This is a genomic window from Methylobacterium phyllostachyos (assembly GCF_900103445.1).
GTDB lineage: Bacteria > Pseudomonadota > Alphaproteobacteria > Rhizobiales > Beijerinckiaceae > Methylobacterium > Methylobacterium phyllostachyos.
On the sequence record NZ_FNHS01000010.1, the window covers coordinates 223778 to 277664 of the forward strand.

Genomic DNA, 53887 nt, shown 5'->3' on the forward strand with positions numbered 1-53887 from the left:
GATGCCTGACGGACGCATGGTGCCGTTCGTCCCACACGCTCTTCCCGGCGAGGCACACGGGATCGCGAAGGCCCCACCGGCTGGATCACCGTCGAAACAGATCTTCGAGAGCGTGACGAACGAAGCGATCCTGAGGGGGCTGAGTATCGCCTTCGTCATCCTGGCATCCTGCACCGTGATCCTGTTTGTCCTTGGATGCGGGTCCCGGGTGGTCGTGTTCGCTGATGCCTCTGACGTGCTGATGTCGGCCAGTATGTTCATCGCACCGGTCGTGACCGCCCTTGCCACCATCGGCCTTGTCCTACTGTTCACCCCTGACCGACCGGACGCCCACGGTGGGTTCAGGGAGCTCGTTCAGCAAAATCCAGCCCCCGCCTTCGCTATCGTCGTTGGCGCGCTCTGGTGGCTATGGGCGATCCTTGGAACGCTCATCAGTTCGATCCGGCACAATGGCTTGATCGTCGGGACGTTGGTGGCCGTGATGAAGGTAGGGGCGGTCTTCTCACTCCTAGCCGTTTGGTATGGGATGATCCTGAATGAGGCGAACACCCTGGAAGGCGAGAAGGCACGGTTCTTTCTATTCCTGATCCTCGCGTGGTTCGCTTCTCGGTTCGTGAACGGTCACAGGGTTACGGAACGGCGCGAGATGCTGATGCGGCCGGCGAGACTCACAGCGGCACAAGCCTGACCGAAGCGCGCTGGCGAACCATAAAACTGCTGTACGATTGTGCGGCCCACCATGCGAGGAAGGGCGCCCACCTTCGTTGCGGCCCAAGTATCGACTGCACTGAGCGACGTGCGACTCTAGCGGCATTTCGCATCCCGAAAAATACGGGGCGGTACGGCCTCATAAGATAGAATTTATATTGAGGGTATTAAGTTATTATCCGTGAGTTCAAGAATGGCCCTCTCGCGATCCGATCGGCCGTTGATGAGCTTAAAATTGTTGTGCGATGCAACCTGTGATCGCCCCCCACTTGAAAACTGCCCTTTAACGTGTTTTGCAGCCTGCGATGTCATTGCCCGCCATCAGGATGGCGCCAGCAATTGAAGCCGGAACATCCTGCCGCAGATGAGTTCCACCGTGCCAAGAAACTCGAAAGCGCACAACGTTCCGCCAATGACAAAGAGGGATCCAATAACAGGCCATAGAGAAGGATGCCATGGCATAGTATTCATACATGGATTGTCGGGCAGTGCGAGAAGCACTTGGGGACCAATGATCGACCAATTGGGTCAAGACCGTGATTTTGATAGTTTTCAATTTGCATCATACGCTTTTCCGACTGTAAAAATACGTCTTCCGTTCACAGAAAGAATGGCAAAAATCCAGGAGCTTAGTAGCGCTCTTGATACTTTGATAGAAACCGACCTTTCCGATTGTTCCGAGATTACGTTAATTGGGCATAGCCTTGGGGGCCTGATAGCTAGACACTACATAATTAGTTCTATACTCAACAACAAAAAACTTTTAGTAAAAAATTTATTGATGTATGCGGTGCCGAACACTGGCGCATCAATAGCGTCATGGGCAAGTCACGTATCGATCTGGCATTATCATCTGAAGCAACTAGGCAAGAACTCGGATATCATCGACAGAATTAACGAAGATTGGGTCAGAATGGATGTAGAGAAAAAAATTTCTGCTCTTTACATTGCAAGCACAGGTGACAAAGTTGTCCGTTCTGATAGCGCCTTTCCTTTCATTGGCATGCAGAACACGCGGACTTTGAATGCATTTGGGCATAGCGATATCACTCAAGCTAGTTCGCCGCAAGATGTTCGATATAAAATTCTCAAAAAACATTTGATAGGAAAATTAATTCCGCATTCTTCTGGCCCAAGTAAAGCGCTAAGGTCAATCAATACTCAACCGGACAGGACTCAGAGTGGCGATCCGCTCTTTGATATTTATGACATCGCTGATAAACCCTATTATGTTGTCAGATCGCAAGATATTTACGCAAAAGAAGTCGTCTCGAATAACTGTTTGTGGGTCCACGGCGCTAGCGGCACAGGAAAAACCGCGCTACTACGGCATGCTATTCTGGAAAAAGAACTTAAGCTCATTCATATGTCTCTGGGCGGGGCGGGGAAAATCGATGCGACTTCGGCCCTTAGATATATTTGCGTCGAATTTTCTGAACTTCAAGGATTAGACATTATTCCACCGACTGAAGCTAGCACGTATGATCTTGTACGATACTTTAAAAAGGCTGTGCTCAATTCAAATAGTCAGATCGGGTTGTTAATTGAAGAAATATCGTTTGCGCCAGACAACGAAGCCGCCAGATTTTGCGAAATGATTTGGCTTCTGTCGAGTAGTTTGTCGTCTAATCAAGATACTAACGGACGTCTAGTACTCACCATATCGTCGCTCCATGATCCCTCAGCGGATGAAAGCGCGTTTTCTGACAAAATGAAGGAGCGTGTTTCTACGGTTGAAATAGGAAGTTGGATTGAACAAGATATCAGGAAACTAATCGATGTGATCGACCGCACAAGAAATGATAAGCTTGACAATTTTAGCAAAAATTTGATCGTCGATGCAGCAAATGGGTCGCCGCGATTTGTTAAATTAGTGTTTAGGCAGCTCCAATCAACCTTCGCTGAAGGCGCGAGTTTCACTGACGTCCTAAGCCGGGTGTCGAGGGAGAATATAAGATGACAAAAAAATTCTCGTCTTCGACGATAGTTCCATCAGAAATGTATGTTAGAAGAGCTGCGGACAAACAGCTTGAAGATATTATAGATAACATGGGGCGTCCTGGCTATGTGCTAGTCGCCCGTCAAATGGGAAAGACTAATCTTCTTCTCAATATGAAGAGAGAGCAGGAGGCTTGTGGCCATTTAGTATATTATGTTGATCTATCCGTGCGACACGACACGGCCCGGGGACTATTTCAAAGCATCATTGATGGATTGTTGGAACTTGATCAGGAAGGCTTGGCGCAAGCTCAGAGCGAAATTTATACCAAGCGGAGAGCCGTAAATATTGAAGCTAATTTAGAATATGATAGGCACTTGCGGCTCATATTGCGATCCACCCCACATAAAATTATCATTATTCTTGATGAGGTCGACTCGCTTATCAATGTTCCTTACTCAGATCTCATATTCTCGCAAATAAGAAGTATGTATTTTTCGCGGACAAATCAGCGAGACTATCATAGACTTACTTATGTTCTTTCCGGGGTTGCTGAGCCAACGGATCTAATAAAAGATAAAAATATCTCACCATTCAATATCGGGCAAAAAATATATCTTGATAACTTTAGTATGGATGAGATTGGCAGGCTTGTCTTGAAAGCCGGAGCCAGCATTCGACAAGATCTCATCCAACACATATATAGTTGGACTGGCGGAAACCCAAGAATGACTTGGGACTTATTGGCCGCGCTTGAATCTTCCTCCGACGATTTCCAAGCGCTGTCGAAGACGAAGATCGATGAGGTTATTAATCGTTTATACCTCTCGAGATTTGATTTGGCGCCGGTTGACTCGATAAGACTGGCCGTGGAGCAGGATGCCGAGTTGCGCGGCAGCGTCATTTCGATCAAGTGGGGCAAAGGCGAGACTCTTTCGGATAGAGCCAAGGACAAGCTGTATCTGGCAGGTATTACTACAGCTGCGCGATCCCATCCTATGTTCGTAAATCGAATAGTCGAAGAAGCATTATCAGATGATTGGTTAAAACGAGTCGCGACTGCTCAGCCGTCTCTGACGGATCTGGCCACGGAGAGCTTTAATAATAAATCGTATCGAAAAGTGATTAGTCTGCTTACTGAATTTTTCGCGGGATTAGAGTCGGAAGGAGACTTGCCGTTCGCCCCCATGCTTCAACTGGGCATGGCGTATTACTACGTGAGCAATTTTGACCAAGCCTTTGATACATTAGTCGAAGCTATTCCCCATGCGACGTCGCCGGAACTTCGAGCGTTAACGAAATTTTACTTGGGAGCATCTGCAATACAAATTGGCGCATTGCGTGAAGCTAGGGAGGCTTTCGCTGACGCCGCGAAGTACCTTGGTCCTTTGACGCATTCCTCACAACTTGGACTCATCACTGTAGATCTAAATGAAAATACAACATCAACGCTCAATAATTGCGTAAGAACATCTTACGAATTGATTGGGTCCATTAAAAAACAAATGGAGAGGGAGACTTTTTCGTCGAGCGATGTAGAAATCCTTACGTCCGCTTACGCATGTCTTTTTCGGGCTTTGACAGCTTTAAAGGATTTCCCCTCTGCCGGTTATGCGATGGACGGAGCATTCGCTAATGCACCGGTCTCACTCCTGCCAGCCTTGATAGCTGTCAAAGTTCAGAACAATCAAGACGATCAGCATAATTCTGAACTATTGAAATCTGCCGTACAAACCATCATCGAAAATAGATTGCTTTACTCGCAAAGTGCGAACGGTCAACTCAACTTTGGCGACTCCTGTGTTGCAACGTTATGCGAATCGCTGCTGAGATACGACGACATAGATACCGCCACACAGCTTTTGGAATATGTCGCTACTAATATCCATAAAAGAAATAAGACGATCCTTTCGGCCATCGTCGACCTATTGAATGCCAAAAATCCTTTATATGAAGGCACTTACGTTAGGTTGGCGTGGTTTGCTGCCGACACATTATTTAGCGATGCGACATCGTTGCATCTTAAGCTCCATGTATACCGTTATCTAGCGAAATATGAAAAAGGGTTGCGTGAGAACGAGGCGGCTCAATCATTTACGAGCATTATCGAACTCGGACTCGAAACGAATTTTTCTTTCTCTGATGAGGATTTCATACATCTTGCTGGTTATGCCACGTTGCTTCTTGAGCAGAAGCGACTTCAGGAGACCGTTCAGGTGTCTCGCTTAGCCACCAGAGTGAGGCAGAAACTTCCTCAGCAGCTACCTGAATATAGTTTTATGTCCCGCTTTCAGGAGTTCGATGCGCTCCAGGGCCTTGGGCGGTTCGAAGAGGCGCGAGTGGTCGGAACTAGTGTTGTTAGTGAAATTGATAGGGCAATCGGAGGTAGAACTGATTTCAACCAAGATTTGCTTGGGACAATGAGGCTGATGCGCTTGCGTGTCTCCGAAGCGATGAATGCTTCGACTATGCCTGCTCGAAATTTCCCGCCGATTAATCTGCCGCATAAAATCGGCCGAAATGATTTCGTCACAGTCCGAAATGTTCAATCGGGTATAGTTTCGACTGTGAAATTTAAGAAAGTTAGTCATTTAATAAAAAGTCATGAACTAGTTTTGTTATCCGTTAATACAAGCCGATGATTCGGTGTGTTGTATTGGTCGCGCGCAGCTCTCGATCTAGATGTTTAGTTTTGGGGTACGTTGCATTCCATGGTTAGAATAACTCGCGTATTTTTTAAGAATCTGAACTTGGTTCCACAGTGACAAGCATTATTGAATGACAAACAGAAAATCATAGGGGTCGGGTTCGTTTTTTGGGAGCATAAGGCGGTCGTCACGGACCTGACTCCAACCTTGAAAGAAGACCATTTCAGCGTTCCGACCAAGTGGGACGGTGACCGCTTCGACGTGATGCTCCGGTTCTGTGGGGCTTTGCCTGACGCTCCGTGGTCCTCCGCCAACTGTCCCCGCGCCTGATGAGCGGTGCTAGCGACGCACCGTTCTCACAGCTTAAGGGATAGTAGCGGGAGCATCAGCCGACGATCCCCTGTGGCTTAGGCCCGGCCGTGGATCGTCGGCTGATGCTCCCTACTAACGCCCGATCTGATGCCCGTTCTATCGTGCCGCGATCGTTGCTCACGCTCCTTGTATGCCCCCTCCCCTGTCACAACGCTGTCACAACGATAGGGCGGATCGTGCAGTTAGGCGGCATTGTGGTTCGTTCAGAGTAAGTGTAGCGTATATCGGTAACAGATTGATCGGGAATAGGTATCTGAACCGTACGGCCGTTCAACCGTGATCTTAGCTTAGATCTAGCGTTGCCCTCCGAAGGCAAAGGTCACACGTTCGAATCGTGTCGGGTGCGCCAACACATCTCCTCGGAAGACGAACGTCTTGACGCCCTGGCTTGAGAGCCGGACCAGCGCCTTGGCGCAAGGTCTGCCAAGCCGGGGCAATCCCCCTCGATAAAACGGCTCGGTTGCGGGTATGGCCGATCACGCGGGCCAGCTCACGCGGCGTAGCGGTCGAGCGCCAGGTCGTCACGTCCGATCTCGGGCGGGCGGCCGGACACGAGGTCGGCGAGCAGGCGGCCCGAGCCGCAGGCCATGGTCCAGCCGAGCGTCCCGTGGCCGGTGTTGGTGAACAGGTTCCCGACCCGCGTGCCCCCGACGATCGGCGTGCCGTCCGGCGTCATCGGCCGCAGGCCGGTCCAGAACGAGGCCCGGTCGAGATCGCCGCCGGCCGGGAACAGGTCCTGCACCGAGCGCGCGAGGGTCTCGCGGCGCGGCAGACGCAGGGCGCTGCTGAAGCCGGCGAGCTCGGCGGTGCCGCCGACCCGGATGCGGTCGCCGAGCCGGGTGATCGCGACCTTGTAGGTCTCATCCATCACCGTGGAGACCGGCGCGGCCGCCGCATCGGTGATCGGCAGGGTCAGGGAGTAGCCCTTCACCGGGTAGACCGGCAGCGCGATCCCGAGGGGGCGCAGCAGGGCCGGCGTGTAGCTGCCCAGCGCCGCCACGTAGGCATCCGCCCGCAGAAGCCCGCCGTCGGCGGTCTCGACCGCCGTCACCCGGTCGCCGGCATGGTGGAGGCGGGCGATCGCCGTCCCGTAATGGAAGGTCACGCCGAGGCCCTCGCAGAGCGCGGCGAGGCGCTGCGTGAACAGGTGCGCGTCGCCGGTCTCGTCGCCCGGCAGCCGCAGGCCGCCGACGAACACGTCGCGCACGGCGGCGAGCGCCGGCTCGGCAGCGATGCAGCCGGCCGGGTCCAGCACCGTGTAGGGCACGCCGTAGGCGTCGAGGACGCGGGTGTCGTCGCCGACATGGTCGAGCTGCTTGCGCGTCCGGAAGAGCTGCAGCGTGCCCTTCTCCCGGTGGTCGTAGGCGATGCCGGTCTCGGCGCGCAGGTCGCGCAGCGCGTCGCGGCTGTACTCGGCGAGCCGGACCATGCGGCCCTTGTTGCGCTGGTAGGCCTCCTCGGTGCAGTTCGCGAGCATGCGCGTCAGCCACGCGTAGAGGCGCGGCTCCAGCCGCGGCCACAGCACCAGCGGCCGGTGCCGCATCATGAGCCACTTGAGCGCCTTGATGGGGATTCCGGGCGCCGCCCAGGGGGCCGCGTAGCCCGGCGAGACCTGGCCGGCATTGGCAAAGCTGGTCTCCAGGCCGGCGCCGGGCTGACGCTCCAGCACGGTGACCTGATGGCCGGCCCGCGCGAGATAGTAGGCCGAGGTGACGCCGACGACGCCGCCGCCGAGGATGATCACGTGCATGGCGGGCCTCAGGCTCCGAGATAGATGCGGTGGAAGCGGTGGCCGAGGTTGGTCAGGACCTCGTAGCCGATCGTGCCGGCCGCCGCGGCGACGGCGTCGACGTCGCGCTCCGGGCCGATGATGTCGACGAGCGCCCCCGGCCCGAGGGTGCCGGGCGCCACGTCGGTGACGTCGAGGACGAGGCTGTCCATCGAGATGCGCCCGACCATCGGCAGGCGGGCGCCGCCGAACCACGCCGCGCCGCCCGCCGTGCTGCGGAAGAACCCGTCCGCGTAGCCGATCGCGACCGTGGCGAGGCGGCTGTCCCGGGCGACGGTCGCCGTGTGCCCGTAGCCGACCGGCGTCCCCGCCGGGACGCTGCGCGTCTGCATCACCCGCGCCCGCAGGCCGATCACCGGCCGCATCGGGTTCTCGGCACCCTCCTGCGGGGCGATCCCGTAGAGGGCGGCGCCGGGGCGCACGAGGTCGAAGTGAAAATCCGGACCGAGGAAGATCCCCGACGAGGCCGCAAGGCTCGCCGGCACCGCGGGCAGGCGCTGGCGGACGGCCTGGAAGGCGGACAGCTGCGCCGCGTTGACCGGGCTGTCCGGCTCGCCCGCGCAGGCGAGGTGGCTCATCACCAGCCGCAGGTCGAGGCCCGCGAAGGCATCAGGCTGATCGAAGAGCGCACAGGCCTGGTCCGGCCCGAAGCCGAAGCGCGCCATGCCGCTGTCGATCTGGAGGATCGCCGGCAGGCGCCGGCCGAGGCGCCGGGCCAGGCCCTGCCAGCGGTCGAGCTGGGAAAGGTCGTTGAGGACGGGGACGAGGTCGTGGTCCGCACAGGTCGCCTCGCTGCCCGGGGCGGCGCCATTGAGCACGGCGATCATCGATCCCGCTCCGAGGATGGACCGGAGGGCGACGCCCTCGCCGACCTGGGCGACGAAGAAGTGCCGGCAGCCGGCGGCGGCCAGGACCGGCGCCACCCGGTCGGCGCCCAGCCCGTAGGCGTCCGCCTTGACGACGGCCGCGCAGGTCGCGGTCCCCGCCCGCGCGGCGAGGCGGCAGTAATTGTCCGCGATGGCCGCGAGATCGATCGTGAGGAGGGCGGAGGCCGTCCCGGCCGGGCCCGGATCGGGCCGGAGATCGTGATCGATCATGCTCATGGCGGCCCTCGGGATGGCGCTCGGATGCAATGCCGAGAGGCTACACGAAGGATCGTCGAAGGAGCGTGCGCACTGTCGAAAGAATTTGAGTTTGAAGCTTGGCCGTGCAAGTTTCTGCGGCCAGTTCGAAGTTCCTGCGAGTCGGGCGTGGACGAGATCGACCGCCGCATCATCCAGGCCCTGCGCGGCAACGGCCGGATCAGCAATGCCGATCTCGCCGCCGCGGTCGGCCTGTCGGCGTCCGCCTGCCATCGCCGCGTGCGGCTGCTGGAGGAAACCGGGATCATCCGGGGCTACACGGCGCTGATCGGCGGCGCGGCCGACGGGCCCGGCCTCGTGGTCCTCACCCAGTTCACCCTGGATCGCCAGACCGAGGATTATCTCAACCGGTTCGAGGCGGCCGTCCGGCGCTGTCCCGAGGTGCAGGATTGCTATCTGATGACCGGGACGGCCGATTACCTCGTGAAGCTCAAGGTGATCGACGCGGCCGATTACGAGCGGCTGCACAAGGATGTCCTGTCGCGGTTGCCCGGTGTCGCCCGGCTGCAATCGAGCTTCGCCATCCGGACCGTCGTGGCGGCGGGCCGGCCGCTCTGAACGGAGCCCCGCCATGACGTCGATCGCCGAACCGCACGCAGGCGGCCCCTGCGACCTGCGCCTCCACGACGCCGCGCTCGCCGACGGAAGCCGGGCGACGATCGACATCCGGGGCGACCACGTGGTGGCGCTGCGGGATCCCGGCGCGCCGCTGCCGCCCACCGGCCGCACGATCGAACTCGGCGGAGCCCTGCTGCTGCCGGGCCTGTCGGACGGGCACGTCCATCTCGACAAGTGCCTGCTCGGCCTGCCGTGGCGCCCGCACGCGGCGGCAGGGTCCGTCCGCGCGATCATCGACGACGAGAAGGCGTTCCGCCGGGCCACGCGGATCCCGCTCGCCGAGCAGGGTGCCGAGGCGCTCCTCGAACGCATGCTCCGCGGCGGCACGACGAGCCTGCGGACCCATGTCGACATCGACGATGTCACGCGGCTCGATCACCTCGCCCAGATCCTCGACCTGCGGGCGCGTTGGTCCGACCGGCTGGAGATTCAGATCGTTGCCTTCCCGCAGAGCGGGATTTTGGGCTGCCCGCCGGTCGTCGACGATCTGGACGCGGCCCTGCGGATGGGCGCAGACCTCGTCGGGGGCCTCGATCCGGTCGGCATCGACGGCGACCGCGACGGTCACCTGGACATCGTCTTCGCCCTGGCCGAGCGGCACGGAAGGGGCATCGACATCCACCTCCACGAGGGCGGCGCGGCCGGCCTCGCCACGATCGCGGCGATCGCGGCGCGTACCGCGGCGGCCGGGCTCGGCGGTCAGGTCACGATCAGCCACGCCTTCGCCCTCGCGGAGGCTGACGACCTGGAACTCGGCCGGATCGCCGAGGCCTTGAACCGGGCCGGCGTCGCGATCCTCAGCAGCGTGCCAGGCGGGGCCCGATGCCCACCGATCCCGCGGCTGCGGGAGCTCGGCGTCGCGATCTGCTTTGGCACCGACAACGTCCACGACTGCTGGAACCCTGCGACGGTGACCAGCATGGTCGCCCGCGCCCAGCTCGCCGCCTATCGGTTCGACCTCCGCACCGACGCAGAGCTCGCGGCTTTGCTGGCGCCGATCACCGCCGTCCCGGCGCGGGTGCTGGGCCTTGGTCCGGGCGCGGTGGCGCCCGGCGCGCGGGCCGACCTGATCGCCTTCGCGGCCGGCGGCGTGCCGCAGGTGATCGTGGAGCGCCAGGAGCCCATGCTCGTCGTGGCGCGGGGCGCCGTCGCGCTCGACCGGCGCGGCCCCGCTGGGGACCCGCCCCCGTGAACGATCGCGCCCTGCGCTACCTGCTGGCCGTCGTGCGCGCGGGCTCGGTCCGGGCGGCCGCCGAGGTGCTGAACGTCGCCGCCTCGGCGGTGAGCCGGCAGATCATCGAGCTGGAGGCGCAGGTCGGCGAGACGCTGCTCGAGCGCCTGCCCCGGGGCGTCATCCCCACCGAGGCCGGTCGTCTCGTTGCCGCGCACGCGCAGCGGCAGGCCGACGAGGCGGCGCTGCTGGAGGACCAGCTGAAGCGCCTGCGCGGGGTGCAGCGGGGCACGGTCAGCCTGCGCTGCGGCGCCGGCTTCCTGATCGACCTCCTCGACAACGCGCTCGCCGGCTTCGCGCGAGACCATCCGGGCATCGCCTATCAGGTCGAGATCGGCACCACCGACGGGATCCTGGCGGCGATCGCCCGGGGCGAGGCCGATATCGGCCTCGTCTACAACCCGCCCGCGCATCCGGATGTCCGTGGGATCGTCTCCGCCCGGCAGCCGCTGTTCGCGATCTTGCCGAAAGGTCACCCCCTCGCCGACGCGGCGGCGCCGGTCCCGCTGCGCAGCTTCGCCACCGAGCCCGCCGCCCTTCTGCCGCCCGACCACGGGGTGCGCCAGCTGATCGGCCGCGTCGAGGCCGACGGCGGCTTCCGGGTGGTGCCGCGGCTGGAGACGGCGTCCTTCGAGCTGCACCGCCGCTTCGTGATGGCCGCCATGGGCGTGGCGTTCCTGCCCCGCTTCGTGGTCGCGGCCGAGCTGCGCGACGGCCTCCTCGCGGCTTTGCCGCTGCGCGACGCGATCCTGTCGGAGGCGAGCGCCCATCTGGTCATCCGGGCCGGGCGGCGCCTGCCCGAGGGCGCGGCGCGGCTGCTCGGCTGGCTGGCCGACCACATGGTGGCGTTCCGGCCGCCGCCTGCCTGACTCGACCGTGCTGGATTTCCGCACATGACGTGCAGAAATCCATGATTGTGGCAACGCTCTTCTGCCGAGATCATCCTCCCGCACGGTGAGGACGGATCGGCATGACCATCGCAACGGTAGGGGTCGTCGGGCTCGGCAATATGGGTCTCGGCATGGCCGCGACCCTGGCCCGCAAGGGCTTCGCGGTCCTGGGCTACGACATCGACGCGGGCCGGCGTCCCGCCGCCGAGGCGGCCGGCATCACCGTCCTCGACGCCCTCAACGACGTGCTGCGCCGGGCCGACGCCCTGGTGTTCTCGCTGCCCCTGGCGCGGGACGTGGAGGCGGTGGTCACCGCGGAGGGCGGCCTCCTGTCCCGGACCAACCGGAAGGTGGTGGTGATCGACACCTCGACCTCGGATCCCGGAACGACCCGGCGCCTCGCCGAGCGCCTCGCCGCGGCCGGTCACGCGCTCCTCGACGCCCCGGTGAGCGGCGGCCCGTCCGGCGCCGCCGAGGGCACCCTGACCATGATGATCGGCGGAGCGGAGGCGGATTACGAACTGGCCCGGCCGGTCCTGGAGGCGATGTCGGCCCGTGCGCCGCATGTCGGGCCGTCGGGCGCCGGCAATATCGTCAAGCTCGTCAACAACCTGCTGGTGGCGGCCCATCTCGTGACCACTGGCGAGGCCCTGCGCCTGTCCGAGGCGGCGGGCCTCTCGGCCGAGGAGGCCGTCAAGGTCGTCAACACCGCCACCGGCCGCAGCGCGATCAGCGAGGTCATGGTCCCGCGCTGGGTCCAGTCCGGCACCTTCGACAGCGGCTTCTCGGCCGGCCTGATGCGCAAGGACGTGCGCCTCGCCCTCGAACTCGCCGCCGAATGCGGGATCGACCTGCCGCTCTCCGCCGAGGTGAAGCGCATCTGGCAGGCCACGCAGGCCGCCATCCCCGACACGGCCGACTTCACCCGCATGGCCGATTATCGCGATCCCAAGGGAGCCCACTGATGTCCGGCACGCCGCACTCGCCCGCCGCCGACCGGGTCGCCGCCCTCCTGGCCGACCTCCTGCCGGGCGGCCGCATCGGCAGCGTCGTGGCCGGCGAGATCCTCGCCGGGACCGGCGCCTCCCTCGATCTCACCAATCCCGCCGATGGCGGCGTGCTCGCAAGCTTCGCCGATGCCGGGCCGTCGGTCGTCGAGGCCGCCATGGCGGCGGCCCGCGACGCCCAGCGCGCGTGGTGGGGCATGAGCGCCGCCGCCCGCGGCCGGGCGCTCTGGGCGGTTGCCGCCCTGGTCCGGCAGCATGCCGGTGCGCTCGCCGAGCTGGAGACCCTCTCGGCCGGCAAGCCGATCCGCGACACGCGCGGCGAGGTCGCCAAGGTCGCCGAGATGTTCGAGTACTACGCCGGCTGGTGCGACAAGCTGCACGGCGACGTCATCCCGGTCCCGACCGCGCACCTGAACTACACCCGCCACGAGCCCTTCGGCACCGTGGTGCAGATCACCCCCTGGAACGCCCCGATCTTCACGGCGGGCTGGCAGATCGCGCCCGCGATCTGCGCCGGCAACGCGGTGGTGCTGAAACCCTCCGAGCTGACGCCGCTGACCTCGCTGGCGCTGGGCCTGCTCTGCGACCGGGCCGAGGGGATACCGCGCGGCCTCGTCTCGGTGCTGGCGGGCGCCGGCTCGACCACCGGCGCCGCCGCGGTGGCCCATCCCGAGACGCGGCTGGTCGTGTTCGTGGGCTCGGCCGAGGCCGGTGCGCAGATCGCCGCCGCGGCGGCCCGCGCCATCGTGCCGAGCGTGCTGGAGCTCGGCGGCAAGTCGGCCAACATCGTGTTCGCCGACGCCGATCTCGACCGGGCTCTGATCGGCGCGCAGGCGGCAATCTTCGGCGGCGCCGGCCAGAGCTGCGTGGCCGGCTCCCGGCTCCTCGTGCATCGCTCGATCCATGCGGCCTTCGTCGAGCGCCTGTCCCACGCCGCCGCGCGCATCCCGGTGGGCGCGCCGACCGACCCGGCGACGCAGATCGGCCCGATCAACAACCGGCGCCAGCGGGACAAGATCGCCGACATGGTCGAGGCCGCCGCCGGGGCCGGCGCCACGATCGCGGCCGGCGGGGCCTGCCCCGCCGCCCTGCGGAACACGGGCGGCTTCTACTATGGCCCGACCATCGTGGACGGCGTCGCGCCGGACGCGGCGATCGCCCGGGAGGAGGTGTTCGGCCCCGTTCTCGCGGTCCTGCCGTTCGACGGCGAGGACGAGGCAATAGCGCTGGCCAACGGCACGCCCTACGGCCTCGCCGGCGCGGTCTGGACCCGGGATGGCGGGCGCGGCCACCGCGTCGCGGCGGCGCTTCGGGCCGGCACCGTCTGGGTGAACGGCTACAAGACCATCAACGTGGCCTCGCCGTTCGGCGGCTTCGGCCGCTCGGGCTTCGGCCGCTCCTCGGGCCGCGAGGCGCTGATGGCCTACACCCAGACCAAGAGCGTCTGGGTCGAGACCGCCGCCGCACCGGCCGTGACCTTCGGCTACGTGGGGTAGAGCGCTACCCGACCCCGGAACGACAGACCGACGGGCGAGCGACGCGGGTTCCGACAGCGCGACGGTCCCCCCCTCTCCCGCACGGGAGAGGGGACCCGCGCTCCATCCGGCTCGGGCACGCCCCGCGGCGGCGTCCGCGCAGCGATCTACCGACAAGCCGGCGATCAAGATCGGCACGCACAGCAACGGGCAGCCCCCAGGGGAGCCAAGGGAGGATGCCGATGGCCGGCGAACTGTTTGCGAGGAACACGCGGCCGATCGCGCCGCCCGTCTCGGGCGGGGGCAAGCTGACGCTGTTCCTGCTCGCCCTCGTCATCATCGTCATCGCGGAGGCGATCGGCAACGTCAGCATCCCGGTGGGCGCTGGCAAGATCGTGCTGCTGCCGCTGCTCTGGGCTCTGCTGCTGGGTGGCGCGCTGGGGCTGATGAGCCTAACCTTCGCGGGGCTCTCCGTCGCCAAGGACGTGCCCGCCTTCCGCCGCCTCGGCTGGCGGATCGTCGTGGTCTCGTTCCTCGCCAATGCTGGGACGTTCCTCGGCGCCGTTCTGATTGCGCAGTTCTTCATGCATGCACCGCTGGGGTGAATGGCAGCGCCGGTCGGCGTAGGGTCGGGCGGGGAATCGAGGCGCTTCGGCGGCCTCCGACATGGGAAGAGATCGCATGGGCATCGAGGCGGAGATCGTGGAGCGGATGGTCGCGTGGCGGCGCGACCTGCACGCCCATCCCGAGCTGGCCTTCCAGGAGGTTCGCACGGCGGACCTCGTCGCCCGGGAGCTGGCCGCCTGCGGTCTGTCGGTGAAGACCGGGCTCGGGCGCACCGGCGTGGTCGGCACCCTGAGCCGGGGCGACGGCCCGACCATCGGCCTGCGGGCCGACATGGATGCCCTGCCGATCCAGGAGGCGACGGGCGCGGCTCACACGTCCAAAACGCCCGGCGTGATGCATGCCTGCGGCCATGACGGCCACGTGGCGATGCTGCTCGGCGCGGCGCGGCACCTCGCGTCGCGCACCGACCTGACGGGTACGGTCCACGTCATCTTCCAGCCGGCGGAGGAGTGCGAGGGCGGCGGCCGCGCCATGGTCGAGGACGGCCTGTTCAGGCTGTTCCCGTGCGACTCCGTCTACGGCCTGCACAACTGGCCGGGCCTGACGCTGGGGACCTTCGCGACCCGGGTCGGCGCCATCATGGCCTCCCTCGACACGTTCGAGATCGCGGTTGCCGGGTTCGGCACCCATGCGGCCATGCCGGAGCGGGGCACCGACACGCTGGTGGTCACCGCCGAGATCGTCCTCGCCCTGCAGACCATCGTGAGCCGCCGGATCGCGCCCACGGACCCGGTCGTGCTCAGCGTCACGCAGATCCACGGCGGGGACGCCTACAACGTCATCCCCGACCGCGCGGTCATCCGCGGCACGGTCCGGTGCCTGGACGAGGCCGTGCGCAAGCGCGTCGCGGAGCTCGTCGCCGCCATCGCCCAGGGTACCGCCGCCACGCACGGGGCCAAGGCCGAGGTCGCGTACCGGTTCGGATACCCCGCCACCGTCAACACCGGCGAGGCCGTCGGGATCGCGCTCGACGCCGCCGCGGCGGTCCCCGACATCACGATACGCCACGGTGAGATCGGGCCTTCCATGGCGTCCGAGGATTTCGCCTACATGCTCGAAGCCTGCCCGGGCGCCTATGCCTGGATCGGGACGGACGGGGCCGAGCGCGGTCCGCCGCTCCACAATCCGGCCTATGATTTCAACGACGCGGCCCTGCCGATCGGCGCGGCCTACTGGGCCGCCGTCACGACGCGCATGCTGGGTGGGCAATAGCCGATCCGCGGACGCGACATCGACCGCCCCGGGGGCGTGCCACCCCGGGCTACGGCGTCCCACCCCGGGAAGGCCCGAGGACGTTGACCCAGAGCACGATCGTCCGGCCCTGCGGCGCGGGATTGCCGAAGCGATGCGGCCGCCGGCTCTCGAAGCGGAAGCTGTCCCCCTCGGCCAGCTGGAGCGTGCGCGCCTCGACCACCAGGGTCAGGCGGCCCTCGAGGACGAGACCCGCCTCCTCGCCCTCGTGGCTGAACGGCTCGTCCCCCGTGCTGGCGCCCGGCTTCAACACCATGTGGAACAGGCTCATGCCCTGCGTGCCCCCGGGCGGGGTCAGCAGCTGCTTGGTGATGCCGGCCCGCCAGAGCTGCAGTTCCGGCCGATCCTTCCGGAACACCACGATCGGATCCGGGTCCGGCGCCTCGGGGCCGGGCTCGAACAGGCCGCCGATCCCGATCTGCAGCGTGTCCGCGAGGAGGGCCAGCACGCGCAGCGAGGGCGACGACAGGCCCCGCTCGACCTGACTGAGGAAGCCGATCGACAGGCCCGTGCTGGAGGCGACCGCTTCCAGGGACAGCCCCCGTGCCTGCCGCAGGCTGCGCAGGCGCTGGCCCACGGCCCGGTCGACCGGCTCCGGACCCGTCGTCTCACCTCGGGGAATGCTCACCGTCACACCAGCCTGCCTCTCCTGCGTTCCTTCATGCACGTGAAAGTCGCTTGCGTCGATATTGGAAACGTGCGGTATTCTTCACGACAATGAAATCGAGCCTCGGCGATCGCCGCCAGCCTCGAACACTGCACGGGAGCGGCACAATGAGAAAGCGGCTGGCCAAGCTGTGTCTATCGTCGGCGCTGCTCCTCGGTTGTCTGGGGAGTGCCGTCAGCGCTCAGCCGCTGAAGGTCGGCGCGACCGCCACCGGCCTGCCGTTCACGTTCCTCGACACCAAAACCAACACCATCCAGGGTGTGATGGTCGACCTCGTCAACGCGGTCGGCAAGGAGGCAGGCTTCACGGTGGCGGTGGAGCCGCTGCAATTCTCGACGCTGATCCCGGCGCTCACCGCCTCGAAGATCGACATCATCTCGGCGGCGATGTTCATCACGCCCCAGCGGAAGGAGATCGTGGCCTTCTCGGCGCCGGTCTACAGCTACGGCGAAGGCCTGATCGTCCCGAAGACCGACACCAAGGACTACACCGCCTTCGCCGACTTGAAGGGCGAGACCGTGGGGGCCCAAGTGGGGACCGCCTTCGTCGAGCCGCTGAAGAAGTCGGGCCTCTTCAGCGAGGTGAAGATCTACGACACGATCCCGGACATCATCCGCGACGTGAATTCCGGCCGCCTGAAGGCCGGGTTCGCCGACGCGCCGATCCTCGCCTACTACGTGAAGCAGGGCCTGTTCCCCGGCGTGCGCCTGGTCGAGACGCTCAAGCCGACCGTCGTCGCCTCGGTCGGCCTCAGCGTTCGCAAGGCCGACACCGCGCTGCTCGCCAAGATTGATGCCGCGCTCGCCAAGCTCAAGGCTGACGGGACGCTCCAGGCAATCCTCACCAAGTGGGGCCTGCCGCCCTCGGCCGATCGGTCCTGAGCCGGATGCGCGCGTTCCTGGTCGACGCACAGGAGTATCTGCCCATCCTGCTGCAGGGCGTGCAGCTCACGGTTCTGATCACCCTCGCCTCGCTGGTCGTATCGACGCTGCTGGGCCTCGTCTGGGCGGTTCTGCGGGTCTCGGGGATCGCGATCCTGGCCGGCTTCAGCGCGGTGATGATCAACATCCTGCGCGGCATCCCGATCATCGTGCAGTTGTTCTACATCTACTTCGTCATGCCCGATTTCGGCCTGTCGCTGACGGCCGTCCAGGCGGCCATCATCGGACTTGGCATCGCCTATTCGGCCTATCAGGCCGAGAACTTCCGCGCCGGCATCGAGGCGGTGGATCGCGGGCAGGTCGAGGCGGCGCTGTCGATCGGCATGGGCTGGGGCATGACCATGCGGCGGGTGATCCTGCCACAGGCGATCCGGATCGCGCTGCCGCCCTACGGCAACATCATGATCATGATGCTCAAGGATTCGTCCCAGGCCTCGACCATCACGGTCGCGGAACTCGCCCTGCAAGGCAAGCTCATCGCGTCGTCCACCTTCAAGAACACCAGCGTCTACACGATGGTGGCGCTGATGTACCTGGCGCTCAGCCTGCCGTTGATCTTCCTGGTCCGTCATCTCGAGGCCAGGGGGCGGCAGCGATGATCGTCCTGGAGGATGTCCGCAAGCATTACGGCGCCCTGGAGGTGATCAAGGGGGTCTCGGCCGAGGTCGCCACGGGCGAGGTCGTCTGCATCATCGGCCCCTCGGGCTCCGGCAAGTCGACCCTGCTCCGCTGTATTAACGGGCTCGAAGCCTATGACGGCGGCGAGATCCGCGTCGGCGGCCAGCGGGTCGAGCGGGACGCGCGCAGCATCAAGGCGATCCGCACGCGGGTCTCGATGGTGTTCCAGCGCTTCAACCTGTTTGCCAACCGCACCGCCCTGGAGAACGTCGTCGAGGGCCCGTTATACGTGAAGGGCGAGCCCCGTGCGGAGGCCGAGGCGCGGGCCGCCGCCCTGCTCGCCCGGGTCGGCCTCTCGGGGAAGGAGCATGCCCGGCCCGACCAGCTCTCCGGCGGTCAGCAGCAGCGCGTCGCCATCGCCCGGGCGCTCGCCATGCGGCCCGACGCGATCCTGTTCGACGAGCCGACCTCGGCGCTCGATCCCGAACTGGTCGGTGACGTGCTGCGGGTGATGCGGGGCCTGGCCGACGAGGGCATGACGATGATGGTCGTGACCCACGAGATCGGCTTCGCCCGGGAGGTGGCGGACCGGGTCCTGTTCCTCGACGGGGGCCGCCTCGTCGAGCAGGGGCCGGCCGCCGAGGTGCTGAACCGTCCGCAGAATCCGCGCACCCGGGACTTCCTGCAGCGCGTGCTGCATCCGCTGTAGGAGAGGCCGTGGCCGAACCCTTCCCGCTCGCCCCGTCGCTCTGGGCCACCACCGCGGCGCCTGCGCCGGAGACCCCGCCGCTCGCCGAATCCGGTCGGGCCGAGGTGGTCATCGTCGGCGGCGGCTTCTGCGGCCTGTCCACCGCCCTGCACCTCGCCGAGCGGGGGATCCGGCCGGTCGTGCTGGAGGCGCGTGCGATCGGCTTCGGCGGCTCCGGGCGCAACGGCGGTCAGGTCATCCCGGGCTTGAAGTACGATCCCGGCGACCTCCTGGCCCGCTTCGGGCGCGAGCGCGGCGAGCGGCTCGCCCGCTTCGCCGGCGGCACCGCCGACGTGGTTTTCGACCTGATCGACCGGCACGCGATGGACGTGCCGCACCGGCGCGCGGGCTGGATCCAGGGCGCCCACACGCAGGCCGGATTGGAGGACGTTGCGCGGCGGGCCAGCCAGTGGGCGGAGCTCGGTGCCCCGACCCGCCTCCTCGACAAGGACGAAACCGACCGGCTGCTCGGTACGGACCGGTATCTCGGCGGCTGGCTCGACGGCCGCGGCGGCGCGATCCAGCCGCTGAGCTACGCCCGGGGCCTCGCCCGCGCCGCCCTCAAGGCCGGGGCCGCGATCCATGCCGAGTCCCCGGTGACCGCCCTGGAGCGGACCGGATCGGGCTGGACCGTCACCACGGCGCAGGGCGCCCGCCTCACCACCGAGCGCGTCGTCCTCTGCACCAACGGCTACACCGGCGGCCTCTGGCCCGGCCTCGCCCGGACGGTGATCGCGGCCAACTCCTTTCAGGTCGCCACGGTGCCGCTCTCGGACAACCTGCGGCGCTCGATCCTGCCCGAGGGACAGGTCTCCTCGGACACGCGCAAGCTGTTGCTCTATTTCCGGCTCGACCATACCGGCCGGCTGCTGATGGGCGGCCGCGGCCCGTTCCGGGAGCCGCGCAGCCCGCAGGACTGGGCGCATCTCGAACGGATCGTCGGCAAGCTGTTCCCGCAGCTGGATGGCATCGCCTTCGACCACCGCTGGTGCGGCCGCGTGGCGATCACCCGGGATTACCTCCCCCATCTTCACGAGCCGGCCCCCGGGCTGCTGATCGACATCGGCTGCCAGGGCCGGGGCGTCGGTCTCCAGTCGGCGATGGGCCGGGCGATCGCCGCCTATATCGCGACCGGCGATGCCGACAGCCTGCCCCTGTCGCCCACGCCGGTAACGCCCCTGCCGCTTCACGCGCTCCACCGCCTGTACGTTTCTGCGATCATCGCTTGGTACCGCCTGAGCGATGGCGGTATTCGATGACGGGGCGGGGTCTCTCGGAAGCGATCGACAGGCAGGGATGCCGCAACGTCTGCTGCCGGGATCCCGCCGGGTTCGGCTGTCCGGCGCAGCGGCGAACGGCCGGGTTTGCGCCCGCTGGCACCTCAGCGGGGCATAGGCTGGCCTGAAGCCGCCGGTCCGGTTCGGATTCACAGGGAAACGGAAGCAGACGTGGGCGCGCGCGCAGCTTGGTCGCTGGCGCTGCAGAGCATGCGGCCGCCATTCCGTTTTCACAACGGGTGAGATGTCGAGAGGCTTATCGCAGCGACAGAGTTCGGGAGAGGTCAGACAGAGGCTCGGCCCCGTTCGCCGTGACGATGACGGTCTCGGAGGCGCCGACGGTCCAGGCGCCGTAGCGGCGCAGGGTCGCCGGCAGATGAAAGACCATCCCGGGCTCGATCAGCCGATCTTCGCCCGTGAAGAGTGAGAGCAGGTTTCCCTCTCCCCAGTCCGGCGCGAAGGCGACGCCCATCGCGTAGCCGATGCGCTTGCGGAAGGCCGGGCCGTAACCCGCCGCGTCGATGATGGCCTGCGCCGCCACGTGCGGGGCCGAGCAGGGACGGCCGGGCCGGAGCGCGGCGAGCGCCGCATCGAGGGCGCGCAGGGCGCAATCCATCATCCGTTGCGCCTCGGCCGGCGGCGGGCCGATCCAGACGCTGCGCATCAGCGCCGCGTGGTAGCGGGCATGGCTGCCGGCGAGTTCGAGGAAGACCGCGTCGCCCGGTTCCAGCCGGCGCCGCCGCCAGGTCATGTGCGGCAGACCGCTGCGCGGGCCCGACGCGACCAGGGGCTCCATCGCCATGGCCTCGGATCCGGCCGCCGTCGCGGCGGCCAGCATGGCGGCCGCGACGGCGTTCTCGTCGGTGCCGGCCGCGCAGGCCTCGAGCCCGGCGGCGATCCCGGCCTGCGCGTAGCGGGCGGCGGCCCGGATCGCCGCCAGCTCGGCCGCCGACTTCACCGCCCGCAGGGGGGCGAGGAGGCCGGACCCGTCGGGCAGCGGGCCGCCGAGGGCGGCGTCGATCCGCGCCGCGAGGGCCGGCGCCACGAACCAGCCGTCCCGTTCCAGGGCCGGCCGGGCGAGCCCGCGCCGCCGGACCAGCGCTGCCAGGGCCTCGGCCGGATCGGCGCCGTCCGGATAGGCCGCGATGTCGTCGAGCCAGGTGTTGGCGGCCGCGCCCGGCCGTTCGAGCTGCCGGACCAGGAGGGCCGGATCGCCCGCGACCGGCACCACGAGGGCCTGGAACGCGAAGTAGCCCGCCGTCTGGCGGCCGGTCAGCCAGTAGATCGTCTCCGGGCCGGTCACCACCAGGGCCGTGTGGCCGGCCGCCTTAATGGCGGCCCGGGCCGCTGCCTGCCGGGCGGCGAACTCCGCCTCCGGGAAGGCCGCCTCACGGCCGCGCAGATCGGCGAATTCGTGCATCGGACCGTCTCCGCCTCAGACTTCGCTCAGGCGCCGGATGATGCCCTGCTTGAAGTTCTCGAGATGGGCCGCGATGGCGTCCGCCGCCGCCGCCGCGTCCTTGGCCCGGAGGGCGGCCACCACCGCGAGGTGCTCGCGATGGACCGCCTCGAACCGCTCGGGCATCCGGCTCAGGTTGAACATCTGGGTCTTGCGCCGCAGGTCCTTGATCGTCTTGGCGAGGATCGTGTTGTGGCTGTGGTCGGCGATCAGCTCGTGGAAGCGCCGGTCGACCTCCCAGTTGCCCGGCGCATCGGGGTCGCCCGCCGCCAGCAGCGCCGCGCTCTGCCGCTCCAGATCCGCCAGCGCGGCGTCGTCGATCCGGCCGGTGGCCAGCACGACGCTCTCCCGCTCCAGCAGGCGGCGGACATGCAGGATCTCGATCAGCTCGCGCAAGGAGAACTCCTTGACGACGAGCATCCCGCCGGGCTGCCGCTCGATCAGCCCCTCGGTCTCCAGCCGCGACATCGCCTCGCGGGTCGGGGTCCGGGAGATGTCGAGCATCTCGGCGAGGCGGCGCTCATGCAGCACGGTGCCGGCCGGCAGGTCGCGGCGGACCAGCATGTCGAGCAGCCGGTCGTAGGCCTTCTGGCCGAGGCTCCGCTCGCGCCGGGCGTTGAGCGCCGTCGTGTACGACGCGGCGTCGAGGGTCTTCATCCGGGTCCTCCCGGAGCGGCCGGGCGGACCGCTCCCGTGTCTTCTTGTCGGGCGCCGGCCGCCTCCGCTCACTGAGCAGGCGTGTGGATCGGCTCCTTCGGGGCCGGATCATAGCCGATCAGCGGGGTGACGAGCTTGGCGTAGGTCCCGTCGGCGACCATCTCGGCGAGCGCCTTGTTGACGGCGGCGTGCAGGTTCGGCTTCCCCTGCTTGATGGCGAAGCCCTTCTGGACCGTGCTGAGCGGTGTCTCGATCATCACCAGGGGCAGCTTGCGGGCCTTGATGGCGTAGTTGCCCGCCACCGCGTCGTTGATCACCGCGTCGATGTTGCCGTTGACGAGGTCCTGCATGGCATCCGCGGCGGTCTTGTAGCTCTTCAGGGTGGCGCCGTGCTCCTCGGCGAGCTTGCCGAAGGTCGAGGCCGAGAGGGCGCCGACGTTGCGGCCCTTGAGATCCTCCGGGCCCTTGATGCCGGTATCCTTGCGGGTGACGATCCGCGCGCCGGATTCGAGCCACCCGTCAGCGAAGGCGACCTGCTTCTGGCGGGCCGCGGTGATGTCCATCGACTCGCTGGTGATGTCGTATTGATCGGCCATCAGGCCGACCAGCAGGGCGTCGAACTTGATGTTGACCGGGCTGTATGCGAGCCCGATCCGCCGGCAGACCTCGCGCATCACCCGGACCTCCAGGCCGTCGAGCTCGCCGCCCGGCGTGCGCATGCTGAACGGTGCGAAGGTGCTGTCGGTCGCCACGATCAGCTTGCCGGGCTCGATCAGCTCCAGCTTGCCCTCGGCCGCGCGGGCCGCCGGGGCGATGAGAAGTCCCGCACAGAGGGCGGCGAGGGCGAGGACGTGGCGGCGGTTCATGGCGATCTCCGATCTCGGGGGCGGGAGGTGTCGGCCGCGGCCCGTCCCGCGGCGGGGAAGGCTCAGGACAGGCGGGCGTAGCGCCGCTCGAAGAAGGCCGAGAGCTGCGACAGGATCGAGGTGAGGCCGAGGTAGATCAGCGCCGCCGCGATGTAGAAGTCGAACGGCCGGAAGGTCGTGGCGATCATGAGCTGCGCGTAGAGGGTCAGCTCCACCACCGTGATCGTCGACAGGAGCGAGGTGTTCTTGACCGCCGAGATCGCCTCGTTGGTCAGCGCGGGCAGGATCATGCGGAAGACCTGCGGCAGGACGATCCGCACCATCATGATCCGCGGGTTCATGCCGAGCGCCAGCGCCGACTCGACCTGACCCCGGGGGATCGCCGCGAGGCCGGCCCGGATGGTCTCGGCCACGTAGGCGCCGCTGCTGACGCCGAGCGCGATGATGCCGGCGGTGATCGGCGACAGCTTCACCCCGATCTGCGGCATGCCGAAATACACGATGAACACCTGCACCAGGGTCGGCGTCCCCCGGATGAACCAGACGTAGAAGCTCGCCAGCGCCCGGACGGGGGCGAAGGACGAGCGCTTGCCCAGCGCCCCGAGCAGGCCGCAGACCCAGCTCACCAGGATGCTCGCCACCGTGACGCCGAGCACGACCAGGGTAGCCGAGACGAAGCCGGGTCCGTAGGTGACGACCTCGTCCGAGAGGGTGAGCCACCAGTCCTGCAACGCCGCGACGCTCATCGCCGTCCGATCTCCTTGAGGATGGGCCGGCGGCTCATGCCGTCTCTCCGAGCGCGGCGGGCTGGTGCAGCACGCGCCGGAGGAACTGGCGCAGCCGCTCGCTCCGGGGGGCGCCGATGATGTCGTCGGGCGGCCCGTCCTCGGCGATCACGCCGCCGTCGAAGAACAGGGTGCGGGTACCGACATCCCGGGCGAAGGCCATCTCGTGGGTGACGAGCAGCATCGTCATCCCCTCCGCCGCGAGCGAGCCGATCAGCGCCAGCACCTCGCCGACCAGTTCCGGATCGAGGGCCGAGGTCACCTCGTCGAACAGCATCACCTTGGGCGCCATCGCCAGGGCGCGCACGATCGCCACGCGCTGCTGCTGCCCGCCCGACAGCTTCGACGGGTAGGCGTGCCGCTTCTCGTAGAGGCCGATGCGCTGCAGCAGCGCCTCCGCCTCCGCGACCGCCTGCCGGCGGGGCATCCGCCGCACCTGGATCGGCGCCTCGATGACGTTCTCCAGCACGGTCATGTGCGGCCAGAGATTGTAGCTCTGGAACACCATGCCGATCCGCGCGCGCAACGCGCAGAGCTGCTGCGGCGTCGGCTGGCGGCGGGCGCCCTGCTCGTAATCGAAGGCGAAGCGCTCGAAATCCATGAAGCCGGAGGTCGGCGTCTCCATGAGGTTCAGGCAGCGCAGGAACGTGCTCTTGCCCGAGCCGCTCGCCCCGATGATCGACACGACCTCGCCCTCGTGGATGTCGAGGGAGATGCCCTTCAGGACCTCGTTGGCGCCGTAGCTCTTGTGGAGCTTCCTGATCTTCAGGAGCGGCGCTGCGGCCGTCGCGATCTGAGCCATCGTCGAACCCGAGGTGATGCGGTCGTGGCGCGGATCGTTGCTTCGATCCGCGTCATGATCCGCGCTGGGATACTGTTCTAACGACCATCACATCTCTTGATGTGGAGATTTTATTTCGACTTCGCTGCGGTTCTACATTGCCAGGGCCGCTGCGATGTCTTAGCAGAACCGGTATACCGCCGGCATTCAAGCGGTATTTTTAAGCATGGCTGCCTTCGACATGGTCATCGAGCATCCGGATCCCGGTTTTGCCTCCGCGGGCGCACCGAGCCCGTGCCTCATTGTTCAGCCGATCGGCCGGATCGGGCCGGCGCGGCGGGAGGGTGCGCGCGGCGGGCAGACGGCATGACCGGCCTCGCGATCGACCCGGATTTCTGCGAACGCCTGTTCGCCGAGCTTCTGGCCTTCAGCCGGGATGCACCGGGCGTGACGCGGGCGGCCTACGGCGTCGGCGAGGAGCGTGCCCATGCCCTGATGCGGGCCGCCGGGCAGGCGCTCGGGCTCACCGCCGAGACCGACGCGGCCGGCAACCTGTTCCTGACGCTGGCGGGGCGCGACCCGGCGCTGGCGCCCTGGATGGTCGGCTCGCACGTCGATACCGTGCCCCACGGGGGCAATTTCGACGGGGCGGCGGGCGTGATCGGCGGCCTCGCGGCCGTGGAGGCCCTGCGCCGGGCGGGGATCGTGCCGGCACGGCCCGTGACGGTGGCGGTGTTCCGCGCCGAGGAGAGCGTGTGGTTCCCGGCCTCCTATGTCGGCAGCCGGGCCGCCTTCGGCCTGCTGCCGCCCGAGGTGCTCGACCTGCCCCGCGCCGATACCGGCCGGAGCCTGCGCGACCACATGGCCGAGCTCGGCCTGCGGCCGGAGGCGGTGGCGCGGGGCGAGCGGTTGCTCGATCCGGCACGGATCCACGGCTTCGTGGAGATGCATATCGAGCAGGGGCCGGCACTGGAGGCGGCCGGGATCCCGGTGGGCTTCGTCACGGCGATCAGCGGCAGCTTCCGCTACCGCAAGGCCGCCTGCTTCGGCCGCTACGGCCATTCCGGCGCCGTGACGCGAAGGGAGCGCAGCGACGCGGTCTTCGCCCTGGCCGACCTGATCACCGGCCTGGATGCCCTCTGGGGAAGGCTGGAGGCGGAGGGCTGCCCGGCCACGATCACGCTGGGCGAGGTCGCCACCGATCCGGTCCAGCACGCCTTCGCCAAGATCCCCGGCGAGGTCCGGTTCTGCCTCGACGTGCGCAGCACCGAGCCGTCCGTCCTGGATCGGGTCGAGGCGGCCCTCGCCGAGCACGTCGCCGCCATCGCGGCCGCCCGCGGTGTGCGCTTCGTCCTGGGCGAGCGCACCGGCAGCACACCGGCGCGGATGAGCCCCGTGCTCGTCGAGGCCCTGTCGGGCCATGCGCGCCGGCTCAAGATGCCGTTCCGCACGATGGCCAGCGGAGCCGGGCACGACACCGCGACGCTGGCCGGCCAGGGCGTGCCGAGCACGATGATCTTCATCCGCAACCAGAACGGCAGCCACAACCCGGACGAGGCGATGCGGATCGCGGATCTCTGCGCGGCCGCGACCCTGGTGGCCCACCTCGTCGCCGAAGCCTGACCCAACGCGAAAGAGAGGATGCACCGATGATCGTCGATCTGAACTGCGACATGGGCGAGGGTTTCGGCGTCTACCGCCTGGGCGACGATGCCGAGATGCTGCGCGTGGCGACCTCGGCCAACATCGCCTGCGGCTTCCACGCCGGCGATCCGCTGGTGATGCACGAGACCCTGCGCGGCGCCGCCGCGAACGGCGTGCAGGCCGGCGCCCATCCGAGCTTCCTCGACCTCTGGGGCTTCGGCCGGCGGCCGATCCACGGCGAGCGCCCCGCCGACATCGAGAAGGCGGTGCTCTACCAGGTCGGCGCCCTGCTGGCGCTCGCGCAGGATGCCGGCTGCCCGGTGCGCCATGTGAAGACCCACGGGGCGATGGGCAACATGGCCAACGAGGATGCCGACCTCGCCCTGGCGGTGGCCCGGGCGATCCGCACCCTCGATCGCGACCTGATCTTCGTGGTGATGCCGGGCCTGGAGACCGAGAAGGCCGGGGAGACACTCGGCCTGCCGATCGCCCGCGAGGTCTACGCCGACCGCGCCTACGCGGATGACGGCACCCTGGTCTCGCGCAAGCTCCCCGGCGCCGTGCTGCACGATCCGGATTCCGTCTCCGAGCGCGTGACGCGGATGCTGGAGGACGGGGCGATCACCAGCCTGTCCGGGCGGCGCATCCCGACGCGGATCGACACGGTCTGCGTCCACGGGGACACGCCCGGCGCGGTCGCCATGGCGCGCCGCCTGCGCGAGGACTGCGCCGCCAAGGGGATCGCCCTGCGCCCGATGGCCGAGGTGCTCGGCGTCTGAGCCCGGCTGCCGCCTCCTCGCGTGGGGCGACCGGGCGGTCACGGTCGAGTTCGGCCGCGCGGTCGACCCCGCCGTCAACGCACAGGGCCTCGCCCCCGACGCGGCGCCCTTCACCCTGAACCTGAACGGCCGCGTCGAGCGCCTGACCCGTGCCCAGCGCGACGAGCTTCACGTCGATCCCGGACGCCGCCTGGAAGAGCGGGAGGATGTGCTTGAACAGGCGGGCTCGGCGTGGGCCGACGGCAGGAGGCCCGCCGCGCTCAGGAGGGCGGCCAATCCCAGGGTCAGGGGGGGTGACATAAGGAGTTCACGGCAACGCCCCGGCGAGGCCGGCCTGCGCCTCGGACGTGCTGGGGGAGAACAGGATCTGGCGGGCTGACCCCTATGCGCCGGGACCGGTCCTCCGGGATGGGACGCGGCGGATGGCGCGACCCGCCGGTCGGTCCGACCCCGAAGCGCGGACTTGACGCGCGGACTTGGCGTCCTGGACTTGTCCTGCCTACCAGAGGAGCGCGTGCGGATAGCAGGTGAGCATATCGCCCGGGGCGACCGTCGTCGCGTCGTCGGGGAGTTCGACGAGGCCATCGCTTTCCGTCAGGGATGTGAGCATGCCCGCCCCTTCGCGCGGGAACTTGCGCGCCACGGGGGCGCCGTCGGGGCCGCGCTCAAGGCAGACCCGCACGTATTCCCGCCGGCCCGGCTTCTTGCGGTATTCGAAAGCGGCGCGCACGGGCCACGCGGCCGGGGACTCGGTCAGGCCGCCGCCGAGCCGGGCGAGGAGCGGCCGCACCACGAAGAGCAGCGTGACGTAAACGGCGACCGGGTTGCCCGGCAGCCCGACGAACAGCGTGTCGCCGATCTGGCCGAGGGCGATCGGCCGCCCCGGCTTGATCGCGAGCCGCCAGACGGCCAGCCGCCCCAGCGCCTCGACCGCCCCCTTCACGTGGTCCTCTTCGCCTATCGAGACGCCGCCGGAGGTGAGGACCAGGTCATGGCCGCCGCTGGCCGCGTCCAGCCGGGCCTTCAGGGCGGCGGGGTCGTCCCGGATGATCCCGAGGTCGTCGACCTCGACACCGAGGCGCTTCAGCAGCGCCGCCAGCAGGGCCCGGTTCGAATCGTAGACCTGACCGGACCGCAACGGCAGGCCAGGCTCGGCCAGCTCGTCGCCCGTGGAGAACAGCGCGACGCGCAGGCGGCGCCGCACCGCGAGCTCGGCGTGTCCCGTGGCGGCCGCGAGAGCCAGATCCTGCGGACGCAGGCGCCGCCCCGCGGGGATCGCCAGACCGCCGCGCGGCAGGTCCTCCCCCGCCGGCCGCGTGTTGGCGCCCCGCTTCAAGTTCGGGGGCAGGGACACGCCGTCGCCATCGGCGCGGACGTCCTCTTGCATGAAGACGGTGTCGGCGCCGTTCGGCATCGGCGCACCCGTGAAGATCCGGACGGCCCCCGCGATCGCCGCGCCGCCCGGAACCGCGCCGGCCGCGAGGCGGCCGCTCACGGGCAGGCGCGTCTCGCCCGCGCGCGCCAGATCGGCGTGGCGCACCGCATACCCATCGACCGCCGAATTGGTGAAGGGCGGCAGGTCGTGCTGGGCCAGGACATCGTGCGCGCAGATACGGCCGTCGGCGTGCGCGAGCGGCACGGTTTCGACGTCGGCGAGAACCGGCATGCGCTCAGCGATGAGCGTGACCGCCTCCTCGATCCGCATGAGCTTGCCCCCGAAGGCGAAGCAATCGTCGGTCAGCTGTGCCACCGCCTGCAACTCTCTCGGCTCATGCCCGCTCCGGGCCAGCACCCTGTCCGGCGCCCTCCCCCGGGTTACCACGATATCGGCGATGCGGACCGGATCGTCGAGCCCCGCAACGACCGCCGAGGCCCGGCAGCCGACCGGCGGCCAGGATGCGGAGGGGGCGGCGCGTCAGGCGCCGTGGCCCGCCGGGCCCAGGGAGGCGCGCCAAATCGGGCGGGTATCGATCCTCAGCGCGGGCCGGGCAATGCGCACGGCTTCGGGATCGGCCCTGCCCTTCCCGGGGAGCGTGTGCGGGGCGTCGCGATCGATCTTCCCGATCGTCGCGGAGGTCGGGGCGATCGCCTCAGGGCGCGGGCATGCACCGCGCCCGGGCCGGGAGAGCGCCGAACCCGATGTCGTCCCGCTTCGGAGAACGCGGTGCGGTCGCGCTCAGGCTTGGCTGAGCGCCCGTCCGCCGACCCGCGCATGGAGTGCGCCGGCATCGCGGGCGTCGCGGAGGGCCGCGGCGGTCTCCGGGTCCCGCAGCCGTCGCGCCACGCAGGCCAGCGCGTTCAGGTTCTGGCTCTCCCCGCCGGCCGGGAGCAGCAGGAGGAAGACGAGGTCGACCGGCTGGTCGTCCACCGCCTCGAAGTCGACCGGCTCCCGCAGCCGCGCCAGAAGCCCGAAGGGCCGCCGCACGGCGTCCAGGCGGGCATGCGGCATCGCCACGCCGCCGCCGACGCCGGTCGAGCCCAGATCCTCGCACCTGAGGAGCGCGGGCAGGATCTCATCCACGGCGATGGCCAGCCTGTCCGAGGCGCGCCCGGCGAGGTTTTCGAGGAGGGCTCTCTTGCTCGCGACGCGCAGACCGACCAGCGCGTCTGCCGGCGCCAGGAACGCGTCGACCGTCATGGCGCAGGTCGGATCGGCGGCATGGGGGGCATCAGTTCGTCGACTCCGTCGTGAGCGGTCCGGCGCCGTTCGCCGTGCGTGGCCTGAGGTTCGGTCCGTCGTCGGGCGCACGCAGGCGGTAGCCGACGCCGGTCTCGGTGAGGAGGATGCGGGGGCGCTCGGGGTCCGTTTCCAGCTTCTGGCGGAGCTGCCGGATATAGACCCGCAGGTATTGCGGATCCGACGAGGCCGGCACGGCGTGCATCAGCTGCGCGTGGGTCAGCACCTTGCCGGCATGGAGCACGAGCACCCGCAGGAAATCGTACTCGCGCGGGGTCAGCTTCACCTCGGCGTCGTCGCGCCTCACGATGCGGCGGACGAGATCGACCGAGAGTCCGTCGACCCGGAAGACCGGCCGTTCGCCGCGGACGGCGAGCTGGTGGCGCATCGCCGCGCGCAGCCGGGCGAGCAGCTCCGCCATGCCGAACGGCTTCGTGACGTAATCGTCGGCGCCGAGATCGAGCGCCTCGACCTTGCCGCCCTCGTCGTCGCGGCTCGACAGGACCACGACGGGCAGGTCGGGATGGGACGCCCGGATCGCGCGCAGCAGGTCGTGCCCGCGCATGTCCGGGAGCCCGAGATCGAGGAGGATCAGATCGACCGGGCCGCGTCCGAGGGCCTCGAGCGCCGCGGCGGCGTTCGGCGCCTCCACGATGGCGTAACCCTGCGTGGCGAGCCCCATGCGGAGGAGCTTGCGGATCGGCGGCTCGTCGTCGACGACCAGGATCGTCGGGCTCATGCGGCGATCTCCTTCGGCGCGGTCCTGGCCGGGACCGGCAGGGTCACGGTGAAGACGGCTCCCGGCCGGTCGGGCCGATTGCCGGCCGTGACGGTGCCGCCCATCGCCTCGACGAAACCGCGCGCGATGCCGAGGCCGAGCCCGGTGCCGGCCCGGACGCGGTCGCTCTTGCGGGCCCGGTAGAACTTGTCGAACACCCGCTCGACATCCCCGCTTGGCAGGCCCTCTCCCTCATCCAGCACGGTGATGCGCAGCGCCGCACCCTCGTGCAGCGCCCGGACCGTCACGGTGGATCCCTCCGGGGCGTATTTAGCCGCGTTGTCGAGCAGGTTGACCAGAGCCTGCTCGAACAGGACCGGATCGAGCGCAAGCGTCGGCAGGTCCGGGGCGACCTCCACGGCGACGTGGTGGCCGGCGAGGACCGTCTGGATCCGCCGGAGGGCGGTGTCGACGATCTCGCCGGCATCCTGCGCCGAGAGGTTCGGCGCCACGGCCCCCGCTTCGAGGCGGGTCATGTCGAGCAGGTTGACGATGAAGCGGTTGAGCCGCTCGGATTCCGCGATGATGGTCGACAGAAGGTCCGCCTTGGCGATTCCGTCGAGGGCGCTGTCGAGGTCGCGCAGCGTGCTGGCCGCGCCCAGCACCGAGGCCAAGGGCGTGCGCAGGTCGTGGCTGATCGAGGTGAGCAGCGCCTGCCGCAGGCGATCGGTCTCGGCGGCGCGCTCGGCCCGGTCGAGATCCTCCACGAGCCGCACCCGCTCGATGGCGAGCGCCCCCATGTCGGCCAGGGCGTCAAGCAGGCGGCGGCCCTCGGGCGTCAGAATCGGCCCGGTCCCGTCCGCGTCGAGGCCGATCACCCCGATCGTGCCGCGGCCCGTGCGCATGGGCAGGAACAGGCGCTTGGCGCCGGGCAGCGTGTCGGCGCCGCGGCCGGCCGGCCGGTCGTTGTCGAAGGCCCATTGCGCCGCCGCCACGTCGGCCTCGTCGAGCCTGTCCTCGGGCGGGTAGCCGGCCCGGACCGTCACGGCCTGACCGTCGGGCAGCAGGAGGACGACGCGCGCCTTCACCATCGCGGCGACCTGAGCGCAGGTGGCCCAGAGCACGTCGTCGAGGATGCCGCAGGCGGCGAGCTTGCGCGCGAATCCGAACAGCCGCTCGGTTGCCCGCGCGCGGCCCTGGCTGACCACCGCGACGCGGCGGGCACGGGAGGCGAGGTTCGAGACCAGCACGGCCACCAGGGTGAAGAGCAGGAAGGCCGCGACGTTCGTCGGATCGGCGATGGTCAGGGTGTAGACCGGTGGCAGGAAGAAGAAATTGTAGGCGAGCGAGGCGGCCACGACCGCGGCGAGCGACGGACCGAGCCCCCAGCGCACCGCCACCGCCACGACGGCGGTGAGCAGGAACAGGTCGGCATTCTCGACGCCCGCATAGGGCTGCGCCAGGAGAGCCGCACCGAGACCGGCCGCGATGGCCGCCATGGCGAGGCCGTAGGGCCTGACATCGAGGCCGGATCGCGGGGCCTCCACCGGGGCGGCGCGGCGGGGCTGTCGCTCATCCGGGACCCCCTCGCCGCGGACGACGTGCACGCTGATATTGCCGCTCCGGCGCACGAGGTCGTGCACCACCGAGCCGTTGACCAGTTCGAACAGCCACGACCGGCTCGCCTTGCCGACGATGATGTGGTTGACGTTCGCCGAGAGGGCGTAGTCGAGCACGTCGTCGGCGATGCGCCGGCCGCCCGGCAGGGTGACGGCGTCGCCCCCGAGCCGGTCGGCCAGCCGCAGGGCCTCGGCGATCCGGTCGCGCTCCGCCTCCCGGAGCGAGGCCGCGCGGGCCCCCTCGATCACGAGGGCCGTCCAGGGCGCGTGCAGGCGGTCGGCGAGGCGCTTGGCGTAGCGCACGAGCCCCGACGCGCTTTGATCCGCGTTCACGCAGACCAGCACCCGCTCGCCCGCCGCCCACGGGCCCGCGATGGCGTTGGCCCGCATGTGGCCCAGCAGCTCGTCATCGACCCGGTCGGCGGTGCGCCGGAGCGCCAGCTCCCGCAGGGCTGTCAGGTTGCCGCGGGAGAAGTAATGCTTCAGGGCGCGCTCGGCATTGGTCGGGACGTAGACCTTGCCGTCCTTCAGGCGCTGGATCAGGTCGTCGGGGTTGAGGTCGACCACCTCGATGTCGTCGGCCCGGTCGAGGACGCCGTCCGGCACCGTCTCGCGCACCCGGATGCGCGTGATCGCGGCGACCACGTCGTTGAGGCTCTCCACATGCTGGATGTTGAGCGTCGTCAGGACGTCGATGCCGGCATCGAGCAACTCCTCGACATCCTGGTAGCGCTTCGGATGGCGCGAGCCCGGGGCGTTGGTGTGGGCGAGCTCGTCGACCAGCGCAAGCGCCGGGCGCCGGGCGAGCAGCGCGTCGAGATCCATCTCCTCCAGGACGGTGCCGTGATACGGGACGGCCCGGCGGGGGATCGTCTCGAACCCGTCGAGCAGGGCTTCGGTCTCGGCACGGCCATGGGTCTCGACCACGCCCACCACCACGTCGGTCCCGGCCTTGAGCCGGGCGCGGCCGATGGTCAGCATCTCGTAGGTCTTGCCGACCCCCGGCGCAGCGCCGAGGAAGACCTTGAGGCGACCGCGGATCCGCTCCTCCCGGCGCGCCGCTTCGAGCAGCGCGTCGGGGGATGGGCGGTGCGGGTCGCGGCCTGTCTCGGGCATGGTCCCTCTCTAACGCCGCTCAGCGACGAACGAGATCGTCCAGGGCGAGGTTCAGCACCAGGACATTCACGCGCGGCTCGCCGAGAATGCCGAGCATGCGGCCCTCGGTATGGGACGCCACCAGATCCCGCAGCTTATCTTCCGCGATTTTACGGGCCTTGGCGATGCGGGGAACCTGGAAGGCGGCGGCTGCGGGCGAGATGTCCGGGTCGAGGCCCGACCCGCTGGTCGTGACGAGATCGACCGGCACCGGGTCGTTCGCATTCTCGGCCTTCAGCGAAGCGAGGTCGCCCGTCACCCGCTCGGCCAAAGCCGCGCTGGTCGGCCCCAGATTCGAGCCCGCGGAATTGGCGGCGTTGTAGGGCGCCGGCACCGTCTTGGTGGCGTCGGCGGGATCGGTCGCGGTCGTGGCCGAGGGCCGGCCGTGGAAGTAGTTCGCGCCGGTGACATTCTGACCGATCAGGCTGGAACCGACGACCGTGCCGCCGCGCTCGATCAGGCTGCCGGCGGCCTTGGCGGGGAAGATGATGCCGGCAAGGCCCGTCATGGCGAAGGGATAGGCGAGCCCGGTGATCACCGTCAGCGCGGTGAGCAGGACCGAAGCGGGGCGAAGCTGTCTGAGCATGGCAAGTCTCCGAGGGACCGGATCAGGCGAGGTGGAGGGCCGAGACGGCGAGGTCGATCGCCTTGATGCCGACGAACGGCACGAGGACGCCGCCGAGCCCGTAGATCAGCAGGTTGCGGCGGAGCAGCGCGGTGGCGCCGCCCGCGCGATAGGTCACGCCCTTGAGGGCCAGCGGGATCAGCGCCACGATGATCAGCGCGTTAAAGACGATCGCCGACAGGATCGCGCTCTGCGGCGAGGCCAGATGCATCACGTTGAGCGTCTGGAGCTGCGGGTAGAGACCGAGGAACATCGCCGGGATGATGGCGAAATACTTGGCGATGTCGTTGGCGATCGAGAACGTCGTCAGCGCGCCGCGGGTCATCAGCAGCTGCTTGCCGATGCCGACGATCTCGATGAGCTTGGTCGGATCGCTGTCGAGGTCGACCATGTTGCCGGCCTCGCGGGCCGCCACCGTGCCGGTGTTCATGGCGACGCCGACATCGGCCTGGGCCAGCGCGGGCGCGTCGTTGGTGCCATCACCACACATCGCGACGAGCTTGCCGTCCGCCTGCTCCTTGCGGATCAGCGCGAGCTTGTCCTCCGGGGTGGCCTGGGCGAGAAAATCGTCGACGCCGGCCTCGGCCGCGATGGCAGCCGCGGTCATCGAGTTGTCGCCGGTGATCATCACCGTACGGATGCCCATCCGGCGCAGCTCCGCGAAACGCTCGCGGATGCCGCCCTTCACGATGTCCTTGAGGTAGACGACGCCGAGCAGCCGCCCGTCGCGGGCCACCGCGAGCGGCGTGCCGCCGGCCTTGGCGATCGTCTCCGCGATGGTCCGGATCTCGATCGCCGCCTGGCTGTCGGCCGCCGTCCGGAAGGCGAGCGCCGCGTTCGAGCCCCGGCTCGCCATCGGCTGGCCGGAGAGCGCGGCGATCACCGCATCCACCGCGCCCTTGCGGATGGACGAGCCCTCCAGGTCGACCCCCGACATGCGCGACTGCGCGGTGAACGGCACGAAGGTGGCGTTGAGCCCCGCCATGTCGCGGGCGCGGATGCCGTACGTCTCCTTGGCGAGCACCACGATCGAGCGGCCCTCCGGCGTCTCGTCGGCCAGCGAGGCGAGCTGGGCGGCATCGGCGAGTTCCTGCTCGGAGACGCCCGGGACCGGCCGGAACTCGGTGGCCTGCCGGTTGCCGAGGGTGATGGTGCCGGTCTTGTCGAGGAGCAGGGTGTCTACGTCGCCTGCCGCCTCGACGGCGCGGCCCGACATGGCGAGCACGTTGAACCGCACCAGCCGGTCCATGCCGGCGATGCCGATGGCCGACAGGAGGGCGCCGATCGTCGTCGGGATCAGGGTGACGAACAGGGCGACCAGTACGATCACGGGGATCGAACCGCCCGCGTAGCGCGCAAAGCTCGGGATCGAGGCCACCGCAAAGACGAAGACGAGGGTCAGGCCGGCGAGCAGGATGTTGAGGGCGATCTCGTTCGGGGTCTTCTGCCGCGAGGCCCCCTCGACCAGGGCGATCATGCGGTCCACGAAGGTCGAGCCCGCGGCCGCCGTGATGCGGACCTCGATCGCGTCGGACAGGACCTGCGTGCCGCCGGTCACCGCCGAGCGGTCGCCGCCGGATTCGCGGATCACCGGGGCGGATTCACCCGTGATGGCGGCCTCGTTCACGGAGGCCACGCCCTGAATCACCTCGCCGTCGGACGGGATCAGGTCGCCGGCCTCCACGAGGACGACGTCGCCGACCTTGAGAGACGGGCCGGGCACCATCTCGTAGGCCCGGCCCGGGCCGGTGAGGCGCTTGGCGGTCATCTCGGTGCGGGTCCGCCGCAGGCTGTCGGCCTGAGCCTTGCCCCGCCCCTCCGCCAGCGCCTCGGCGAAGTTGGCGAAGATCAGGGTGAACCACAGCCACAGGATGATCTGCCCGGAGAAGGCGAGGTTTGTGCCGCCGGTGGCGAGGTCGCGGGCGAACAGGATGGTGGTCAGGATTGCCACGACCTCGACCACGAACATGACTGGGTTTCGGATCATGGACCGTGGATCGAGCTTTCGGACGGAGCCGAGGAGGGCCGGCGCGATCAGGGCGGCGCTGAACAGGGAGGATGTCTGGCGCGACATGGGGGGTGTCCGGAGGGAGGCGGGAGGCCCGGCACGGTGCGCCGGGCGTTGTCAGGGTCAGGGGACCAGCATGCCGCTGGTCAGGGCGTAGGCCGCCAGCAGGGCGAAGCCGCCGAGCAGCACGACGCCGAGGAGTGCCAGAACGAGGTCGGAGGTCCGCACCGGCTGGGAGACGCTCCGCCGGGGCGGTGGCCGGTGCAGCATGAGGCGGTGGCGCGATATGCGCCGCGCAGGCAGGGCGCGCGGCATCTCAGCCCCCCGCCGCGAAGGTCTGGCCGGCCGCACCCTCGAGGTGCTCGGCCACGGGGCCGAGCGCCAGGGACGGGAAGAAGGTCAGGCCGCCGATGATCAGGATCACCCCGACCAGGAGACCGACGAACAGGCCGCCATGGGTCGGGAACGTGCCCGCCGAGGCCGGCACACGCTTCTTGGCGGCGAGCGAGCCCGCGATCGCCAGAACCGGGATCTTCACGAGGAACCGGCCGACCAGCATGCCGATGGCGAGCGTGCTGTTGTAGAACAGCGTGTTGGCCGTCAGCCCGCCGAAGGCCGAGCCGTTGTTGGCCGCCGCCGAGGTGTAGGCGTAGAGGATCTCGGTGAAGCCGTGCGGACCGGCATTGGCCGGGCCGGCAAGCCCCGCCGGCAGCACGGTGGCGAGCGCCGTGAAGCCCAGCATCATCAGCGGCAGGCAGAGGATACCGAGCATCGCCATCTTCACCTCCTTCGCCTCGATCTTCTTGCCGAGGTATTCGGGGGTGCGGCCGACCATCAGACCGGCGACGAAGATCGCGACGATCACGAAGATCAGCATGCCGTAGAGCCCGGCGCCGACGCCGCCGATGATGATCTCCCCGAGCTGCATGTTGAGGAGCGGGATCAGGCCGCCGAGGGCCGTGAACGAGTCGTGCATGGCGTTGACGGCGCCGCAGGAGGCCGCCGTGGTGATCACCGCGAACAGCGCGGAGGCCGCGATGCCGAAGCGGGTCTCCTTGCCCTCCATGTTGCCGCCTGTCAGGCCGAAGCTGTTCAGGACGGAGCTGCCGTTGGCCTCGGCCCAGTAGGTGACGGCGACGCCCGCCAGGAACAGGATCCCCATGGCGCCGAGGATCGCCCAGCCCTGACGCTCGTCGCCGACCATGCGGCCGAAGACATTGGTGAGCGCGGCGCCGATCACGAAGATCGACACCATCTGGACGAAGTTCGACAGGGCGGTCGGATTCTCGAATGGGTGCGCGGCATTGGCGTTGAAGAAGCCGCCGCCGTTGGTGCCGAGCATCTTGATCGCCACCTGGCTCGCCACCGGCCCGAGCGCGATCGTCTGCTTGGCGCCTTCCAGCGTCGTGGCGTCGGCGTAGGGCGCCAGAGTCTGCGGGATGCCCTGCCAGACCAGGAACAGCGTGTAGGGGATGCAGATCGGCAGGAGCACGTAGAGGGTCGCACGGGTCACATCGACCCAGAACGAGCCGATCGTGCCGGTGGACGCCCGCGCGAAGCCCCGGATCAGCGCCACCGCCACCGCGATGCCGGTCGCCGCCGACAGGAAGTTCTGGTGGGTCAGCCCCAGCATCTGGGACAGGTACGAGAGCGTGGTCTCGCCGCCGTAGGACTGCCAGTTCGTGTTGGTGATGAAGCTGGTGGAGGTGTTGAACGCGAGGTCCGGTGCCACCGCGGCCTGATCGGCCGGGTTGAGCGGCAGAACCGCCTGCAGGCGCAGGATCGCGTAGAGCACCGCGAAGCCCAGCACGTGGAACAGGATCACCGCGCCCGTATAGGCGAGCCAGTGCTGCTCCTGGCGGGCGTCGATGCCCGACACGCGGTAGAGCCCGCGCTCGATCGGTCCGAGCACGGGCGAGAGGAACGTGCGCTCTCCGGTGAAGACGCGGGTCATGTACGACCCGAGGGGCTTCACGAGCGCCAGAACGACCGCGCAGTACAGCGCGATCTGGATCCAGCCGTCGAAGGTCATGGGAGGGGGTCCTGCGGGGCCGCTCAGAACCGCTCGGGGCGGACGAGGGCGTAGGTGAGGTAGACGAGGAGGCCCGCGGTCACGCAGGCGCCGAGGGCGAGGTCGAGGGTCATGGCGGCCTCGCTCAGAGCCGGTCGCAGAGGGCGGCGTAGCCGGCAGAGGCCGCGAAGAAGGCGAGGCCTCCGGCGATGAAGACGATGTCGAGCATGGTGGTCCGGTCCCGTTCGGCGGACCGGCCGCGGATGCGCGGCGACCGGTCCTGGCCGTCCGGGACTGTGGCCGGAAACCGCGTTAGGGTTCGAGACGGAGCGGCGGTGGATCTTATAAGGATCGCGTTAGGATCGGCCGGCCCGCGTTGGCCCGCGTTGGCCAGCAGCCGCGCGCATATGCCTTCACCGGGCCGGAAGCGCTTCGGTCGCAGCGCACCGGGCGCGCATGGACCCGCGGATATCGGCCCGGCCGGACACGGGCCTTCGCGGCATGAAAATGCCCGCACCGGCGAACCGGGCGGGCTGAGGTGGATCCGTGCTTCGGGGGGATAACGGATCGGTCAAGGCTTTTACCGCGCGCGCACCTGTACAACAGCCCGCAGCTGAATAAGCCGCTGTCGCAGGTCTGACCGCAGGACGATACTAGTAGAGAGCGTGCGATCTCCGCGTGCCAGCGCGTCTTTCGGATCCGGGCCGATCAGGCCCATCCAGGGGGCATGAGGTCAGCGTCGCATCGATCCGGTCCCGGTCGTGGTCCGGAGGAGGTGCCTCCGTCCGCCGGCAGGCCGGGGTGCGGCGAGGGATTTGCAGGGCGGCCGGGATCCCGGTCTGAGCTGGGTGATGAGCCAACCGGAAGTTGGACCGTGTGTGCGAAATGTCGCATTCATCCGGGAGTCAGGACGATAGTGTTCCCCTGGGTTCGAGCTGCTGGAAACACTTTGTTACATCAGCGCCGCCTCCGAGTTTGCGCCAATGGTTGACCGAGTAAGGCATAGTCCAATCTCGAGATGGCTTCGTAAGCTCATGAATTGGCATGCGCGGTTGCCGATGTCGGCGGCTTTCTCCTTTCGGGCCTGTTTTCTGCTTGTTTGGACTGTAATTATCACCGCGGTCACGTACGGCCTGGTTGACCTGATGCCACGTTGATGGTGCGTTGCAATATTGGTTGCGCTTGCTAAGCTTGAACGGGGGTGATCTACGTAAGTGGACCGAAATGGCAGTCCGGTGGGCCGCATGCTCTACATCGTGATCGCGGCCCTAGGCGTCGTCGTCGCCCGTCAATTCTCTTGGTTCGGCGTATTCGCCATCAGCACGATCCTGGCCGTCGCCTTGGGTATCGAGGGCGCGCTGCATGATCGGACCCTCGTGAAGGTGCTGCATCGTGACTGGGAGGTCATCGTCACCTTCCAGTCCGCCTATTTCGCGCACATCGTGTGGGATGTGTACGGTCCCCGCCTGATGGCCCGTATCGGCCGCTAGGCGCGCGCCGCAAGTCCAGTCCCGGGCCTCGGTGCCGCGACGTTTCTACGATCCCCGACATCGAACAGCGCCGGCCGTGCCGGTGTCCGGCAGGAGGATGACGAAGTCCTCGCCGCCGGTCCGGTTGACGCGCCTCCTATGGTCGTGAAGGGGCGGCGCCTGCCGGACGTTCGAGGGCGTCCCCCGGCTTGGAGCCTGCGAGGCGAGGCCTTGGAGTCCCGCGTGGCCTGCCGTGAGGTCCGGGTCCCCTCCCCCATCGGCGGGACCCGGCCGGGACCTTGCGGGGTCGTACGGGCCCTCAGCGCCCGATCACGCCCGTTCGGCCGGGGCCGATCGCGTTCGGGCCGGTGTTCGGGGCCGGTACCGCGGCCTGGTTCCGTTGGTTGTCCATGCGGAGCATATCGGTCTGGGTGGTCTGCTCCTGCCGCAGGCCGCGCATCTGGGCGTTGAGCTCCATGGACTGGTTCGCGGCGTTGGGATTGTTCTGCTGGACCTGGGCCAGGGCGGGGGTGGCGAAGGCCGGCGACAGGCAGAGGCCGGCGAGGATGAGGATGCGCATGGCGATGCTTCCACGATGAGGGGGCTCTCACCGGGCTGACGGATCTGGAGCCCGCCAAGTTCCCGGGAGCGACGACGCGACCCGTGCGCCCCTGGGCCGGCGGCGCGCTCACCCCTGCCCCCGGCGGCCCGATTCGAAGCCGCGACGGGCCCCACGCAGCCGGGGCGGCGTTCCCCGGGCGGGCTGACCGGCGCGTTCAAGCCGCGACGTGGTTAGCCGATCCCTCCTTCGACACGGTCCTCTTTACGCCTTGTTAACGGCTCCGGGGCGAGTCTGCCGGAGACGAGCGGGAGTGGCGCGGCATGCGTGTTTTGACGGCGGAGGACGAGCAGGCTGTCGAGCGCCTGACGCTGCAGCTTCTCCACGACGCGTATTGCGACCTTGCGGCTGTGCTTCGCGGCGCGCAGCCGCAGGCCGCGGCGGCGATCCTCGGCGCCATGGAACAGCGGGTGACCGACGTGCTCGGCCGGATCTGCCGGCAGGGTTTGGAGGGGCCGGCCTCGGTGGCGATCGCGATCGCTGTCGGCGAGCGGATCGGCGCGATCATGGATCAGGCCCACGGCCGGGATGGACAGACGGTGCTGGCGGCCTGACCCGGGGGGGCGGGGCAGGCGCGGCAGCGAAGCACCGATATTGCGCCGGGGTGGAGGTAAGATCCAGTTATATTTCACGCTTGATATCGGAAAGACAGAAATTCGACGCTTCATTTATAATATTGGCGGTCTGATCCGACCCTGCCGCCGGGCCGGATGAGGACGTCTCCTGTATCGTTGATGTGGTGGTGGATTGAGGATACGGTAACGCCGTCTCGGGTATCTCAGGATGGGCCTGAACGAATCTTCCGCTGGAACGTAGTCGATGCTGACAGTGACACGGACACCGCTGCGTGTCAGCTTATTCGGTGGCGGAACCGACTATCCTGAGTATTTCGAGCGCGCGCCGGGCGCAGTCATCGGGATGGCGATCGATAAATATATTATCATCGCTGCTCTCGATCTGATTGGGTGTCAGGAATACAATTACAGGCTGAGCTATTCCCGGCTTGAGCATTGCAACGAGGTCGGCCAGATCGAGCATCCCGTGGTCCGGGAGGTGCTGAAGCATTTCGACATCGACCGGCGGCTCGATATCAGCATCATCTCAGACCTGCCGGCGGCCGGCAGCGGGCTCGGCTCATCGTCGGCCTTCACGGTCGGATTTCTCCGCACCGTCTACGCCCTGCGCGACCAGAAGCCGACCAAGATCGAGCTGTCGAAGAAGGCGATCGAGGTCGAGCGCGAGATCCTGCGCGAGAATGTCGGCGTGCAGGACCAGCTGCACGCGGCGTTCGGGGGCATCAACCGGTTCGATTTCAGCGGTTCCGCAATCCGGATCTCGCCCGTCCAGATGAGCTCCGCCGCCGTACAGCAGCTCAATGCCTCGATGGTGCTCGTCCATACCGGGATCGCGCGGCGCGCCACCACGACGGTCGCCAACCAGATCGCGGTGACCCGTGCCCGCGCCATCGACAAGGAATTGTCCGAACTCTACCGCCTCGTGGAGGAGTGCGTGACCCTGCTGGAGGAAGGCTCGGCGGGGTGGATCGCGCAGCTCGGCGAGATGCTCTCGGCCTCGTGGCGCATCAAGCGGACCCTGTCGCGGGACGTCTCGAACGCGGTGCTGGACGAGCTGTTCGAGACGATCATCGCGTCGGGCGCCTACGGGGCGAAGCTGTGCGGCGCGGGTGGCGGCGGCTTCTTCCTCGCCCTGATGCCGCCCGAGCGAATCCCGGCCCTGGCCAAGCGGGTCGCCCCGCTCTCGGTCATCCCGATCGCGGTCGATGTCGACGGCTCGACCCTGATCTACCGCCAGACCCGCTGACCGGCCGCCGGCTCACTGGAACGAGATGCAATCATGCGAATCCTGATCACCGGCGGCGCAGGCTATATCGGGTCGATCCTGGTGCCGATGCTGCTGGAGCGCGGCCACCACGTCACGGTCCTCGATACGTTCAGGTCCGGCGGCACGGAGCTGTCGGGTGCCTGCCGCTACGACGCCTTCGAGCCCGTCAAGGGCGACGCGCGCGACACCCGGATCCTGGACGATCTGGTCCCCAGGCACGACGTGCTGATCCCCCTCGCCGCCCTTGTCGGCGCGCCGCTCTGCAAGGAGGACGCGATCGGCGCGACGAGCCTGAACCGCGACGCCGTGGTCGCCCTCGTTCAGCGCGCGGGCGGCACGCAGATGATCGTCTACCCGACGACCAATTCGGGTTACGGCATCGGCGAAGCCGGACAATTCTGCACCGAGGACTCGCCCCTGCGGCCGATCTCGCTCTACGGCACCACCAAGGTCGAGGCCGAGAAGGCGGTGCTCGATAGCGGGCGCGGCGTCAGCCTGCGGCTCGCCACGGTGTTCGGCATGGCGCCGCGCATGCGCCTCGACCTGCTCGTCAACGACTTCACGCACCGGGCCGTCACCGACCGGGCGCTCCTCGTCTTCGAGGGGCATTTCAAGCGCAACTACATCCACATCCGCGATGTCGCCAAGGGCTTCCTCCACGCGATCGACAATTTCGGCCGGATGCGCGGCGAGGCGTACAATCTCGGCCTGTCGAGCGCCAATCTCTCGAAGCTCGAACTCTGCGCCCGCATCCAGGCGCATGTGCCGAACTTCGTCTACGTCGAGGCGCCGATCGGCGAGGATCCGGACAAGCGCGACTACATCGTATCCAACGCGAAGCTGGAGGCGACCGGCTGGTTCCCGGACGTCGACCTCGACCAGGGCATCCGCGAACTGATCAAGGGTTTCCGCATGATCCGCAATTCGCGGTTCGCCAACGTCTGAGCCCGGCCCCCTCTCCCGTCCCGCCCGATCTCGTCCCGGGTGATGGACCGAAGCCTATCATGAGCGCGATCGTCGACTTCCTCACGCAGACCCGGGACACCTTCCAGGCGGCCCTCGACGACCGGCGCTTCCGGGCCACGCTCGCGGAGATCGCCGATCTCGTGACCGCGTCCCTGCGCGCCGGCGGCAAGCTCCTGACGATCGGCAACGGCGGGAGCGCCGGCGACGCGCAGCACATCGCGGGGGAGTTCGTCTCGCGGCTCAACTACGATCGCGCCCCTGCGGCGGCGGTGGCGCTCACGACCGACACCTCGGTGATCACCGCGATCGGCAACGATTACGGCTACGAACACGTGTTCGCGCGCCAGGTGCTGGCCCTCGGACGGCCGGGCGACGTCCTGCTCGCGCTCTCCACCTCCGGCCGCTCGCCGAGCGTGCTGCGGGCCATGGAGGCCGCCCGCGAGGCCGGCCTGCGGGTCGTCGCGTTCACGGGGGCCACGGGGGGATCGATGCCGGAGCGGGCCGATCTCTGCCTGCACGCCCCCTCGGACGCGACCCCCCTGATCCAGCAGGTCCACATCACCGCCGCGCACATCGTCTGCGGTCTCGTTGAGGCCAGCCTGTTCCCACGGGGGGCGGCGGCATGAGGGCGTCCGTGACGGAGGCGAGCGGGGGCGCCGTACCCGCTGTGCGGCAGGCTATGATCCTGTGCGGCGGGTTCGGCACCCGCCTCGGGCCGTTGACGGCGGCAACGCCCAAGCCGCTCCTGCCGGTGGCCGGGGCGCCGTTCCTCGACGTGCTCCTGTTCGAGCTGGGCCGCCACGGTTTCACCGACGTGGTGCTGCTGGCCTCCTTCCACAGCGCGCAGATCCGCGCCTACGCGGCCGACAACCCGGTCGCCCGCCGCTTCGGCATGCGGCTGCGGGTCTCAATCGAGCCGGAGCAGGCCGGGACCGGCGGCGCGGTCGTCCACGCCCTTCGGGAGGCGGACGAGACGTTCCTCCTGCTCAACGGCGATTCCTGGTTCGACGTAAACCTGCTCGCCCTGCCGGTCGCCGCCGCGCGCCATCCCGAGGCGGCGATGATCCTCTCGCTCCGGCGTGTGCCGGACGCATCGCGCTACGGCGTGGCTGTCTTGGACGGGGCGCGGATCACGGCCTTCCTCGAACGGCCGCCCGAGCCCGGGCCCGGCCTCGTCAATGGCGGGGTCTATCTCGTGCGCCGGGACGCCCTCACGGGCCTGCCGCCGACCTGCTCGCTGGAGCAGGACGTGCTGCCGGCGCTCGCCGCCGCCGGACGGGCGTTCGGCGTGGTGAGCGAAGGCTACTTCCTCGATATCGGCGTGCCCGAGAGCTATGCCCGCGCCCAGACCGAGATCCCGGCCCGTCGGCGACGGCCCGCGATCTTCCTCGACCGGGACGGCGTGCTCAATCACGACCACGGTTATGTCGGCACGCCGGACCGGTTCGACTGGATCCCGGGCGCGCGCGCGGCCGTGCGCGCCTGCAACGAGGCCGGGTTCTACGTGTTCGTGATCACGAACCAGGCCGGCGTGGCGCGCGGGTTCTATACCGAGGCGGATGTCGCCCACCTGACCGCCTGGATGCAGGACGATCTGCGCCCGGCGGGCGCGCATCTCGACGACCTGCGGTACTGCCCCTATCACCCGGAGGGAACCGTGGCCGCCTACAGGGCGGCGCATGACTGGCGCAAGCCGAAGCCGGGCATGATCCTCGACCTCATGGCCCATTGGGAGATCGACCCGGCGCGGAGCTTCCTGATCGGCGATCAGGACACCGATCTAGCCGCCGGGCAGGCGGCGGGACTGGCCGCATATCGCTTCACCGCCGGCGATCTGTTGGCCTTCCTGCACGACTTCGCGTTGCTGGATCGGGGCAAGCCGCCGCTGCCCTGAAGTCGTACCCGATGGCGCGGCGATCGGGCGACGCTCTCAGTCTCCGATCCGACGCGCGCGTGCGCCGGACCGGTATCCGCCTCGACGGCGAGCGCACAGGCTCAATCCGCGCACTGAATCAGCAGCTCGGCCTCGGCGGCTTCCCGCATGGCCCGCTCCCAATCGAGCTCGCGCCGGCGCGGCACCGGAGGCTTGCGCTCTTCGGGCTCCTGATCGTGGCGATCTACGACTTTGATATCGTATTGGGTCATATCAATACCGATTTTTAACCGCTCGACCGGAACGCAACAAGACGCATCCGGTTCGATCCCCCGACCCATCAACCGGCATTCGACAGGCCGATCAGGATCATGGCCGCGTGCGCAGCGCCGACGATGGCGCCCGACCGCGCGAGCCTCAGAGTCTCGGCGCGCGGGACGCGCACCACATCGAGATCCTCGCCGGGCTCCGGGCGGGCCGGTCCGGCTGCGCAGACGCGCGCGCGCACGAGATGCATACGGTTCGCGTAGCGCGCCGGATCCGCGTTGAGCGTGACGACGATCTCGGCGTCGGCGCAGGCGTAGCCCGTCTCCTCGCGCATCTCCCGCCGGGCGGCCGCCACGACATCGCGATCGGTCGCGTCGATCACCCCACCCGGCAATTCGAGGCTCAGGCCGCCATAGGGGTGCCGGTAGTGCCGCACCAGGATCACGTGGTCCTCCGCGTCGATCCCCAGCACCAGGGCGATGTCGGGTGCCTCCAAGACATAATAGGGCGCGACGACGTGGCCGGACGGCGTCACGCAATCGTCGGCCCGCAGCCCGAGCCAGCGGTCTTTCAGGACCTGATGCGACCCCTGCACCGTCCATGCGCGTCCTGACATCCTCGTCTCCCGGGCCGTGATTGCGCCGCCGTAGCGCAGTCGTTAAGCGTCGCTGTGTCACAGGGCTCTCAGCGCGGACTGCCACAGGACGGACGATGACAGGAACAAGACTCGCCATGGCGTGTCGCGTCTGCGACGGGCGGGATGTCGAGCTGTTCCTCGACCTGACCGACCAGCCGCATTGCAACCGCCTGATCCCGCCGGAGCTTGCGGACCGGCGCGAGCCGCATTTCCCCCTCCGGGCCGGATTCTGCCACGCCTGCACGCTCGTCCAGATCGATCACACGATCCCCAAGGAGAGCATGTTCAGCGACTACCCCTACGTCTCGGGGACCACGAAGACGCTGGTGGAGCATTTCCGGCAGACGGCGGCCCGGCTCGTGGAGCGCTACGGCCTCGGGCCTCAGAATCTCGTGGTCGATATCGGCAGCAACGACGGGACGTGGCTGCGGCAATACGAGCCGTTCGGCCTGCGCCGCTGCGGCGTCGAGCCCGCCGCCAACGTCGTGGACCTCGCCCGCGCCGCCGGGGTGCCGACGCTCAACCGGTTCTTCAACGCGGAAACCGCCGAGATCGTCCGCGCCCAGAACGGGCCGGCGAGCCTGATCACCGCCGCCGGCGTGTTCTTCCACTTGGAGGAGCTGCACAGCGTCGTGCAGGGGATCGTCGCGCTGCTCAAGCCGGACGGCGTGTTCGTCGTGCAGGCGATCTATCTCGGCGGCATGATCGAGAACACCGCCTTCGATCAGATCTACCACGAGCACCTGTGCTACTACACGCTCCGCTCCCTGGAGCAGCTGTTCGCCCGGCACGGCCTCGAAGTCTTCGACGTCAGCGTCGTCCCGGTCCATGGCGGCTCGCTCGAAGCGCATGTCGGCTTCCCCGGCGCCCATCCGGTCGGCGACGCGGTCCGGCGCATGCGCGCCGACGAGGAGGCCCGGGGCTACGGCCGGTTCGAGACCTACGCGGCCTTCGCCGAGAACGTGCGGCGCCTGCAGGGCGACCTGCTCGGCCTGCTGGAGCGCCTGCACGCGGAGGGCAAGACCGTCCACGCCTACGGCGCCCCGGCCAAGGGCGCGACCCTGCTCAACGCCTTCGGGATCGGCCCGCGGCTGGTGCAGGTCGCGGCCGAGAAGAACCCGATGAAGTTCGGCCGGATGATCCCGGGCGTCCGCATCCCCATCGTCGAGGAGGGCAGCGTGCCCGCGCCCGACGCCTATCTCGTGCTCGCCTGGAACTTCATCGACGAGTTCCTGGCGCGGGAGCGCCGCTACCTCGAGAACGGCGGCGCCTTCATCGTCCCGGTGCCGGAGCTGAAGGTGATCACCGCGGCCGACCTGCCGGCGGCGGCCTGAGCGTGGCCGCCCTCCCCCAAAGCGCCCTGCCTGAGGCCGTCATCGTCGTCGGCGCGACCGGGTTCGTCGGCCGCAACCTCGTCGCGCATCTCGCCGGGCGGGTGGCCCGGCTGATCGCGGTGAGCCCCTCCGGCAGTTCGGTGCCGGGCGCGACCGAGGCGGCCCGCTTCGACGCCCTGGAGGCGCTGTCGGTTCCTACCGACACGGTCGTGGTCAACCTCGCCGCCCAGCGCTACGACGCCGACAAGTTCGACACGGCGCAGAGCGATCTGCTGACCGGCAACGCCGAGATCACCAACCGCCTCTACCGGTTCTGCCTGACCAAGGGCATCCGAGAGGTGCGCGCCGCCTCGAGCGTCGCCGTCTACCCGGCCGCCTGCGATCCCCTCGACGATGCCGCGCCGGTCGATCTCAACGCCCCGCCCAACCCGAACGAGGCGTTCTACGCCTGGTCGAAGCGCTGGGGCGAGGTGGTCGCGGACCTGCACGCCGAGCGATACGGGATCCATACGATCAGCTTCCGCCTGAGCAACCCCTACGGACCGCACGATTCGACGGATCCGCGCAAGGCGCATGTCCTGCCGGCCTTCGTGATGCGCGCGCTCGCGCCAGGCGCGCGTTTCACGATCAAGGGCAACCCGCTGGTGGAGCGCGACTTCATCTATGTCGGCGACGTCGTGGACGTGTTCGCCCGCTCGCTGGCGATGCGGGAGACGCGCGACACGCTCAACCTCTGCCGCGGCGAGACCACGACCCTCCTCGACCTCGCCCGCACCATCCTGGCGGTGGCGGGCGCGGACCGGCCCGTGGACGCCCCCGATACGGCGACGCAGGGCGTGCTCGCCCGCCGCTCCACCAACCTGCGCCTGCGGGAGCGCTTCGGGCTTTCGGCCTTCACGGGGCTCGCCGACGGCCTGAAACCGACGATCGACTGGTATCGGGAGGCGTATCGCCATGCCGGAGCCTGAACGCGACCTCGTCGTCGGGGCGGACGGCTTCCTCGGGTGCAATCTCGTCCCGCGGCTTCAGGCCGAGGGCCGGGAGGTCGTCGGCATCGGGCGCGCCGCGGGCGACCTCGCGGACTGGGCGACGGTCGAGCGCCTGTTCCGGGCCGCGCCGCCGGTGGCCCGCATCTTCCACGTGGTGACGCGCCAGCGGACCGGCGCGGTGCAGTACGACATCCAGGGCGAATTGCTGGCGATCAACGCCCGGATCCACCTCAACGTCCTGGAGGCGTGGCGCCTGTTCCAGCCCCAGGCCAAGCTCATCTCCACGGGCTCGTCCTGCACCTATCCCGAATCCGCCGAGCCACTCCCCGAGGCGCGGTTCGGCCAGGGGCCGACGCACCCCTCCGTGGTCGGCTACGGGCTCGCCAAGCAGGTCCTGGCGACGGGCTCGGCGGCCTACGCCCACCAGTACGGGCTCCACTTCCTGCACTGCGTGCTGGCGACGCTCTATGGCCCGCACGACAACAAGGCCGCCGACCGCAGCCACTTCGTCGGCGCCCTCCTCGACCGCGCCGTGCGGGAGAAGGCGGCGGGCGCGGAGTCCTTCGAGGTCTGGGGCGACCCGCGGACCGTCCGCGAGGTGCTCCATGTCGACGACCAGATCGACGCGATCCTCGCGGCCGACCGGGTGTTCGACAACGCGATCCTCAATTGCGCCGCCAACACGCCCGTCACCGTCGAGGCGGTGGCCCAGGCGGCGCTCGCCGCCCTGGACTGGTCGGTCCCCCTGGTGAGTCCCCCCGGCTCGTTCCAGGGCGCGGCCTACAAGATGCTCGACTCGACGCGCTTCCTCGACGGGACCGGATGGCGGCCGCGCATCGGCCTCGAGGCGGGGCTGCGCAGCCTCGTCGCGGCGGAATACGCCGCCTGAGGCCGACCCGGGCCCGGTTCGTCTTCGAAAGCTCTGCTGTCTCGGGCTACGCCCGATGCCGGGCTTCGCCCTGGCGACCCACCAAAGGGCTGAAGCCCTTTGGAATCCCGTGACCTGGCGTCAGGCCCGGTCCGCCATGGCGGCGGCCGCCGCCCCGAGCCCCCACCGCACGAGGTCCTGGGCGTCGCGGGCCGTCTTGGCCTCCGCGTAGCAGCGCAGCTCAGGGGCATTGCCCGAGGCCCGGAAATGGATCGTGCGTCCGCCGTCGAGCCCGATCCGGATCCCGTCCTGCTGATCGACGTCCTGCGGCACGCCGACCGGCCGCAGGAACTCGTCCCGGAAGGCGGCGTCCCGGAGCCGGTCGAGGAAGGCGCCGCTCCGCTCCGCGGGCGTGTTCGGGAGCCGGTCGCTCGCCATCTCCCCGGCATCGAGCGAGGCCACGAGGTCGGCGAGCGCGGTCCCGGCCGCGCGCGCCGCCGCGAGGGTCGCCAGGATCGGAAGCATCGCGTCCCGGGTCGGCAGGGCCGGCAGGGTCCGGCCGTCGCGGACGACGTCCGACCCGAGCAGGAAGCCGCCATTCGCCTCGAACCCGACGATGATCCGCGCGCCTGCGGCCTGCGCCTGCTCCATGCCGGCGATAACGAAGGGCGAGCCGACCTTGGTGCGCACCACCCGTGCGAAGCCGCCGGATTGTTCCAGGGCCGAGCCGGCGGTGACCGGCACCACGACCGCGTCGGCGCCGAGGAACCGCGCCGTGATCAGCCCGAGCACGTCCCCCCGCAGGATCCGCCCCGTGCCGTCCGCGATCAGGGGGCGGTCGGCGTCGCCGTCGGTGGTCACGAGGGCGTCGTACGCGCCGGACGTCATGACCTCGGCGATGAAGGCGATGTCCTCCGGGCGATGCGCCTCGGTGTCGATCGGCACGAAGGTGTCGGACCGGCCGATCGGCGTCACCTGTGCGCCGAACCCGGCGAGCAGGTCGGTCAGCAGGTCGCGGGCGACCGAGCTCTGCTGGTAGACCGCGACGCGCAGGCCCTGCAGGATGTCGGGGGCGAAGGCCGCGCCGTAGCGCTGGCGATAGCGGGCCACGGCATCGGGCTCGGGCGTGGCCCCGGGGGCGTCGGGCGCCGCGTCGGCTTCCGTGATGTCCCCGAGTGCCGCCAGGATCGCCGCCTCGTCGGCCTTGGTGATCTCGCCCTCGGGCCGGTAGAACTTGAGGCCGTTGCGGTCCTCCGGGATGTGGCTGCCCGTGACCATGACCGCGCAGGCGCCGCGCCTTTGCGCTTCGAGGGCCAGCGCCGGCGTCGGCAGCGCGCCGCAATCGATCGCCGTGAAGCCCTCCGCCGCCGCGGCGCGCGCCACCGTCGCGGCGATGCCCGGGCTGCTGTCGCGCAGGTCGCGCCCGATCACGACATCCCGGCGGCCGTCCCCGACCGGGACGGAGCGGAAGAACGCGCAGGCATAGGCGTAGCTCGGCCCGCCGACGAGATCGGTCACGAGGCCGCGCAGGCCGCTGGTTCCGAATTTCAGGCTGCTCACGAGGGTTCCAACGGCCAAGATCGTAACGTCACGCAGGACTGATGCCGTGAATCATGGGCAATCTCAATGCCTGATCTGCGCTGGGAAGCGCCGCATGGTCCCCAATCCAGCCCGGCTTCGCGGTGGCCTCCCGGGCCCGGCTGAGCGTACGGGTGGCTCGACCGGCGGCGATCATCGGTGGATTACGTATTCCAATGTTTATCCACGATATCTTTGACCGCATCCGATATCGCCACATCGAACACCAGCATCTCTTCGACGGGTTTGATGTTCCGCAGGAGCTCGGCCAAGTCTTGCACTGCAGTTGATGGATTCGGCAGTTCCGGCGGTGGGACGTCGAGATACAGCTGGTGGAAGAGCGTCTGGGCAAAGGCATTGAACCGGGTCTTGTGCCCGACGATGCCGACCCGTGAGAGAACCTCGATCGCGGCAATGGAATTGCCTGGATGCAGCCGATCCTCCGGCATGCGGGTTCCGAGCTGGCGCGTCAGGGGATTGTAGAGCAGCCGGTAAGCCGGCTCCGGCAGCATGTTGAAGAAGCGCTTGAGGCTCTTCGTGTCGGTGAAATCGTAATCCTTGGCGAAGGCCGCGGCTTCGGCCAGCACACCGAGGCGCCAACTGCGCGCCGGGTCAACGGCGTCGTCAGCCCGGGCCCGCAACCAGTACATGCGGGTCGCCATCTCGATGTAAGGATCCGGCACCAGGAGTGCCGTGATCATCAGGTCCGGCGTCAGGAAGTTTTCGTAACGCGGGATCACCACAGCGCCCGATAACAGGAGCGACCGCTCGGGATTCAGAAAGATGCTCGTCAGGATCTCATCCGACATCCGTTGGATGCCGAAATAGCTGCGCCGGAAGTGGGGGAAGAGAACGCTTTGAAGTGTCGTCTCCGGCTCGATCCCGGTGTTGATCAAGCATGCCCGCATCTGGATCTCGCCCTCACCGGGCGTGCGCCGATGGATGAGGACGTTGGTGTCGGCGTCGTACATCTCCAGCCGTTCCAAGACCGAAAGGCCGGGAACTTCGGCTTCGGTCACGACGAAGATGCACTGCCCGGTCGCGTGCCAGCCGTTCTTCTGGAACGTCGGATCGACCACGCTCGCTGCGACTTCCGCTAAGCGACGCCCTTCGGCCGAAATCATCACGCGGCTGGTCGCGAGTTGATTGTCCGGCACGATCCAGCCGCGAATCGAGTGGCCGTTGTCGTAATCGATGAAGAAGCGCACGGTCAGACTCTAATCGTCTCTACGTCGCAGGTGGCAAGGCATAACGGATTCCTGTATGCGGCCATGATTGTGACGTCCGCCCTGGAGCCATTCACGATTGCGCTGCTATCGTGGTTCGGTGTCCCTGTCTCGACGTTCGTTTTCGCATCGAGCCGACACGCATTCCATCGCGCGCTTCAGCCTAGGGCTGTCAGCGCGGTGACTGAACCTCCTCTGGGCCGCGTGACCTATCATCTCGCCGCCGCAAGGGCAAAGCGTGTCGCAGCCCCGGCTCGCCCCGGCCTTCGCCCGAGTCAGCGCCTGCCGCCGAGCCTCACCGGGGGGGCGACCTTCCCGTTGTCCGGACGCGTGATCGCGACGCATGGGCTTCCGGAACGGCATGCCCCTTTCGGGCCTGCGAAGCCCTCGATCCGGATCCCGCCGTGACGCCGACGCGTGGACAATTATTGCCGTGCTCCGACAGATAACGCTGATAAATCGTTAGGACGTTCGCCTCGGTGCATCCTGGCCCAGGAATACGCATCGGCGGTCAGAGGCTTTGCGCGCATCTCTCATGGAGGGGCGGATCGCCAAATCGAATATTGCATAGCGTCGTCAGGTGGGGCTTGAAGATGGCCGCGAAGGATGAAGTCCACGTTGGGGAGGCTGACGTCCTTTTTCTCCTACAGGGAACCAATAACGTAAGCTCGCAATACGTCAGATCCTTGGCTGCGCAGTTCTTCTTGATTCACTGGCGATTGGTCATCTCTGAGCGGGAGAGACGATTGAGAGGGGCCGGCATTCCCTATAAGCACATCTTGATGCCGGAAAAGATTACAATTTATGATAATTTTCTTAGGGGCATAGATATCAATTGGAAATTGTCCCCGGCGTACAGATTGCTTCACGAAGATGAGTACTACAAGAAATTTCCTTTGCGACGATTGGATCTCGTTAAATATCTCAAGAGGCGAGCGCGGTGGCGTGCGACGGTGATTGATCTGATCGCGCCCATGCGGTTGCAGCGGGAGGCGCAGGATCTTTTCTACCGTACGGACAGTCACCTGTCGTTCGCGGGCCGGCTTCTGGCCTATCGTGAGATCTGCCGGGCCGTCGGTACCGAGCCGGTCCGCGACTTCGGGGAGCGGCAGACGACCTATCATCCCGGCTGGGTAGGAGATCTCGGACAGGCGTTCCTCCCTCCGCGCTACGAAGGAACGACACTGCACCATCTCCAGCGCGACGCGATCCGCGTCTACGCCAGTCCGATCGTTGAGCGCATGGAAGAGCGCGGTCTGGAGGGGGCACTCCATACCGGCGCGCATGTGATTTATCGGAACGCACGAGCCGTCGATCCTCGGCGCGTCGTCTTATTCGGCGATAGCTACGCCAACTTCATGCCGATCGGCCTCACGATCATGCTGGCCGAGACGTTTGGCGAGCTGCATTTCATCTGGAGCACGCAGATCGACTACGACTATATCGCGCGGGTGCGGCCTGATCTGGTGCTCGCCGAGATGTCGGAACGCTTTATCTTCCGACCCGCGGACGACAGGTGGAGCTTGGACGCCTACGTGCACCAGCGCTACGGGGCCGAGGCACGCACCGACAGTCCCTCACCCCCAGTGGAGGAGGGGGCGACACCGTAATAGTCGCGCATCAGGTCGTCGTAGGCGGCGGCCGGGATGCTGGTGCGGCCGCGGCCCGGTGGCGGGAGATCGAGGGCCAGCAGCCGGTCGTTGCAGGCGGCGGGGTCGTTGAGGAGGTCATAGGGCAGGAGATGGCCGTCCGGCTCGGCCCGCAGCCGCTCCGCCGGTGCGCCGAGGTCGAAGGCCGCCACCGGCAGCCCGGTGCGCAGCGCCAGCGTCAGCGCGTATGCGTACGTCTCCGGCCAGATCGCCGGAAGGAGAACCAGATCGGCCGAGACGTAGGGCACGCGATCGAGGATCTCTTCCTCCTCCCCGTGACGACCGGTCTGGGCGATCTGAAGGGCTGCGCGGGCTTCGCGATCGAGGGTCGGATCGTCGGTCGCGTAGCGTCCCGTTTCGAAGACCCCTGCCCGCTCCAGGCCGCTGGTGAGCGCCGGATCGGAGAATCCCACGATGGCGAAGCGCAGCGGCAGGCCCCGCGCCCGCGCATCCATCGCCAGGGCCTGCAGCACCAGCCCGCCTTCGGGCATGCTGATCGCCCCCAGCACGGCGACCCGCCGGACCCGGCCCGGGCGCCGCAGCGCCGTCGAGCGCACCCCCCGCTCCGGCTCCGCATGCGGCCGCACCGCGATCGCCAGATCCCGGTACACCCCCGCGATCCGACCCGCCGTGTCGGCGGACGGCGCAAACACCCGCGCCGCCCCCGCCAGGAACCGCCCGAACGTGGCCCGCCGCTCGCCCGGATCCGGCTCCTCGAACCCGTCCGCGTCCGACGCCAGGCACACCCGGCACTCCGCCACCGCCGCCAGGCCGCAGAAGCGCCCGTCCGGCTGCACCAGGTGGTTGCGGTGGCACACCGGCGAGTAGTCGTGCAGCG

The 53887-nt window shown here is 67.9% G+C and carries 49 protein-coding genes and 2 pseudogenes (1 of these 51 only partly in view); 27 read left to right on the top strand and 24 right to left on the bottom strand.

The genetic code is table 11. The features are described from left to right. The 3 genes from BLQ49_RS17640 to BLQ49_RS17645 all read left to right on the top strand — a co-directional run. Positions 1-688, top strand: partial view of a hypothetical protein gene (locus BLQ49_RS17640; protein ID WP_091717958.1) — the 3' portion only. 95 nt of this gene lie to the left of the window's left edge; 688 of the gene's 783 nt are visible here — the last part of the coding sequence; the start codon falls outside the window, past its left edge; the stop codon is at positions 686-688. 432 nt (positions 689-1120) lie between these two features. Next, positions 1121-2668 carry an alpha/beta fold hydrolase gene (locus BLQ49_RS29090; RefSeq protein WP_244507656.1) on the top strand — a complete coding sequence of 516 codons (1548 nt, stop codon included), beginning with the start codon at positions 1121-1123 and terminating at the stop codon, positions 2666-2668. After that, complete coding sequence (locus BLQ49_RS17645) at positions 2665-5289, top strand: AAA-like domain-containing protein (protein ID WP_091718074.1); 2625 nt, start codon at positions 2665-2667, stop codon at positions 5287-5289. Before BLQ49_RS29090 ends, BLQ49_RS17645 begins: the two co-directional genes overlap by 4 nt. An 868-nt stretch (positions 5290-6157) precedes the next feature. Here BLQ49_RS17645 and BLQ49_RS17655 read toward each other — a convergent pair. Next, on the bottom strand, positions 6158-7417 hold the full coding sequence (locus BLQ49_RS17655; RefSeq protein WP_091717960.1) for a D-amino acid dehydrogenase: 1260 nt from the start codon (positions 7415-7417) through the stop codon (positions 6158-6160). A gap of 8 nt (positions 7418-7425) precedes the next feature. Beyond that, a complete protein-coding gene (gene alr / locus BLQ49_RS17660) occupies positions 7426-8559 on the bottom strand; it encodes an alanine racemase (RefSeq protein WP_091717962.1) in 1134 nt (377 codons plus the stop codon). A gap of 147 nt (positions 8560-8706) precedes the next feature. On the opposite strand from alr, the gene BLQ49_RS17665 reads away from it, so the two are divergent. The 7 genes from BLQ49_RS17665 to BLQ49_RS17695 all read left to right on the top strand — a co-directional run bounded on the left by BLQ49_RS17665 (position 8707) and on the right by BLQ49_RS17695 (position 15658). Beyond that, positions 8707-9156 carry an Lrp/AsnC family transcriptional regulator gene (locus BLQ49_RS17665; RefSeq protein WP_091717964.1) on the top strand — a complete coding sequence of 150 codons (450 nt, stop codon included), beginning with the start codon at positions 8707-8709 and terminating at the stop codon, positions 9154-9156. 13 nt (positions 9157-9169) lie between these two features. Continuing rightward, complete coding sequence (locus tag BLQ49_RS17670) at positions 9170-10408, top strand: amidohydrolase family protein (protein ID WP_091717966.1); 1239 nt, start codon at positions 9170-9172, stop codon at positions 10406-10408. Then, positions 10405-11316, top strand: a complete 912-nt coding sequence (locus tag BLQ49_RS17675) for a LysR family transcriptional regulator (RefSeq protein WP_091717968.1) — start codon at positions 10405-10407, stop codon at positions 11314-11316. Before BLQ49_RS17670 ends, BLQ49_RS17675 begins: the two co-directional genes overlap by 4 nt. A gap of 101 nt (positions 11317-11417) precedes the next feature. Beyond that, complete coding sequence (locus BLQ49_RS17680; protein ID WP_091717970.1) at positions 11418-12302, top strand: NAD(P)-dependent oxidoreductase; 885 nt, start codon at positions 11418-11420, stop codon at positions 12300-12302. Then, positions 12302-13840 (top strand): aldehyde dehydrogenase family protein, encoded by a 1539-nt coding sequence (locus BLQ49_RS17685; RefSeq protein WP_091717972.1) that lies wholly within the window; start codon positions 12302-12304, stop codon positions 13838-13840. The genes BLQ49_RS17680 and BLQ49_RS17685 overlap by 1 nt, the downstream gene beginning before the upstream one ends. 221 nt (positions 13841-14061) lie before the next feature. After that, positions 14062-14424, top strand: coding sequence for a DUF3100 domain-containing protein (locus BLQ49_RS30370; RefSeq protein ID WP_244507648.1), 363 nt, complete (start codon positions 14062-14064; stop codon positions 14422-14424). A gap of 76 nt (positions 14425-14500) precedes the next feature. Then, the gene (locus tag BLQ49_RS17695; RefSeq protein WP_091717976.1) at positions 14501-15658 is read left to right on the top strand and encodes a M20 aminoacylase family protein; all 1158 of its coding nucleotides are present in this window, start codon (positions 14501-14503) and stop codon (positions 15656-15658) included. 49 nt (positions 15659-15707) lie between these two features. Here BLQ49_RS17695 and BLQ49_RS17700 read toward each other — a convergent pair whose 3' ends face one another. Then, positions 15708-16331 carry a cupin domain-containing protein gene (locus tag BLQ49_RS17700; RefSeq protein ID WP_091717978.1) on the bottom strand — a complete coding sequence of 208 codons (624 nt, stop codon included), beginning with the start codon at positions 16329-16331 and terminating at the stop codon, positions 15708-15710. Between the two features lie 140 nt (positions 16332-16471). Here BLQ49_RS17700 and BLQ49_RS17705 point away from each other — a divergent pair, with 140 nt between their 5' ends. Genes BLQ49_RS17705 through BLQ49_RS17720 form a run of 4 tightly spaced genes read left to right on the top strand, consistent with a single transcriptional unit; the run spans position 16472 to position 19930 of the window. Then, on the top strand, positions 16472-17245 hold the full coding sequence (locus tag BLQ49_RS17705; RefSeq protein ID WP_091717980.1) for an ABC transporter substrate-binding protein: 774 nt from the start codon (positions 16472-16474) through the stop codon (positions 17243-17245). 5 nt (positions 17246-17250) lie between these two features. Continuing rightward, positions 17251-17904 carry an amino acid ABC transporter permease gene (locus BLQ49_RS17710; RefSeq protein ID WP_091717982.1) on the top strand — a complete coding sequence of 218 codons (654 nt, stop codon included), beginning with the start codon at positions 17251-17253 and terminating at the stop codon, positions 17902-17904. Next, entirely contained in the window at positions 17901-18632 is a 732-nt protein-coding gene (locus BLQ49_RS17715; RefSeq protein ID WP_091717984.1) for an amino acid ABC transporter ATP-binding protein, read from the top strand. Before BLQ49_RS17710 ends, BLQ49_RS17715 begins: the two co-directional genes overlap by 4 nt. Before the next feature lie 8 nt (positions 18633-18640). Then, a complete protein-coding gene (locus tag BLQ49_RS17720) occupies positions 18641-19930 on the top strand; it encodes an NAD(P)/FAD-dependent oxidoreductase (protein ID WP_091717987.1) in 1290 nt (429 codons plus the stop codon). Positions 19931-20204: 274 nt separating this feature from the next. Here BLQ49_RS17720 and BLQ49_RS17725 read toward each other — a convergent pair whose 3' ends face one another. The 5 genes from BLQ49_RS17725 to BLQ49_RS17745 form a co-directional block, all read right to left on the bottom strand. Next, positions 20205-21368: a M24 family metallopeptidase gene (locus BLQ49_RS17725; RefSeq protein ID WP_091717989.1), complete on the bottom strand. Its 1164-nt coding sequence runs from the start codon at positions 21366-21368 to the stop codon at positions 20205-20207. Positions 21369-21383: 15 nt separating this feature from the next. Then, complete coding sequence (locus BLQ49_RS17730) at positions 21384-22064, bottom strand: GntR family transcriptional regulator (protein WP_091717991.1); 681 nt, start codon at positions 22062-22064, stop codon at positions 21384-21386. A gap of 68 nt (positions 22065-22132) precedes the next feature. Beyond that, positions 22133-22930, bottom strand: a complete 798-nt coding sequence (locus BLQ49_RS17735; protein ID WP_091717994.1) for a transporter substrate-binding domain-containing protein — start codon at positions 22928-22930, stop codon at positions 22133-22135. Between the two features lie 62 nt (positions 22931-22992). Further along, entirely contained in the window at positions 22993-23676 is a 684-nt protein-coding gene (locus BLQ49_RS17740; protein ID WP_091717996.1) for an amino acid ABC transporter permease, read from the bottom strand. Between the two features lie 34 nt (positions 23677-23710). Then, positions 23711-24517 (bottom strand): amino acid ABC transporter ATP-binding protein, encoded by an 807-nt coding sequence (locus tag BLQ49_RS17745; RefSeq protein WP_091717998.1) that lies wholly within the window; start codon positions 24515-24517, stop codon positions 23711-23713. A gap of 205 nt (positions 24518-24722) precedes the next feature. Between BLQ49_RS17745 and BLQ49_RS29755 the strand changes: the two genes are divergently transcribed. The 3 genes from BLQ49_RS29755 to BLQ49_RS17755 are packed head-to-tail and all read left to right on the top strand — an operon-like array spanning position 24723 to position 26919. Beyond that, positions 24723-24866, top strand: a complete 144-nt coding sequence (locus tag BLQ49_RS29755; protein ID WP_167627728.1) for a hypothetical protein — start codon at positions 24723-24725, stop codon at positions 24864-24866. Then, positions 24863-26119 carry a Zn-dependent hydrolase gene (locus BLQ49_RS17750; RefSeq protein WP_091718000.1) on the top strand — a complete coding sequence of 419 codons (1257 nt, stop codon included), beginning with the start codon at positions 24863-24865 and terminating at the stop codon, positions 26117-26119. The genes BLQ49_RS29755 and BLQ49_RS17750 overlap by 4 nt, the downstream gene beginning before the upstream one ends. A gap of 26 nt (positions 26120-26145) precedes the next feature. After that, positions 26146-26919 carry a LamB/YcsF family protein gene (locus BLQ49_RS17755; protein WP_091718002.1) on the top strand — a complete coding sequence of 258 codons (774 nt, stop codon included), beginning with the start codon at positions 26146-26148 and terminating at the stop codon, positions 26917-26919. Between the two features lie 127 nt (positions 26920-27046). Here the strand turns inward: BLQ49_RS17755 and BLQ49_RS30890 are convergent. The 10 genes and pseudogenes from BLQ49_RS30890 to BLQ49_RS17800 all read right to left on the bottom strand — a co-directional run. Continuing rightward, positions 27047-27219: pseudogene (locus BLQ49_RS30890) on the bottom strand (tungsten ABC transporter substrate-binding protein); the annotation flags it as partial. 199 nt (positions 27220-27418) lie between these two features. After that, entirely contained in the window at positions 27419-28669 is a 1251-nt protein-coding gene (locus BLQ49_RS17760; RefSeq protein ID WP_091718076.1) for a molybdopterin molybdotransferase MoeA, read from the bottom strand. A 426-nt stretch (positions 28670-29095) separates the two neighbouring features. Continuing rightward, on the bottom strand, positions 29096-29557 hold the full coding sequence (locus BLQ49_RS17765) for a PTS sugar transporter subunit IIA (protein WP_091718004.1): 462 nt from the start codon (positions 29555-29557) through the stop codon (positions 29096-29098). A gap of 31 nt (positions 29558-29588) precedes the next feature. Further along, on the bottom strand, positions 29589-30335 hold the full coding sequence (locus BLQ49_RS17770) for a response regulator (protein WP_091718006.1): 747 nt from the start codon (positions 30333-30335) through the stop codon (positions 29589-29591). Then, positions 30332-33049 carry a sensor histidine kinase gene (locus BLQ49_RS17775; protein ID WP_091718008.1) on the bottom strand — a complete coding sequence of 906 codons (2718 nt, stop codon included), beginning with the start codon at positions 33047-33049 and terminating at the stop codon, positions 30332-30334. The genes BLQ49_RS17770 and BLQ49_RS17775 overlap by 4 nt, the downstream gene beginning before the upstream one ends. A 19-nt stretch (positions 33050-33068) precedes the next feature. Next, positions 33069-33674, bottom strand: coding sequence for a K(+)-transporting ATPase subunit C (locus BLQ49_RS17780; RefSeq protein WP_091718009.1), 606 nt, complete (start codon positions 33672-33674; stop codon positions 33069-33071). Positions 33675-33696: 22 nt separating this feature from the next. Next, the gene (kdpB, locus tag BLQ49_RS17785; protein ID WP_091718011.1) at positions 33697-35787 is read right to left on the bottom strand and encodes a potassium-transporting ATPase subunit KdpB; all 2091 of its coding nucleotides are present in this window, start codon (positions 35785-35787) and stop codon (positions 33697-33699) included. A 57-nt stretch (positions 35788-35844) separates the two neighbouring features. Further along, positions 35845-36036 (bottom strand): hypothetical protein, encoded by a 192-nt coding sequence (locus BLQ49_RS17790; RefSeq protein WP_091718012.1) that lies wholly within the window; start codon positions 36034-36036, stop codon positions 35845-35847. Between the two features lies 1 nt (position 36037). Continuing rightward, the gene (gene kdpA, locus BLQ49_RS17795) at positions 36038-37753 is read right to left on the bottom strand and encodes a potassium-transporting ATPase subunit KdpA (RefSeq protein ID WP_091718014.1); all 1716 of its coding nucleotides are present in this window, start codon (positions 37751-37753) and stop codon (positions 36038-36040) included. 23 nt (positions 37754-37776) lie between these two features. After that, the gene (locus BLQ49_RS17800; protein WP_020091582.1) at positions 37777-37866 is read right to left on the bottom strand and encodes a K(+)-transporting ATPase subunit F; all 90 of its coding nucleotides are present in this window, start codon (positions 37864-37866) and stop codon (positions 37777-37779) included. Positions 37867-38976: 1110 nt separating this feature from the next. Here BLQ49_RS17800 and BLQ49_RS17805 point away from each other — a divergent pair. Next, positions 38977-39222, top strand: coding sequence for a hypothetical protein (locus tag BLQ49_RS17805; RefSeq protein ID WP_091718016.1), 246 nt, complete (start codon positions 38977-38979; stop codon positions 39220-39222). Between the two features lie 298 nt (positions 39223-39520). Here the strand turns inward: BLQ49_RS17805 and BLQ49_RS17810 are convergent, their stop codons facing one another. Then, positions 39521-39781 (bottom strand): hypothetical protein, encoded by a 261-nt coding sequence (locus BLQ49_RS17810; RefSeq protein WP_091718018.1) that lies wholly within the window; start codon positions 39779-39781, stop codon positions 39521-39523. Between the two features lie 302 nt (positions 39782-40083). On the opposite strand from BLQ49_RS17810, the gene BLQ49_RS17815 reads away from it, so the two are divergent. The 5 genes from BLQ49_RS17815 to BLQ49_RS17835 all read left to right on the top strand — a co-directional run bounded on the left by BLQ49_RS17815 (position 40084) and on the right by BLQ49_RS17835 (position 44522). Beyond that, positions 40084-40374, top strand: coding sequence for a BTB/POZ domain-containing protein (locus BLQ49_RS17815; RefSeq protein WP_091718020.1), 291 nt, complete (start codon positions 40084-40086; stop codon positions 40372-40374). A gap of 265 nt (positions 40375-40639) precedes the next feature. After that, on the top strand, positions 40640-41641 hold the full coding sequence (locus tag BLQ49_RS17820) for a GHMP family kinase ATP-binding protein (protein WP_091718022.1): 1002 nt from the start codon (positions 40640-40642) through the stop codon (positions 41639-41641). Between the two features lie 33 nt (positions 41642-41674). Continuing rightward, positions 41675-42607 carry an NAD-dependent epimerase/dehydratase family protein gene (locus BLQ49_RS17825; protein ID WP_091718024.1) on the top strand — a complete coding sequence of 311 codons (933 nt, stop codon included), beginning with the start codon at positions 41675-41677 and terminating at the stop codon, positions 42605-42607. A 59-nt stretch (positions 42608-42666) separates the two neighbouring features. Next, on the top strand, positions 42667-43254 hold the full coding sequence (locus BLQ49_RS17830; protein ID WP_091718026.1) for a D-sedoheptulose 7-phosphate isomerase: 588 nt from the start codon (positions 42667-42669) through the stop codon (positions 43252-43254). A gap of 8 nt (positions 43255-43262) precedes the next feature. Continuing rightward, entirely contained in the window at positions 43263-44522 is a 1260-nt protein-coding gene (locus tag BLQ49_RS17835) for an HAD-IIIA family hydrolase (RefSeq protein WP_244507650.1), read from the top strand. 101 nt (positions 44523-44623) lie between these two features. Here BLQ49_RS17835 and BLQ49_RS30055 read toward each other — a convergent pair whose 3' ends face one another. Both BLQ49_RS30055 and BLQ49_RS17840 read right to left on the bottom strand, forming a co-directional pair. Next, entirely contained in the window at positions 44624-44842 is a 219-nt protein-coding gene (locus BLQ49_RS30055; RefSeq protein ID WP_143012282.1) for a hypothetical protein, read from the bottom strand. Further along, positions 44842-45384: an NUDIX hydrolase gene (locus BLQ49_RS17840; protein ID WP_244507651.1), complete on the bottom strand. Its 543-nt coding sequence runs from the start codon at positions 45382-45384 to the stop codon at positions 44842-44844. Before BLQ49_RS17840 ends, BLQ49_RS30055 begins: the two co-directional genes overlap by 1 nt. Positions 45385-45479: 95 nt before the next feature. Between BLQ49_RS17840 and BLQ49_RS17845 the strand changes: the two genes are divergently transcribed. From BLQ49_RS17845 to BLQ49_RS17855, 3 genes are read left to right on the top strand one after another with little or no spacing between them, the layout of a single operon-like run. After that, positions 45480-46739 (top strand): class I SAM-dependent methyltransferase, encoded by a 1260-nt coding sequence (locus BLQ49_RS17845; RefSeq protein WP_244507652.1) that lies wholly within the window; start codon positions 45480-45482, stop codon positions 46737-46739. Between the two features lie 2 nt (positions 46740-46741). Beyond that, complete coding sequence (locus BLQ49_RS17850; RefSeq protein WP_091718032.1) at positions 46742-47707, top strand: NAD-dependent epimerase/dehydratase family protein; 966 nt, start codon at positions 46742-46744, stop codon at positions 47705-47707. Continuing rightward, positions 47694-48617: an NAD-dependent epimerase/dehydratase family protein gene (locus BLQ49_RS17855; protein ID WP_091718034.1), complete on the top strand. Its 924-nt coding sequence runs from the start codon at positions 47694-47696 to the stop codon at positions 48615-48617. Before BLQ49_RS17850 ends, BLQ49_RS17855 begins: the two co-directional genes overlap by 14 nt. Before the next feature lie 120 nt (positions 48618-48737). On the opposite strand, the gene BLQ49_RS17860 is transcribed toward BLQ49_RS17855, so the two are convergent. Further along, the gene (locus tag BLQ49_RS17860) at positions 48738-50156 is read right to left on the bottom strand and encodes a phosphomannomutase (protein WP_091718036.1); all 1419 of its coding nucleotides are present in this window, start codon (positions 50154-50156) and stop codon (positions 48738-48740) included. Positions 50157-50338: 182 nt separating this feature from the next. Then, the gene (locus tag BLQ49_RS17865; RefSeq protein ID WP_091718038.1) at positions 50339-51382 is read right to left on the bottom strand and encodes a hypothetical protein; all 1044 of its coding nucleotides are present in this window, start codon (positions 51380-51382) and stop codon (positions 50339-50341) included. Positions 51383-51993: 611 nt separating this feature from the next. Between BLQ49_RS17865 and BLQ49_RS17870 the strand changes: the two genes are divergently transcribed. Further along, the gene (locus BLQ49_RS17870; protein WP_208859080.1) at positions 51994-53010 is read left to right on the top strand and encodes an alginate O-acetyltransferase AlgX-related protein; all 1017 of its coding nucleotides are present in this window, start codon (positions 51994-51996) and stop codon (positions 53008-53010) included. Here the strand turns inward: BLQ49_RS17870 and BLQ49_RS17875 are convergent. Further along, positions 52947-53887, bottom strand: a pseudogene (locus BLQ49_RS17875) (glycosyltransferase family 4 protein); the annotation flags it as partial. The gene BLQ49_RS17870 and the pseudogene BLQ49_RS17875 overlap by 64 nt on opposite strands.

Excerpts from the sequence above, each read along its gene's own strand:
- kdpB (WP_091718011.1), bottom strand. The coding sequence starts at position 35,787 with ATGTCGCGCCAGACATCCTCCCTGTTCAGCGCCGCCCTGATCGCGCCG.
- BLQ49_RS17750 (WP_091718000.1), top strand. The coding sequence starts at position 24,863 with ATGACCGGCCTCGCGATCGACCCGGATTTCTGCGAACGCCTGTTCGCC.
- alr (WP_091717962.1), bottom strand. The coding sequence starts at position 8,559 with ATGAGCATGATCGATCACGATCTCCGGCCCGATCCGGGCCCGGCCGGG.
- BLQ49_RS17645 (WP_091718074.1), top strand. The coding sequence starts at position 2,665 with ATGACAAAAAAATTCTCGTCTTCGACGATAGTTCCATCAGAAATGTAT.
- BLQ49_RS17845 (WP_244507652.1), top strand. The coding sequence starts at position 45,480 with ATGACAGGAACAAGACTCGCCATGGCGTGTCGCGTCTGCGACGGGCGG.
- BLQ49_RS17710 (WP_091717982.1), top strand. The coding sequence starts at position 17,251 with ATGCGCGCGTTCCTGGTCGACGCACAGGAGTATCTGCCCATCCTGCTG.
- kdpA (WP_091718014.1), bottom strand. The coding sequence starts at position 37,753 with ATGACCTTCGACGGCTGGATCCAGATCGCGCTGTACTGCGCGGTCGTT.
- BLQ49_RS17730 (WP_091717991.1), bottom strand. The coding sequence starts at position 22,064 with ATGAAGACCCTCGACGCCGCGTCGTACACGACGGCGCTCAACGCCCGG.
- BLQ49_RS17810 (WP_091718018.1), bottom strand. The coding sequence starts at position 39,781 with ATGCGCATCCTCATCCTCGCCGGCCTCTGCCTGTCGCCGGCCTTCGCC.
- BLQ49_RS17670 (WP_091717966.1), top strand. The coding sequence starts at position 9,170 with ATGACGTCGATCGCCGAACCGCACGCAGGCGGCCCCTGCGACCTGCGC.
- BLQ49_RS17695 (WP_091717976.1), top strand. The coding sequence starts at position 14,501 with ATGGGCATCGAGGCGGAGATCGTGGAGCGGATGGTCGCGTGGCGGCGC.
- BLQ49_RS17765 (WP_091718004.1), bottom strand. The coding sequence starts at position 29,557 with ATGACGGTCGACGCGTTCCTGGCGCCGGCAGACGCGCTGGTCGGTCTG.
- BLQ49_RS17820 (WP_091718022.1), top strand. The coding sequence starts at position 40,640 with ATGCTGACAGTGACACGGACACCGCTGCGTGTCAGCTTATTCGGTGGC.
- BLQ49_RS30055 (WP_143012282.1), bottom strand. The coding sequence starts at position 44,842 with ATGGGTCGGGGGATCGAACCGGATGCGTCTTGTTGCGTTCCGGTCGAG.
- BLQ49_RS17680 (WP_091717970.1), top strand. The coding sequence starts at position 11,418 with ATGACCATCGCAACGGTAGGGGTCGTCGGGCTCGGCAATATGGGTCTC.
- BLQ49_RS17790 (WP_091718012.1), bottom strand. The coding sequence starts at position 36,036 with ATGCCGCGCGCCCTGCCTGCGCGGCGCATATCGCGCCACCGCCTCATG.
- BLQ49_RS17830 (WP_091718026.1), top strand. The coding sequence starts at position 42,667 with ATGAGCGCGATCGTCGACTTCCTCACGCAGACCCGGGACACCTTCCAG.
- BLQ49_RS17715 (WP_091717984.1), top strand. The coding sequence starts at position 17,901 with ATGATCGTCCTGGAGGATGTCCGCAAGCATTACGGCGCCCTGGAGGTG.
- BLQ49_RS17840 (WP_244507651.1), bottom strand. The coding sequence starts at position 45,384 with ATGTCAGGACGCGCATGGACGGTGCAGGGGTCGCATCAGGTCCTGAAA.
- BLQ49_RS29755 (WP_167627728.1), top strand. The coding sequence starts at position 24,723 with ATGGCTGCCTTCGACATGGTCATCGAGCATCCGGATCCCGGTTTTGCC.
- BLQ49_RS17825 (WP_091718024.1), top strand. The coding sequence starts at position 41,675 with ATGCGAATCCTGATCACCGGCGGCGCAGGCTATATCGGGTCGATCCTG.
- BLQ49_RS17755 (WP_091718002.1), top strand. The coding sequence starts at position 26,146 with ATGATCGTCGATCTGAACTGCGACATGGGCGAGGGTTTCGGCGTCTAC.
- BLQ49_RS29090 (WP_244507656.1), top strand. The coding sequence starts at position 1,121 with ATGACAAAGAGGGATCCAATAACAGGCCATAGAGAAGGATGCCATGGC.
- BLQ49_RS17870 (WP_208859080.1), top strand. The coding sequence starts at position 51,994 with ATGGCCGCGAAGGATGAAGTCCACGTTGGGGAGGCTGACGTCCTTTTT.
- BLQ49_RS17685 (WP_091717972.1), top strand. The coding sequence starts at position 12,302 with ATGTCCGGCACGCCGCACTCGCCCGCCGCCGACCGGGTCGCCGCCCTC.
- BLQ49_RS17800 (WP_020091582.1), bottom strand. The coding sequence starts at position 37,866 with ATGACCCTCGACCTCGCCCTCGGCGCCTGCGTGACCGCGGGCCTCCTC.
- BLQ49_RS17725 (WP_091717989.1), bottom strand. The coding sequence starts at position 21,368 with ATGCACGAATTCGCCGATCTGCGCGGCCGTGAGGCGGCCTTCCCGGAG.
- BLQ49_RS17770 (WP_091718006.1), bottom strand. The coding sequence starts at position 30,335 with ATGAGCCCGACGATCCTGGTCGTCGACGACGAGCCGCCGATCCGCAAG.
- BLQ49_RS17780 (WP_091718009.1), bottom strand. The coding sequence starts at position 33,674 with ATGCTCAGACAGCTTCGCCCCGCTTCGGTCCTGCTCACCGCGCTGACG.
- BLQ49_RS17655 (WP_091717960.1), bottom strand. The coding sequence starts at position 7,417 with ATGCACGTGATCATCCTCGGCGGCGGCGTCGTCGGCGTCACCTCGGCC.
- BLQ49_RS17745 (WP_091717998.1), bottom strand. The coding sequence starts at position 24,517 with ATGGCTCAGATCGCGACGGCCGCAGCGCCGCTCCTGAAGATCAGGAAG.
- BLQ49_RS30370 (WP_244507648.1), top strand. The coding sequence starts at position 14,062 with ATGGCCGGCGAACTGTTTGCGAGGAACACGCGGCCGATCGCGCCGCCC.
- BLQ49_RS17735 (WP_091717994.1), bottom strand. The coding sequence starts at position 22,930 with ATGAACCGCCGCCACGTCCTCGCCCTCGCCGCCCTCTGTGCGGGACTT.
- BLQ49_RS17775 (WP_091718008.1), bottom strand. The coding sequence starts at position 33,049 with ATGCCCGAGACAGGCCGCGACCCGCACCGCCCATCCCCCGACGCGCTG.
- BLQ49_RS17815 (WP_091718020.1), top strand. The coding sequence starts at position 40,084 with ATGCGTGTTTTGACGGCGGAGGACGAGCAGGCTGTCGAGCGCCTGACG.
- BLQ49_RS17740 (WP_091717996.1), bottom strand. The coding sequence starts at position 23,676 with ATGAGCGTCGCGGCGTTGCAGGACTGGTGGCTCACCCTCTCGGACGAG.
- BLQ49_RS17705 (WP_091717980.1), top strand. The coding sequence starts at position 16,472 with ATGAGAAAGCGGCTGGCCAAGCTGTGTCTATCGTCGGCGCTGCTCCTC.
- BLQ49_RS17805 (WP_091718016.1), top strand. The coding sequence starts at position 38,977 with ATGCTCTACATCGTGATCGCGGCCCTAGGCGTCGTCGTCGCCCGTCAA.
- BLQ49_RS17855 (WP_091718034.1), top strand. The coding sequence starts at position 47,694 with ATGCCGGAGCCTGAACGCGACCTCGTCGTCGGGGCGGACGGCTTCCTC.